Genomic DNA, 56032 nt, shown 5'->3' with positions numbered 1-56032 from the left:
AGGTCAGCGGCCTGGATGACCGTGAAGCCTCCGATGTGCTCCTTGCCCTCGGTGAACGGGCCGTCGGTCATCAGCACGTCGTCGTCCTTCGCCCTGAGCACGGTCGCGGTCGACGGCGGGTGCAGGCCGACCGCGAACACCCACGCGCCCTTGGCCTGCATCTCCTCGTTCAACGCGGCCAGGTTCGCCATGATCGGGTCGAGCACCTCGGGCGGCGGGACCTCACCGTCGGGCTGGTAGATGCTGAGCAGGTACTTCTGGGTCATGGTGGTCTCCTTTCGCCCTTTGTACGAACGCGGCCCGCCGGTTTCGACAACCATGGCGACATGATCCCGTTGATCCTCCCGCTCGACGACTCGGCCGCAGGCCTCGCGACGGCCGGGGGCAAGGGCGCCTCGCTCGCCAGGCTCGTCCGGGCAGGGCTGCCGGTCCCCGCGGGGTTCTGCCTCACCACCCGCGCCTACCGGGAACGGTCGATGGAGGGCGTGCTGGAGGCGTTCCGGGAACTCGGCGGGCCGGTGGCGGTGCGGTCGTCGGCGACCGCGGAGGACCTGCCGGGGCTGTCGTTCGCCGGGCAGCACGACACGGTGCTGAACGTGACCGAGGACAACCTCTTCGACGCGATCCTGCAGTGCTGGGACTCGCTGCGGTCTGACCGCGCCGTCGCCTACCGCGAGCGCAACGGGATCGAGTCCGCCGAGATGGCCGTCGTCGTGCAACGGATGGTGCCCGCGGACGTGTCCGGCGTGCTGTTCACGGCGGATCCGGTGACCGGGCGGGCGGAGCCGGTGATCAACGCGGTGCGCGGGCTCGGTGAGGCGCTCGTCAGCGGCGAGGCGGACACCGAGGAGCTGCTCGACGACGCCCGGAAGCGCGAGCTGATCGCGTTCGGCGAGCGGATCGAGGCGCTGCACGGGACACCGATGGACGTCGAGTGGGCGTTGGCCGGCGGCGAGTTCCAGATCCTGCAGGCACGGCCCATCACGTCGTTGCGGGTGGAGTGGAACGACACCCTCGACGGCGACTACCTGTGGTCCAACGGCAACGTCGGCGAAGCGATCCCCGAGGTCATGACGCCGGTGACGTGGTCGCTGGTGAAGGTGCTGTCGAGCATGACGATCGGGCCGCACCGGATCTCCGGCAACATCGGCGGCCGCTTCTACCTCAACCTCAGCACCTACACCGCGCTCGGCACGGCCATCGGCAAGGCCGACGAGATGATGCGGTCGGGCGCGGAGACGTTCGGGCGCATCCCGGCCGGGGTGACCGTGCCGCCGCTGCCGATGTCCCGGCTCGCGATCATCGGCGCGGTGCTGCGGTCCGCCGGTGAGCCGCTCAAGCAGCAGATCCTCTACCGGACACGGCTGCCCCGGCTCGTCCGCGACAACCCCGCCCGGTGCGCCGCCGCGCACCAGGCGATCGCCGGGTGCACGACGCCGGCCGCGTTGCTCGACCTGTGGCGTCGCGACCTCGACCAGCTGTTGCGGTTCGTCTGCCCGGTCCTCGACGCCGGTGCGCGGATGGTCTCGGGCGGACCGGCGGCGTTCCGGCGCGAGCTCGTCGAGCTGGTCGGCGAGGAGGACGCGGCGACGTTGCTGACCGGGTTCCACGACGGCACCGGGCTCGCGAGCGTCGGGCCACTGGTCGGGCTCGCCCGGTTGCGGTCGGGAGAGATCGACCGGGACGAGTTCGCCAGGACCTGGGGTCACCGGTGTTCCAGCGAGTTCGAGATCTCCGCGCCGCGTCCGGCAGAGGATCCGGAGTGGATCTCGCGGCAGCTGGCGACGCTGGCCGACCCCGAGGCGTTGCTGGAGCGTCAGGCTTCCGCGCGTGCGGCCGCGTGGGATCGGCTGGTGGCCGCGCATCCCGCGAAAGCTGCCGGGGTCCGCAAGCAGCTCGGCCGGATCGGGGCGGGCGCGCGGGCACGGGAGCAGGCGCGGTCGGAGATGGTGCGGGCGTTCTGGGTCATGCGGGCGTTCGTCCTGCGAGCCGGCGAGCTGACGTCGTCCGGTGAAGACCTGTTCTTCCTGCCGATCGACGACGTGCTGCGCGTCCTGGACGGTGAGACGTCGTTGTTGGACCGGGTGCACGCGCAACGGCAGGCCTACGAGCGGTATCGCGCGCTGCCGCCGTATCCGGCGGTGATCCGCGGCCGGTTCGATCCGGAGTCGTGGGCGGCCTCACCGAACCGCCGAGCCGACCTCTACGACGCGACGACCGACGTGCCGATGCCATCGGACGTCACGGGTTTCCCGGGCTCGGCGGGTGTGGTCGAGGGCATCGCCAGGGTGCTGGCCAGGGTCGAGGACGGTGAATCGTTGCAGCAGGGCGAGATTCTCGTGACCACGGTGACGAACATCGGCTGGACTCCGCTGTTCACCCGTGTCGCGGCGGTCGTGACGGACGTGGGTGCGCCTCTCTCGCACGCGGCGATCGTGGCGCGGGAGCTGGGAATTCCGGCGGTGGTCGGGTGCGGCAACGCCACGACGAGGATCGCGACCGGAGATCGGGTCGAGGTCGACGGGGCACGGGGCACCGTGCGGAAGGTGTGCTGAACCCACCACCCGTCCGCCGCCGGGTGGTGGTTCGGCACACCGAGGTCAGTTGTGCACGGGCACGCAGCTGTGCATCGAGACGAGCTGACGCCGCATGCGTTCCCGCAGCAGGTCGATCACCTCGGTGACCGTGTCCGCCTCCGCGTACGCCTGCACCTCGACCCACTTCAGGTCGAGCCGGGCGTGCGCGTGGATGACGGACTTGTCCGAAGTCAGGTTGACCCAGGCGAAGTCGACCCGGTCGGGCGCGTACCGGTCGAGCGAACCGATCCGCGCAGACGCGTAGTCCCTGGCCTGCTCGGGAATGGACTCCGCGAGCGAGACCTGGATGTAGTCCATCGACACCTGCCTCCTCAAGGCAACGCGGCATCGTCGCGTGGCCTGTTCGACGGTACGAAAGCGATCGCAACGCCGAACGGGGCGTTGGTCCCGACAGCGCAGGGTCTTTCTCCTGGAATGGCGCGGCCGGTGGACCTGGGGATGTCACTGGACCAATGCAGAGACCCGCTGGTCGAGCTGTTCTTCGGTGGGGGCGCCGGTGAGCAGTTCCACCGAGCCGTCACTGCGGACGAACGCGAACGTCGGCTGAGCGGTCACCCCGAACCGCTTCCACACTGAGCCGTCGAGGTCGGCCAGATGCGGGAACCCGGTCATCCGGTGGTCGGACACGAACTTCTTCATCGCGTCGAGCTGGTCCTCCGCCGCCACGCCGACGAACTGGACCTTGTTGTGGCGCTTGGCGACCTCGGCGACCTTCTCCGCCTCCGCGTTGCACGACGGGCACCACGGCGTCCAGAACCACAGCACGGCGGGCTGGCCGACGAGCTTGTCACCGCGGAACTCCGCTCCCTCCAGCGTCTTCGCGGTGAACTGGAACTTCTCCGGGGCGGGCGCCTTCTCCGCGCACCCGGCGAGCAGCAGGACTCCCAGCAGTACTCCGAGGATGCGCATGGGCTCCTCACCTCCTGTCTGGGCGTACGGCCTTGCGCCTCCTCCGGTTCAGCCACCACGCGCGGCCGATGACCAGGACCACCGCGAACGGCCACGGGCCCAGCGCCCCGACGATCTGCGCGAGCGTGGACTGGAACCGTCCGGCGCGATTCCGCAGCCGTACATGGACCAGAGGCTCTTCGGGACGGCCAACCCGGCCGTCATCACCAAACCGGACAGACAGTGGTTGGCAGCCGTTCCACCCCTGCTCGTCTACGTGATCGTCGGCCTGGTGATCGGCTTCGAGTCGCTCGGCATTTCCGCTGCCGGGCGAGATCGTGCTGGTCACGGCCTCGCTGCCGGCGTCGCAGCACGACCACCTGAGCCCGTTGCGGATCGGCGTGTGGGCGAGCGCCGGCGTGGCCTGGATGGGCGGCAGATTCCCCAAGCACTTAGGGGAAACGCAACTCAGCCATGCTCGTCGCGTGTTCCAGAAACGCGGCGCGTGGGCCGTTTCTTCGGCCGTTTCGTCGCTCTGCTGCGCATTCTCGCTGGGCCGCTGCACATGAACTGCGGCAAGTTCCTGGTGGCCAACGCCGCGGGTGGCGTGGTGTGGGCGGCGTTTTCGTGGTGAAGCGCCGCCTGGCCAAGGCGGCAGAGGATGAACCCGCCGAGGAAGTCATGCCTGTGCAGCCCAGGCCGCGATCTGGGCGCGCGACCGCACGCCCAGCACGGTCTTGAGGTCGCGCACGTCCGCCTCGACGGTCCACAGCGACACGTGCAGCCCGTCCGCGATCTGCTTTGTTGGTCAGCCCTTCCGCGACCATCGCCGCGACCCTGAGCAGTCGTTCCTCGTGCCAGAACAACGGCCCGAACGCGATCTCCTCGGCCTCGTCCCCTGGATCGCCCATTTCGGTGTTGTACAAAGCTGAGCAGTCGTCGTTTACCTGACCGATCTGTCAGACACACCTTGTGGCCCCCCGATTACGCGCGGTATGGTCTAGACCTTCAACCGCCGCCGCGATGTAACGCACGCAAAGCAACATCAAGGCAAAGGAAGTCACATGAAGAATCGACCCAGGCTTGCTGCCGCATTGGCAGGTGTTCTGGCTGCACCGTTGGTCCTCGTGGCTCTCCCCACCGGTACGGCGTTCGCGCACGGCTACGTGTCGTCGCCGGCCAGCCGCCAGGCGCAGTGCGCGAGTCGCACGATCTCCTGCGGCGCCATCCAGTACGAGCCCCAGTCGGTCGAGGGGCCGAAGGGCCTCAAGAGCTGCCACGCCAACCTGCAGCAGTTCGCCGAGCTCAGCAACGACAACAAGGGCTGGCGGGTCCACAACGTCGGCTCCACGGTGACGTTCAACTGGACGTTCACCGCACGGCACCGCACGCGCGACTACGACTACTTCGTCGACGGCAGGAAGGTCGCGAACTTCAGCGGCAACAACCAGCAGCCGCCCGCGACGGTGTCGCACAAGGTCAACGTGCCGAAGGGCAAGCACAAGGTGCTCGCCGTGTGGAACATCGGCGACACCGCGATGGCGTTCTACTCCTGCATCGACGTCAACGTGAGCTGATCACCGATCGGTGCGCGAGGTCCCCTTCCGCTCACGCACCACCGCGTCGGCGTCGAACGGCATGAGGTTCAACGGCGGGCCGGACAACGGTTTCCGCAACGCGTCGAGGACCTTCGCGTTCATCGCCTCGATGATCGCGCGCGCCTCGGTGTCGGTCTCGGCCGCCAGGGCACGGGCCTTGGCGGTCTCGGCCTCCCTGCGCAGGACCAGGGAAGAGGGCAACCCTGTCGTGCCCTCTTCCTCCCGCACCTTCTTCCTGATCCACCAGTCTTCTTCCAGCGGCTCACCCGCGCCGGGCAACGGTTTGCCCGCGCTCGGCAGGCCGTCGAACTCGCCGCGTTCCTGGGCTTCGCGGATCTGCCTGTCGATCCACGACTCGAAGTCCATGCCGTGCGGTTTCCGTTGTGTCATGGGGAAAACCTCCTGACCGCGGTGTGGACCGCCTCGACGAACGCGGGGCTGCCCTTGTGGCCGGCGTCGTCCACAAGGGTCAGTTCGGCGTCCGGCCACGCCCGCGCCAGCGCGTACGCGGTGTCCGCCGGGCAGCTCAGGTCACGACGGCCGTGGATCAACGCGGCCGGGATGCCCGCGAGCTTGCCGGCGTCGCGCAGCAGATCGTCGACGAATCCGAGATTCGCGTAGTAGTGGGCGATGATCCGCACCATCGCGATCACGTCGTCACCCACGTGGCTGCTGAAGACGTCCGGCTTTCCGTGGTTCTCCAACGACAGCACGGTGTCCTCCCACCGGCACCACTCGGCGGCAGCCTGCTCGCGGACCGCTCGATCCGGGTCCTCCATCAGGTCCGCGTACGCACGCACGACGTCCGGCGCGTTGCCGACGTGTGCGCTGAACCTCTCCCACGCCTCGGGGAAGAACCGGGAAACGCCCTTGTACAGCCAATCCAGCTCACGGGCAGACGCGAGGGTGACCGCGATGAGGATCATCTCGGAGACGCGTTCCGGGTGGCGCTGCGCGTAGGCGACGCCGAGCGTGGTGCCCCACGAGCCGCCGAACACGAGCCACTTCTCGACACCGAGATGCTCGCGCAGCTTCTCCATGTCGGCGATGAGGTGCTCGGTCGTGTTGACGCTCATGTCCACGGCCGGGTCGCTCGCGTGCGGCAGGCTCCGGCCGCAGCCGCGCTGGTCGAAGAGCACCAGCCGGTACCGGCCCCCGGCGAGTGCCTTCCGCGCGTTGACCGAGCAGCCCGCGCCGGGCCCGCCGTGCAGGTACACGGCGGGCTTGCCGTCAGGATCACCCACGACCTCCCAGTAGACGCGGTTGCCGTCACCGGTGTCGAGAAGGCCGTGGTCCAGAAGCTCCATGATCTTCAGGGTAGCTAGATCTTCAGGGGCTTCCAGTTCAGTCCGGCGTCATCGGTCCGGTACACCTCGGCGAACTGCTGACCAGGACCACCGCGCACGAGGGCGGCGTGCCGCGCGTCGGAGAACGCCAGGTCCTCGAACGGCGGTCCGCCGAGCGTGAGCAGCGTGTCCCACTTCTCGCCGGGACCGCGGTGGACGAACGACCAGTCGCGCCCGGTCGCGGCCACCAGCGCCGCTTCCGGTGAGATGGCGAAGCCCGTCGTGATGCCCTCGCGTGGCGGCACGCTGATCGTCTTGAACGGCCCGCCCTCCGACCTGCGCAGCTCCTTGGTCATGTTCCCGAAGCCGGGATCGAAGCTGCACAACGCGTACCGGTCGGTGCCGACCGTGCCGAGCCGGGTGGCCGACACGTCCGTGCACGGCGCGGGCTCCTCCATCCAGCCCGACGGCGACCGGGTCCAGTACCGGTTCTCCTCGCCGACCCGCGCCAGCGAGACGTGGCCCGGCGCGATGTCACCGAACGCCCGGCCCTTGACCTCGATTCCCGGCACCGGCTGCCACGAGCCGAACCACAGCTCGCGGTGGAACAGCCTGCTGGACGTGCCGTCGTAGATCACCGCCAGGAACCCGGAGGCCTCGAACCCCAGGGCCCCAACGGTTCCCTTGACGCCGGACGGCTCCCAGCGGGTGCCGCCGTTGCTGGTGACGAACAGCTGCTCGCCGTCGGTCACCATGCCGGCGGCGTCGTTCACGAAGAGCACTCGCAGCCGGTCCGACTCCGGGACCGACAGCGCCGGTGTCCTCACCCGAGTCCACGACGAGCCGCCGTCGAGCGTGCGGACGAGCTGCGGGCATTTCGCGGTCTGGCACAGGGTGTCGAGGCCCAGCACCCAGCCGCGGTCAGCGGACACCCACGACGTCGACGCGGGCACGACCCCGGTGCCCGCGTGCGCGACGGAAGTGGTCAGTCCGGTCAGCAACAGTGAAACGACAAGGACAGCAATGCGTTTCCCCCACATCGCCTTCTCCCCTCAAGAGGCTGATTCCCACTCAACACCTCTTGCGCGTGAAGCGGCAACCACCCATCCCGCCACCAGCACACCCGCGCCACCGCTGAGCACGAACGTCAGCTCGGGACCGACCGCGTCCAGCAGCAGACCACCGCCGATGTACGAAATCGCCGCAGCCACACCGATTCCGCCGTAGAAGTTGGCGAACACCCTGCCCGTCCGGTCAGCCGGGGTGAGCTTCTGGATCAGCGTGCTGTGCGCGATGTCCATCGCCGCGATGCCCAGCCCTCTGACCGCCTGCAGCACGAACGCCGACGCCACACCCCACGCCAGGCCGGTGAACAGGTTGCCCGCACTGCTGACGACGAACCCGGTGACCAGCAAGGTGATCATGCTCAACTTCGTGTTCCTGCCCAGCAGCGCGAACCCGGCCAGCAGACCAATGCCCACCGCGCCGAGGATGACGCCCGCGGCGCTGTCGGAGGCGTGGAACACGTTCTTGGTCAGCTGCAACACCGCGACGTCGTCGATCGCCGTGCACGCCACAACCCCGCAGAAGCCGAGGAAGATGATCCTGAGGGGCCGGTTGCCCCAGATCTCCTTCAGACCTTCCTTCGCGTCCTTGAAGACCGTGCCGTTGGTCTCTGCCGGCAGTTTCAGTCTCGGCAGCCTCAGCAACAACAACGCCGACACCCCGAAGCTCACGGCGTCCACGAGCAGCACGCCCCTGGTGTCCATGAACGTCAGCAGCAGCGCGGCCAGGAGCGGCCCGATCACGTCCGCGCTGTTGGCGCCGAGACCCAGCGCGGCGTTCGCTTCCCCGAGCTGCCGGGGTTCGACGAGACTCGGCACCGCGGCCCGCGAGGCCGGGATGAAGATCTGCCCGAGCACCGCCCTGACGCCGACCAGCACGAGCAGGACGGGCAACGGCGGCAGGGTGAACGCGATGACCGCCAGCAGCACCCCTTGAGCCGCCTCGCACGCGATCATGACCGTGCGCCGGTCGAACCTGTCGCTGATGACACCCGTGAACGGGCTGAGCAACGACGGCGCGAAGTCGCCCACCAGCAGCAGCGCCGCCACCGCGACGGCCTTCCCCAGCACGGACTGCACGTGCAGCATCAGCGTGACGAGGCTGAGCGCGTCCCCAACGACGGAAACGACCCGCGCGGTGCTGAGCACACGCAACGGGCCGTTGTGTTTGAGGAGGGTCAGCACACGGCCATGATGTCCGCGCCTCGGTTCCCCCGCCATCGAGTTTCAACGACAGGTGGAAGCCCCCCGGCGAGACCCGGTTTGAGCCGCGGACGCGGTCACGAGCAGAAGGTGTACCGCGGAAGTTTCAGCTGCCCGGTTTCAGCAGGCCGGACTTGTGGGCGGCGGCCACGACCTGAGCGCGCGACGACAGTCCGAGCTTGGCCATCGCGCGGTTGAGGTGCGTCTTGACGGTGGCTTCCGAGAGTGGCCGGGCGGCCAGGCGTGCCGAGATCACTCACACGATTGTCCGGCAGCCCGGTCCGCACGACCGTCTCAACAGGATCGAATCACCCGACGATGGCTACTTCAGCACGGCGTCCAGCTGGTCCGCCAGCTTGTTCATGATCTTGGCGTAGGAGGCGTGACTCAGCGGGGCCACCGCGTTCCACTCCACGAACCGGCCGGCCTGCACGGCGGGCAGCGCCCGGAAGACCGGGTGGCCCTCCTTCATCTGCTCCGGGTTGAGGACGTGCTGACGGGTGTCCCACATGATCACGTGCTCTTTGTACGTAGCGGAGTTCTCCCACGACAGCGACTGGAAGTAGCCACCGCCCTCGGCATCCGGCTTGTCCGGCGTGAGCAGCGGCAGGCCGAGCTCCTTCGAGTACCAGTCGAGGTCGGGGTTGCGGGCGGGCACCGCGACGTAGAAGAGCTTCGGGTCCGCGCCGACGACCTGGATCTTCTGGTTGGCGGCCGTCATCTTCCTGCCGATCACCCTGAGCCGGTCCGCGGCCTTGGTGAACGCCTCCTCGTCCGCCTTCACCTTGGCCGACTCGGTGTCGGCGCCCAGCGCCTTCGCGAGCTCGCGGAAGCGCTTGATGCCGTCAGGCAGCTGGATCTTCGACTGTCCGATGCCGACGGTCGGGGCGACCTTGAGGACCTTCTCCTCGAACTCGGCCGTGAGGTGCCAGAGACCGGTGACCTCGGGATAGTGGCCGGCCACGACCAGGTCGGCGTTCAGCGCGGCGAACTTCTCGAAGTCGATCTCGCCGTAGCCGGGGCCGGTGATGTCGGCGACCTGGCCCGGGTCGATGCTCCCCGCCTCCGGGTCGGTGCTGCCGTCAGAACGCTTGAGCGGCCCGAACGTGCCGACGACGTTGATCCCGTAGTCCTTGAGCGCGCCGGCGGCGGACACCTGCGCGACCACGCGCTCCGGCCGCTTCGGCGCGGTGACCTCGTTGCCGCGGTCGTCCTTGAACGACCACTGGCCACCCGACTGCTCCGTTGGAGCGTTCCCACCGCACCCGGCCACTAGGCCGAGCAGCAGAACCGCGGCGACTGTCCTGCGCACCTGTCCACCTCCTGAGTTTAGCCTTACCTAACCTAGCAAGAGGCTTTACAAGATCCGCGACACCGGTAGGTTGGTCACCGTGCGGAACGAACTGACGACAGTGCGCCGTACTGCCGTCGCCATCGCGCTCGCGTTGCTCGCCGTTTTCGCGCTGCACCCGGCCTGCCCGCCCGAGCCCGCCTACCACGGCGCGTTCACGCCCGGCATCTCCGGGGAGTTCTGCCACCACGGCGACGCCCATCATCTGTCCGCCGCCGCACCCGCCCAGGCCGCCGTTCAGGCGAGCGCCGCCTCCCTCACCGCGCCGGAGGCGGACGTCGTGCCCGTCACGCGTCCCGCCGCCGCGGCGCAGTCGTGCCCGTGGCGCGCCGAGCCCTCGCGCTCCGGGCGAACACTGCTGTTCGACCTCGGCATCTCCCGGACGTAGGCCGGCCGTCTTCCGCGTGCCCCGGCAGGACCTTCCGCGGTCCTGCCGCGCTGCCGCGCGCTCTCCCGACGGCCTGTCACTTTCTTCCGAGGGACTCCCATGTCTGTTCCGGTTCTGGACCGCAACACGCCCGCCGGCATCGTCGGCAACACGCCCGTGCTGTGGATCGACGAACTCTCCCGCACGTCCTCGTCCGGCTTCTGGGCGAAGCTCGAAAGCGCCAACCCCGGCGGTGGCATGAAGGACCGCGCCGCCCTGCACATGGTCGGCCGCGCCCTGGAGCGCGGTGATCTCCTTCCCGGCGGCCACATCGTCGAGTCGACCAGCGGCACGCTCGGCCTCGGCCTGGCGCTCGCCGGGGTCGTGCACGACATCCCGGTCACGCTGGTGACCGATCCCGGCCTCGAACCGATCATCCGGCGGATGCTGCGCGCCTACGGGGCCACCGTGGATCTCGTGGAGAGCCCGCATCCGACCGGTGGCTGGCAGGAGGCGCGGCGCGAACGCGTGGCCGCCCTGCTGTCCGCGTTGCCCGGCGCCTACTGCCCCGACCAGTACAACAACCCGGACAACGTGGCCGGGTACGCACCGCTCGCCCACGAGCTGGCCGCGCAGCTCGGTCACGTCGACGTGCTGGTGTGCGCGGTCGGCACCGGAGGCCACTCCGCCGGCGTGGCCTCGGTGCTGCGCACGCACTTCCCGTCGTTGCGGCTGGTGGGAGTCGACACGATCGGCTCGACGATCTTCGGCCAGCCGGCGCGGACCCGGCTGATGCGCGGGCTCGGGTCGAGCATCTTCCCGCGCAACGTCGACTACCCGGCGTTCGACCAGGTGCACTGGGTCAATCCCGGCGAGGCCGTGTGGGCCTGCCGGACACTGGCTTCACGGCACTACGCGAGCGGTGGCTGGAGCGTTGGCGCCGTTGCACTTGTGGCGTCCTGGTTGGCGCGGACCTCGGCCGCCGGGACGCGGATCGCCGCGGTGTTCCCCGACGGCCCGCAGCGGTACTTCGACACCGTCTTCAGCGACGAGTACTGCGCCGGTCACGGGTTGCTGGACGTGGTTCCCGCCGCGGACCCGCTGGAGATCTCTTCGCTGGGAGAGCGTGAAGTGCTGTCGTGGACCATGTGCCGGTCCGTTGTGGACCCGCTGGCGGTGACGGTGTGATCACACAGTTCCGGTCGTTCGACCGCAGCGTGCAGTTGTTGCTGCTCAACCAGTTCAGCATCAACGTGGGCTTCTACATGTTGATGCCGTACCTCGCGTCGCACCTGTCGGTGACGCTGGCGCTGGCCGGGTGGGCCGTCGGGCTCGTGCTGGGAGTGCGGAACTTCGCACAGCAGGGCATGTTCCTGATCGGTGGCACGCTGGCGGATCGCCTGGGGTACAAACCGTTGATCGTGGCGGGCTGTGCGCTGCGGACCGGTGGGTTCGCGTTGCTCGGGCTCGTGGACGGGTTGCCGGCCCTGGTGATCGCCTCGGCGGCCACCGGGTTCGCCGGGGCGTTGTTCAACCCGGCCGTGCGCGCGTACGTGGCCGCGGACGCGGGCGAACGGCGGGTCGAGGCGTTCGCGCTGTTCAACGTCTTCTACCAGACCGGGATCCTGGTGGGCCCGTTGATCGGGCTCGCGCTGACCGCGGTGGACTTCCGGCTGACGTGCCTGGTGGCGGCCTTCGTGTTCCTGGTGCTGACCGTCCTGCAGTGGCGGTCGCTGCCGGCGCGCGCCGGTACGGCTTCCGGCTCGGTGCTCGCGGACTGGCGGGCGGTGTCGGGAAACCGGCGGTTCGTGCTGTTCGCGCTGGCGATGACCGGGTCCTACGTGCTGTCGTTCCAGGTCTACCTGGCGCTGCCGCTGGCTTCCGGGTCGGCGGTGCTGACGGCCGTGCTGTTCGCCGTGTCGGGCGTGCTGGCGGTTGTGGGCCAGATGCGGGTCACGGCGTGGGCTCGCGTGCGGTTCGGCCCGGACCGGTCGCTCGCGATCGGGATGCTGGTGCTCGGGCTGGCGTTCCTGCCCGCGATCTTCGGTGGGTGGGCGGGGCTGGTGCTGTGCGCGGCGCTGCTCGCGCTGGGCACGATGGTGGTCTTCCCGTTCGAGATGGACAAGATCGTCTCGCTGGCTGACGACCGGCTCGTGGCCACGCACTACGGCCTCTACCACACCGTTGTGGGCGTCGGGATCCTGCTCGGCAATCTGCTCACCGGAATTGCGTTCGACGCCGCTGCGCGCGCGGGTGTGCCTTGGGTTCCCTGGCTCGCTCTCACGTCGGTGGGACTCGGGTGCGCGTGGGCACTGAAAAAACTGGCGTCCCGTGTCGATTCCGATGTCGATTCCGGGCTCGCTCACTCGACGTAGAGGCAGAGGCAGGTAACGGATCGGAGGACGCCATGATCGCCAATCTCATCGCGACGCTGGTCGAGGAAGACCTCGCGGAGGACGACGGCGTGCTGGCGCCCGACGACCGCCTGACCTGCCACGTGCACGGGAGATGGATCCACCAGTGCGTCTCGTCGCCCGTGCACGTCAACCCGGTCACGCGACACCGCTGGTGCCGCGGCTGCGACGCCGAGCTGGGCGTGGTGGTCGACGAGCTGGCCGGCGTTGTCGCGATGCGCTGCCCCCGCTGTGGGCGCGGGGGCAGCGCCGCCACCGCCCGCCTGATCGCCGCCTGCCGTGCCTCGATCGAGGCACGGCGGGCCGCCTGATCGGGTAGTTCTCGATCTTGTGGGCGGTTGGTCCGGTTAGGTTGGTTTGCGTGATTTCCCGCATCGCCGCTGCCGTCGCCGCGGCTCTCGTGACCGCCACGCCCGCCTCCGCTTCCGAGCTCGTGGACGTGGAGGTGGAGGCGTTCAACGACACGACCCTCGTCGAGGGGCCTCTGGTGGCGACACCTGAAAGGTGAACCCCGTCAGCTGTTCGGCCGTACGCCTCCTCAGAAGTTGTTCCCGACTCTCTGAGGAGGCCGCGTGCCCGGCCGACGTGCTGCAAGGACGACCGCTCTGGCCGCCGTAGTCGCCGCGACGGTGGTGTCGATGCCTTCGGCACACGCTCAGCCCGCCGCTGACGCGCTGAAGGAGTACACGGAGCTGACGCATCACGCCGAGAAGCTCACCCAGGACCACCTCAAGGCCACGGGTGACCTCGCGAAGGCGAACGCGATCGTCGGCATCGCGACGGAGGCGGAGAAGAAGGCCCTGGCCGAGTCCGAGCAGTTCCGCGGCCAGGTCGACCTGCTGACCGAGGCGACGTTCGAGGGTGCGCGGTTCAACGACCTGTCGGCGTTGCTGACCAGTTCGTCCCAGCAGGACTTCCTGAACCGGATGCAGGCGCTGAACATGATCGCCGCCGACCAGAACGAGGCGGTGTCGCGCCTGGACGCCACCCTGTCGGCGGCCAGGAAGGCGCGGGCCGATGCCACCGCCGCCGCGAACGCCGCGGACAAGCTGGTCAAGGACGTGACGGTCCGCAAGACGGCGATGGACCAGCAGGTGGCGACCGCACGGTCCAAGTACCAGTCGTTGTCCGTGCCGCAGAGGCAGACGCTGGCGGCCACCGGCCCCAAGGTCACCGCGCCGGTACCGGCGGGCGCGGCCGGGGTGGCGCTGAACTTCGCACTGGGAGAGCAGGGCAAGCCGTACGTGTTCGGTTCGAACGGACCCGGCTCGTGGGACTGCTCGTCGCTGATGCAGGCCGCGTACCGGGCGGCCGGAGTGTCCATTCCGCGCGTCACCTACGACCAGGCGAAGGTAGGCCGCGCAGTGGGTCGCGGCGAGGTCGCGCCGGGAGACCTCATCATCTACTACGCAGGTCAGTCGCATGTGGCCATGGCTGTGGACGGTGTTCGCGCGGTGCACGCGTCCACTGAGGGCGTGCCGGTGAAGGTGGCGAACATCGACTCCATCGGACCCATTTCGGTGATCCGCCGGGTTGTCGGGTGACGCTTCTCTCCCACCCCGCGATAAACCAACGTGAGCGACTGTGAGAGCGTGCTGATCGGTGAACTGTTGAGGACCCGGTGGTAGACGAACACAAGGTCGTTCCGTAACCTGTCCGAGACCTTCGGCCCAGCAGTTAACCCACTCGGGGCACACGCCAAGGTTGCCGCCTCACGCGCAGTAGTTCTCGCGGGGCGGCTGCCAGGAAAAAGGAGGAACCGCGACGTGGTGTCGCACCCCTCACGCCGTACCGTGCGTGGAGCGCTTGTGGCGACGGCGGCTGTCGTCGCGGCCGCACTCCCCACGACCCCGGCCACCGCACAGCCTTCTGCCGCGGACGCGCTCGCGAAGTACAACGAGCTGTCCGAGAAGGCCTCCAAGCTCAACCAGGACCACCTGAAAGCCCAGGGCGACCTCGCGGCCAAGCAGGGTGAACTGGACAAGGCCAAGGGCGACCTCGCCAACGCCCAGAAGGCCGAGGAGTCCCTCCGCGGTCAGGTGGACCTCCTCACCGAGGCCACGTTCGACGGCGCGCGCTTCAACCAGATCTCCGCGCTGCTCGTGAGCGACTCGCAGCAGGACTTCCTCAACCGCATGTCGGCCATCAACATCCTCGCGGCCGACAACGCGGACGCGCTGAAGAAGCTGCAGGAGGCGGTCGACGCCGCCGACAACGCGACGAAGACGGCCAACGAGGCCACTGAGACCTCGAAGAAGCTGCTCAGCGAGATCGAGCAGAAGAAGGCCGACCTCGACAAGCAGCTCGCCGAGGCACAGGCGCAGTACCGCTCGCTGAGCGCGTCGGTCCGGAACCAGCTGAGCCAGGCCGGCGACATGTCCAACATCTCGGTCCCGGCCGGCACCGCGGGCAAGGCCCTGGAGTTCGCCCTCGCCCAGCGCGGCAAGAGGTACGTCTACGGCTCCAACGGCCCGGACACCTGGGACTGCTCATCGCTGATCCAGGCCGCGTACCGCTACGCGGGCGTGTCCATCGGCCGCACCAGCTACGCCCAGGCGGCCGCCGGTCGCCCGGTCAGCCGCGGTGAGGTCAGGGCCGGCGACATCATCGTCTACTACTCCAGCCAGTCCCACGTGGCCATGGCGGTGGACGGCATTCGTGCGGTGCACGCGTCCACCGAGGGTGTGCCGGTGCGCATCGCCGACATCGACTCGATCGGCCCGATCAGCGTCATCCGTCGCATCGAGGGCTGACACTGCGCTTGTGTGAACGCCCCCTTCCCGGTTCGGGGAGGGGGCGTTTCGCGGGATGGCGGCCAGAACCTCGGGCTTCGTCGCGGAAGCACGATCCAGGCGTCAGCTGGGCGGTCAGGTCCTGACCGTCCCCTGACGGCGGCAGCACGAATCGGGCCGGACCTCTCCCCTGCGAGAAGGCCGGCCCGATTCGCGGTTCCGGCGCAGGACACAGCCCCGCCCGAGCGCGGGGCGGGACAGCCGGAGAGGACTCGCGCCGGCAGCGGCGCGGAAGGTCAGGCCGTGGGGTCCTGGCGCGCGATGGCGAAGGCCGGGTTGCCCTCGGCGTCCTGGCGCACGTCGAGGACCTTGTCCTCCAGGTACTGGGCGGCAGCCGGTTCCATGATGACCTTGGCGCCCGCGTCGGCCGTGACCACCTGGTCGCCGTCCGCCGCCTCGCTCAGCGACAGCTCCAGCGCTGCCTGGCTGTTGTGGTCAGCGGCCAGGGCGAAACGCAGACCGACGTCGTCGGTGGTGCCCTCTGACTGCGACGTCAGCTCGTTGATGACCTCGGCAGCCATCGGCGTCACTTCGAGCATGTCGGCCCCTTCAGCAGGAAACAAGAAACTCGTCCGGTGTTCCCTGCACTCGCCGGATTCAACCACCATTCACCGAAGACGCACGTGAACGCCTACGCAACTCGATGGGCCGGACGTGTCACCTCGTTTCGGACATGGCCGCACGCCGAGCACACGCGCGGTACCGGGATCAGTTCGGCGACCAGGCGCCACGAGTCCGCGAACGACGGGGCCTCCTGGCCCGGCACCAGCAGGCTGTCGAGCACCTCCTGGCGGCGCCGGCCCTTCTCGCGGCTGCGTTCCACCGGGTCGCGGCGGTGGGCCAGAGCGCGAGACTCCGCCCGCGCGCGCTCGCCCTCCGACGTCAGCGCGCTGCGGGAGCGCGGCGCGTGCAGAGCGGCGTTGCGACGGTTCACGCGGTACCACTCGCCCAGCGACACACCGGCTAAAGGCGGGCGGGCGAGGCGCGCGCCGTCCGCCGTCCACACCATCAGGCGCGCTCGCAGGAACTCGTGGGCCACCTGCGAGCGGGAGCGAGGCCTGCCCTGGCGCGTGCCGTCCGGGCGGGTGTCGACGGCCACCAGCAGGGCGTCGACGCTCCAGCCCGCCTTGAACCACGGCTCCAGCAGGCGGCGGATCCACCGGCGGTCCGCATCCGGCCACGAGGCTCGCACGCACAAGGATTCGACCGCGATGTCGACGTCGGCATTGGTCGACGGCACCACGCGGCCCGGCCAGCGACTGGGATCGATCTGCATCTGAACTGACCTCCCATAGCACACACGAACACCTGTTCGACATGGTGCCACGCAGGTCTGACAAAAACTGAATACCTGGCCTCTGACCAGGCAAAACATCAGGCCACCAACACCGCTGCACCCGTCACCCTGCCCACGCGGAGGTCCGACAGGGCCAGGTTCGCCTCGGACAGCGCGTACGGCTGGACGGCCACCGACAGCCGGTGCGAGGCGCAGAACGACAGGAACTCGGCGGCGTCGGCACGCGTGTTCGCGGTGACCGACCGGACCTGCCGCTCCTGGAACAGGTGCCGCTCGTACGACAGCACCGGCACGTCGGACAGGTGGATCCCGGCGATCACCAGCGTCCCGCCGCGGTCCAGCGCCTCGAGGGCAGGCGGCACCAACGTGCCCACCGGCGCGAACAGCACCGCCGAGTCCAGCGGCACCGGAGGCACGTCTGCGGAGGCCGACGCCGCCCCCAGCGACAGGGCCAGGTCGCGAGCGGCCGCGGACCGGGTCACCACGTGCACCTCGTACCCGCGCGCGACGGCGACCTGCGCGGCCAGGTGCGCGGACCCGCCGAACCCGTAGATGCCCAGCCGCCCGCCGTCAGGAACCTCAGCCCGCTTCAACGCCCGATAGCCGATGATCCCCGCACACAACAACGGCGCCAGAGACTCGCTCGAATACCCGGTGGGCAACCGAAGTGCATAAGCAGCGGGAACGACCGCATAAGACGCATAGCCACCGTCAGCGTCCCACCCGGTGTACAGCGACGACGGGCACAGGTTCTCTGCACCGCGCAAACAGAACCGGCAAGAGCCACACGTGTGCCGCAGCCAGGCGATGCCGACCCGCTCCCCCACGACGAAACCGCCAGAAGCGACGACAACCTCACCCACGACCTGATGCCCCGGCACCACCGATGGCCGATGTACGGGCAGATCTCCGTCCACCACGTGCAGATCGGTCCGGCACACCCCGCAGGCGAGCACCCGCACCAGCAACTCCCCCGGAGCGGGTGACGGCACCGGCACGTCCACGGGCCGCAGCGGCGTGGTCTGCCACGAAAGCACGATTCCCAGGTTAGCCTGCGGAAATGGTGCACGACGAGCCTCACGACGAGGTCACCGGTGATCGGATGAACTGGCTGCGCGCGGGAGTTCTCGGCGCGAACGACGGCATCGTCTCGACCGCCAGCCTCGTCGTGGGTGTCGCCGGCGCCACCACGGAAAAGGCTCAGATCCTCGTCGCCGGCCTCGCCGGACTCTTCGCGGGCGCGATGTCCATGGCGTCCGGCGAGTACGTGTCGGTCAGCAGCCAGCGCGACGCCGAACGCGCCCTCCTCGCCAAGGAGCGCCAGGAGCTCAAGGAAACGCCGGAGGAGGAGCTCGAGGAACTGGCCGACATCTACGAGGAGAAGGGCCTCGATCCTGACACCGCGCAGGAGGTCGCCAAACAGCTCACCAAGCACGACGCACTGGCCGCCCACGCCGAGGCCGAGCTCGGCATCGACCCGGAGGAGCTCACCAACCCCTGGGGCGCCGCCATCGCGAGCTTCATCTCGTTCACCGTCGGCGCCCTGCTCCCGCTGGCGGCGATCATCCTGAGCCCCACCAGCCTCCGCGTCCCGATCACCGTCGTCGCCGCCATCGCGACCCTCGCGCTGACCGGCTTCATCAGCGCCAGGCTGAGCGGGGCACCGCGGCAGCGCGCGATCGTCCGCAACGTCGTGGGTGGACTGATCGCCATGGGCGTCACCTACGCGATCGGCTCGCTCGTCGGCCAAAGCATCGGATGACGCCGAACTGGGTACTGCCCAGACATGAGTGAAGAACGCGGCGCCTACGTCCCGGAAGACCTCGACTACGAAGGCCTCGACGAGGACAACCTCGAGAAGGACCCGCTGGAGGAGGGCATGGACCCGCCGGAGGGCTGGGCCGAGTCCGACAAGTACGGGATGACCGAGTACGAGCAGGCCCACCCCCGGCCGCTCGACGAACGTCTCAAAGAAGAACGCGGCGAGGACGACGAGACGGGTGCATGATCGAAGCATGAGCCTCGGCATCCCGGAGAAGATCACGGCGTTGCTGTTCGACCTCGACGGCGTGCTCACCAGTACCGCGGTCCTGCACCGCAAGGCGTGGAAGCAGACGTTCGAGGGCATGGGCCAGCCGTTCAGCGAGCAGGACTACCTCGCCTACGTCGACGGCAAGCCGCGCTACGACGGCGTCCGCAGCTTCCTCGCGTCCCGCGGCCTCACGCCGTCGGAGGACGAGATCCGGCGCATCGGCGATCAGAAGAACGACCTGGTCAACCTGATCATCGACGAGGAGGGCATCACGCCCTACCCCGGTTCCGTCCGCTACCTGCAGGCCGCGCGCGAGGCCGGCGTTCCCATCGGCGTGGTCACGTCATCGGCCAACGCCATGCGCGTGCTGCGCGCGGGGAACCTGCTGGACTACGTCGACGCCCTCGTGGACGGCAACGTGATCGTCACGTCGAACCTGCGCGGCAAACCGGAACCGGACTCCTTCATCGAAGGCGCGAGAAGGCTCAAAACCTCACCGGAGAACGCCGCCGTCTACGAGGACGCGCTCGCGGGAGTCGCGGCGGGACGCAAGGGCGGCTTCGGGTTCGTCGTCGGTGTCGACCGCGGCAACCAGGCGGCAGCGCTCAAGACCAACGGCGCCGACGTGGTGGTCAACGAGCTCGACGAGCTGCTGTCATGAGCTACGCGATCGAACCGTGGCAGCTGCGCTGGCAGGGACTCGCGGTGGACCAGCTGCACCGCACCGAGTCGACGTTCGCCCTGTCGAACGGCCACATCGGTTTGCGCGGCACCCTCGACGAGGGTGAGCCGCGCGGCCTGCCCGGCACGTACCTCAACGGCTACTACGAGGAACACCAGCTGCCGTACGGGGAAGCGGGCTACGGCTACCCGGAGGCCGGCCAGACCGTCGTCAACGTGACCGACGGCAAGATCATCCGGCTGCTGGTCGAGGACGAGCCGCTGGACATGCGCTACGGCAACGCGATAGAGCACGAACGCGTCCTCGACTTCCGCTCCGGCACACTGCGCCGCCGCACGCTCTGGGAGTCGCCGACCGGCCGGCGCGTGATCGTGCGCAGCGAGCGGCTCGTGTCGTTCACGCAACGCGCGGTCGCCGCGATCCGGTACGAGGTCGAGCCGATGGACGACGTGCAGCTCGTCGTCCAGTCCGACCTGCTGGCCAACGAGCCGACCATCCACCGCACCAACGATCCCCGCGTCGCCGCCGCGCTGGAGTCGCCGCTGGTCAACGACTTCACGATGGCCGAGAAGACGCGGGCCGTGCTGTGCCACCACACCAAGGTGTCCGGTCTGCGCATGGCCGCCGCGATGGACCACGAGGTCGGCATCGCGGGAGGGCCGGACATCCGCACGGACATCCGGGCAGAAGCCGATCTCGCCCGCTTCACCGCGGCCGTCGACGTGAGCGCGGGCAGCTGCCTGAAGCTCTCCAAGTACCTCGGTTACGGCTGGTCCGGCAAACGCTCCACACCCGCGCTGCGCGCCCAGGTCGAAGCAGCCCTCGCGGGAGCGCTGCAGACCGGCTGGGAGGGGCTGCTGAAGGAGCAGCGGGACTTCCTCGACGACTTCTGGCAGGTCGCCGACATCGAGATCGAGGGCGACGACGAGCTGCAGCAGGCGATCAGGTTCGCGTTGTTCCACATCCTGCAGGCCGGTGCGCGTGGTGAAACCCGTGCCATCCCGGGGAAAGGCCTCACCGGGCCCGGCTACGACGGCCACGCCTTCTGGGACACCGAGATGTTCGTGCTCCCGGTCCTCACCTACACGGTGCCCGACGCGGCCCGCGACGCGCTGCGGTGGCGGCACTCCACATTGGACAAGGCTCGCGACCGCGCGAAGGTGCTGGGGCTCAAGGGCGCCGCGTTCCCGTGGCGTTCGATCAACGGCGCCGAGTGCTCGGCCTACTGGCCGGCGGGCACGGCGGCCTTCCACGTCTCCGGCGACGTCGCCTACGCCACCCAGCAGTACCTCAACGCCACCGGCGACGAGGACTTCGCCCGCGACGAGGCCACCGAGATCCTGGTGGAGACAGCACGTCTGTGGACTTCGCTCGGACACCACGACCGGCACGACGGGTTCCGCATCGACGGCGTCACCGGCCCGGACGAGTACTCGGCGATCGTCGACAACAACGTCTACACCAACCTGATCGCCCAGCAGAACCTGCGCGCCGCCGCCGACGCCGCGGAACGCCACCCGGACAAGGCGAACGCCACCGAGGACGAGATCGCGGCCTGGCGCCGCGCCGCCGACGCGATGGCGATTCCCTACGACGAGATGCTCGAGGTGCATCCGCAGGCGGACAACTGGACCAAGCACGCGGAGTGGGACTTCGAGAACACCCCGCAGGACAAGTACCCGCTGCTGCTGCACTTCCCGTACTTCGACCTGTACCGCCGCCAAGTGGTGAAGCAGGCGGACCTCGTGCTCGCCATGCACGTGCGCGGCGACGTGTTCACCGCGGAGGAGAAGGCCCGCAACTTCGCCTACTACGAGGCCCGCACCGTGCGCGACTCGTCGTTGTCGGCGGGCACGCAGGCCGTGCTGGCCGCGGAGGTCGGCCACCTGGACCTCGCGTACGACTACCTCGTCGAGGCCGCGTTCACCGACCTGCACGACCTGCACGAGAACGTCAACAACGGCCTGCACATGGCGTCGCTAGCGGGCGCGTGGATGGCTTTGGTGGCCGGGTTCGGCGGCATGCGCGACCACGGCGGCGAGCTCACGTTCGCGCCACGGCTGCCGGCCTCGCTCACCCGGTTCTCGTTCCGGATGGCGTTCCGGGGCATTAGGATCTCCATCGACGTGTGCGAGACCGAGGCCACCTACCGGATCGTGGACGGCACCGAGCTCAGGACCAGGCATCACGGCGAGCCGATCACGATCACGGCGGGCAACGCGGTGACCGTGCCGATCCCGAAGGCTCCCGAGCTCGACCGGCCGGAGCTGCCGTTCGGCCGGGAGCCGCGCAGGCACTAACCGAGTTCCAGCACCACCTTCACGTCGCCGGGCCGCTGCTCGAACGCCTCCGCGTACGACTCCAGCGGCACCCGGCGAGTGATCATCGCCGACAGCCAGGCGTCGTCCGCTCGCTCCAGCACCGCCGACGCCTCCTGGTAGTGCCGCACGTTCGCGTTGACCGTGCCGAACACGATCCCGTTGCGCAGCACCATGTCCCGGTTCGCCTGCCCGAGGTCCACCGGCACGACCTCCGTGGACGGCACGCCCGTCAGGCACACCAGGTCCCGCCCGAGCAACTGCGCGACGAGCTTCGGCGCGCCAGTCGCCTCGATCACGACGCGGTGGTCGGGCAGCTCGCGGTGATAGGTCGCGCCCAGCGACTCCACCAGATCAGGCTTCGGCCCGGACGACGCGAGATCGAACACGTGCACGTCCAGTCCACGTTGGACCCCGATCAACGCCGCCAGCAGACCGATCGGCCCTGCGCCGGTGACCAGCACGCTGTCGAACGGGAACAGCGCCAGCCGGTCCAGGCGTTCCCACGCCTTCACCACCACCGAGGCCGGTTCCACCAGCACACCGGTCGACGAACCGACGCCGACGGCGTACGCGGCCGGGACCGTCCACAACGTCGAGCCGTACCCGTCGATGCCGGTGATGCCGCGCTCGGTGTACCGCCCGTTGCGACAGTCGTCGAACTCCCCGCGCGCACACGCCGCGCACGGCACCGGATCCGGCCGCCGCACCACCCCGGCCACCAGGGAGCCGGGCTCGAACCCCGGCCCGCTGATCACCCGTCCCAGCGACTCGTGTCCGATCACGAGAGTCCCGCCGGTGCCGAACTCGCCGCGCACGATCTCGCGGTCCGTCCCGCAGATGCCGATCGCGACACCCTCGACCAGCAACTCCTCTGGTCCAGGCACCGGATCGGGTAGTTCGGTCAACGACAGGGAACCGGCTCGTGCAAGATCCACCGTAAGCGCGCGCATGAGAACCATTCTTGACATATCAACACGATCACGCTGACCATGGGAGCGCTCTCACGAACCCTGTCTCAGTGAGGAGATAGTCGATGCGCAAGCTCCTGTGGCTGGCAGCATCGGCCCTATTAGGGCTGACAACGTTGTCTGCACCCGTGCAAGCAGCTCCACCCAACCTGCTCCCGCTCACCGTCACGAACAACTCCGGCCGCGGCGACGCGGTTCACCTGTACGTGTTCGGCGAGATGGGCGGCCGGCTCGGCTACGTGAACGCCAGCGGGCAGTTCACCCCCTGGTCCGGCGGGACGATCCCTCCATCGCCCGCACCGGACGTCTCGATTCCCGGCCCCGGCAACGGTGGTAGCCGGACCCTGCAGATCCCGATCAACCTCGCCGGTGGCCGCCTCTACATGTCCTTCCGGGACAAGCTGAAGTTCTTCCTGGTGCCGGGAGGCCTGGTGCAGCCGGCGCCGTGGGCGGCGGGCGACCCGAACCGCGACATCCTGTTCGACTGGAGCGAGTTCACCTACAACGGCGGCGGGTTGTGGCTGAACAGCTCCCAGGTGGACATGTTCTCGGTTCCGCACGCGGTCGAGGCGACGTCCCAGGCGGGTGCCACCAAGCGGACCGGCCAGCTCGTCTCCGGCGGCCGCAACCGCATCTTCGACCAGCACCAGCAGCTGGGCGGCGACTGGGCGCGGTTGATCTACACGAGGCCTGACGGCACGCGGCTGCGCGTGCTGAACCCGAGCAAGGGCCTCGACGCGGGCGTGTTCTCGAGCTCGTACTTCCAGAACTACGTCAGCAGCACGTGGTCGACCTACGCGAACACGCCGCTGACCGTCGTTCCGTACCGCAACGAGCCGAACCGGAAGTTCACCGGCCGCACCAGTGGTGGCGTCCTCAACTTCACCAACACGGCCGGCCAGCAGGTCGCGTCGTTCCAGCAGCCGTCGACGCGGGACATCTTCAACTGCGACGGACGGCTCGCGGCCCCGAACAACGACGTCGGCGCGATCTCGCGCTCGCTGTGCGCCGCGCTCAACCGCTCGACGCTCGGGTACCTCCACACCCAGCCGACGTACAACGCCGCCGAGTTCTACACCCGCTCGACCACCAACCACTACTCGAAGATCGTGCACGCCAACATGGTCGACGGGAAGGCGTACGGGTTCGCGTTCGACGACGTCGGCGCCTTCGAGTCACTTGTCCACGAACCCAACCCGCGTTCGGCAAAAGTCACGCTAACCGCATTCTGAACCGAACCATTCTTGCTTTTGATCGACTTTCACTCCACTGTGTGAGGCGCCGTCGCCGCGGCTCTCACACAGTGGAGTCGTTGTGTGCGTACGGGTCCTGCTGGTCGAAGACGACGAGCGAATCCGGCAGGCGCTGAGCCTCGCCTTGTCCGACGAGGGTTTCACGATTGACGAGGCGGGTTCGGGTGAAGAGGCGTTACCGCGTTTGGAGACCGAGCGGTTCGACGTGGTGCTGGTCGACCTCACACTGCCGGGTGTCGACGGCCTGGAGGTCGTGCGGACCCTCAGGGCACGCGGTGACCTGCCCATCATCGTGGTCACAGCCCGCACGGACGCCCGTGACGTGATCGCCGGGCTGGAGGCCGGTGCGGACGACTACGTCACGAAACCGTTGATGGCGAGCGTTCTCGCGGCGCGGATCCGCGCGTTGTTGCGCAGGCGCGGACCAGGGCGGGAAACAGTTCAGATCGGCGATCTGGAAATCCGTCCGCAGGAAGGCCTTGTGCACCGAGCGGGGGAACGCGTTCACCTCACCAGGACGGAATTCCGGCTGCTGCTGGAACTCGCTGGTGCGGCCGGCCGAATCGTCACCAGGGAGCAGTTGCTGCAAAAGGTTTGGGGATATGACTACTTTGGTGACACTCGACTGCTCGACGTGCACATAAGGAGACTGCGGCGCAAGGTCGAAGCCAATCCGGACGACCCGGCTCTGGTGCTCACCGTGCGCGGTGCCGGCTATCGGATCCGCTCGTGAGACTCACGCTGCGCTGCCGGGTGACCCTCTCGTTCGGCTTCGGCCTGCTGGTCGTGACGAGCGTGCTGGCGTTCGCGACGTGGAACCTCGCCTCTGGCTACATGCTGCGGCAGCGGGAGGCGAGCGCGACGCGCCAGGCAGAGGTGAACGTGCGGCTGGTCGAGAAGTCGCTGTCCTCGCCGGGACTCGACGAGCTGCTCACCGGGCTCACCACGGGCCCCGACTCGTCGATCCTGGTGCTGAGCCCCGATGGTCTGGTGACCGCTGGGCGCAAGGTCGAACCGTCGCAGCTGCCCCCCGAGCTCGTGCGGCACCCACCCGGCCGGGCGCGGCTCACCGTGGACGGCCAGCCCGTCATCGCGGTGGCGAGACCCGTGGCGGGCAACGCGGTCTACGTCGAGCTGTTCCCGCTGCAGCAGCTCGACCGCACGTCCGGGTTCCTCAGCGCGGTGCTGATCGCGGGCACGATCGGGTCGGCGCTGCTCGGGGCCGCACTGGGCTCGTGGGCGTCGAAACGGGCCCTGAAACCGCTGGCGGAGCTCAGCTCCGCCGCGGGCAGGATCGCCGGTGGCGATCTCCGCGCCCGGCTGCCCGACCAGGACGACCCGGATCTGGCGGCACTGGCGGCGAAGTTCAACTCGACGGCGAGCGCGCTGGAGCAACGGGCGTTGCGAGACGCCCGGTTCGCCTCGGACGTGTCGCACGAGCTTCGCTCTCCGCTGACGACGATGGTCAACGCGGGCGCGGTGCTCCGCAGGCGGCGCGAGCACCTGCCGGGAACCGCGGGAACCGCCCTGGAGCTGCTCACCTCCGAGGTCGACAGGTTCGCGCGCATGGTCGTGGACCTGCTGGAGATCTCGCGGGACGACCAGACCGACGACTACGAACCCGAGGAGCTCGACCTGAGCGCCCTGGTGCGCAACGTGGTCGCCACGCGCTGGCGGGCGGTGCCGGTGTCGGCGTCCCCAGTGCGGGTGCGAGGTGACCGTCGGCGGCTGGACCGCGTGCTGGCCAACCTGATGGAGAACGCCGAACGGCACGCGGACGGAGCGACGTGCGTGGCGGTGCGCCAGTCCGGCGACGTGGCGCGCGTCGAGGTCGAGGACGACGGTCCCGGCGTGCCGGAGGCGTTGCGGGAGCAGATCTTCGAGCGGTTCGCGCGGGGCAAGCCCGGTAGCCGTGGCGGTGACACGGGCAGCGGACTCGGGCTCGCCCTGGTCCGCGAGCACGTGCACCGCCACCACGGCCGCGTCTGGGTGGAGGACCGCTTCCCGCGTGGAGCACGGTTCGTGGTGGAACTTCCAGCTATTACGAAGTCCTGACGTCATCGCCCTCGGCAGCGCGCTGACCCTGCGCGTGGTCCTACGGTCGAGAGATGCGAGTACTGATCACCGGCGGAGCTGGGTTCATCGGGTCGCACGTCGCGGACGAGCTGGCCGCGCAGGGCCACGAATGCGTGCTGCTGGACGCGTTGCTGCCCGAGGCCCACGGCATTGTTCCCACGTTGGACCACGAACTTGTCATCGGCGATGTGACCTCACCTCACGTGCTGCAGCCGCTGCTGTCCACTGTGGACGCCGTGTGCCACCAGGCGGCGATGGTCGGGCACGGCGTCGATCCGTTCGACGCGCCTTCCTACGCGCGCCACAACGACCTCGGCACGGCGGTGTTGCTGGCCGAGATGTACAGAGCGAAGGTGTCGCGGCTGGTGCTGGCGTCGTCGATGGTCGTGTACGGCGAGGGGAGGTACCGCTGCCTGTCGCACGGCGTCGTACGAGCCGAGCGCACGGCGGCCGACCTCGCCCGCGGTGCCTACGAACCGCGGTGTTTCTGCGGCGACTTCGTCGTGTCGGAGCTGGTGCCGGAGGACGCTCCGCTGGAGCCGCGCAGCACCTACGCCGCGACGAAGCTGGCGCAGGAACACCTGGCGGCGGCGTGGGCGCGGCAGACCGGCGGCAGCGTGTGGGCGTTGCGGTACCACAACGTCTACGGCCCTCGGATGCCGCGCGACACCCCTTACGCCGGTGTGGCGTCGATCTTCCGCTCCGCGTTGCAGAACGGCTTGGCGCCGCGCGTGATGGAGGACGGGCGGCAGCGCCGTGACTTCGTGCACGTCACCGATGTGGCGCGGGCCAACGTCCTCGCCCTGGAGTCGCCGCGGCCGGCGTTCGAGGCCGTGAACGTGTGCTCCGGCTCGCCGCACACGATCGGTGAGCTGGCCTTCGCGCTGGCCGACGCGTGCGACGGACCGACGCCGGAGATCGTCGGCGGTGCCCGGCCCGGCGACGTGCGGCACGTCGTCGCGTCGCCGGCCAAGGCGCTGGACGTGCTGGGCTTCGAGGCCGAGGTGGACTTCGCCATGGGTGTGCGGGCGTTCGCGTCCGCGTCGCAGCGGGAGTCCATCACCAGTTCGTGAGCACGAGGTGGTTCACCGCCAGTGCTGTGACGGCCTGCGCGGTGAGCCACCTCCTGTCGAGCTTCGCGGTGCCGGCGAGGAGCCAGACCGCGAACGGCAGCCAGATCCGTTCGGTCTCGGCCTTGCTCAGCCCGGACAGGTCGGCGGCCAGGATCGCGATGCCCGCCGCGATGATCCACTTGTCCTTGCGCAGCCCCCTGACTCCGGCGGGGCCGATGACCAGTGCCAGTGCCGCGAGGTTCGCCCACACCCAGTACCAGTACGGCCGGACGTCGCCGATGCCCTGGTAGTAGCGGATCTTGACGAGCTCGTAGCCGTCGAGCCACCAGAAGCCGCTCACCGCGAACGCCGCCACGACCGCGAGCGCGCCCGCGAGAGCCCAGCCGATCCGGCGGCCGATGGCGCCGAACCGGTCGCCCTGACGCCAGAGCGCGGCGATCGCGAGCGGGGCGAGCAGCACCAGGCCGTACGACAGGAAGAGGCACCAGCCCAGCACGATCCCGCCCAGCAGCGGCCACCTGGTGAGCAGGTAGATCCCGACGGCCGCGACACCCATGAACATGCCGTCCGCCGACGCCCCCACCCAGATCGCGCCGGGGAACAGCACCAGGAACGGCAGGACCGCGTTGTCGCCGATGGCTTTGGGAATCGCGACGACGGCGAGCGATCCGACCAGGACGCAGAAGATCGACGCCACCGTTCCTCCGCCGAGCCCGACGCGGTCGAGCGAGACGAACGTGAGCAGCGCGCCTGGCGGGTGCCCGGAGACGTGCGTGGTCCACGAGTCCGGCTGGAAGTCCAGGATGCGCTGGGTGAACCCGGTGAGCATGGCGGGGATGTCGGTGACGCCGGGAACCTCGTGCAGGTACTCGTCCACGGTGGTGAGCCTGGTGACGAACCTGTCCCAGCCGTCGATCATCGCGAGCGAGAAGGTCCACAGCGTCGCCGTCACGTACGCGATCGGCAGCGCGAACCGGTGCTGGGCGAGCTCTGGCCCTTTGGCGACGACCAGGAACGCGATCAGAAGCGCGGCGGGAGTGCCGGGGCCGACGTGCGGCTGCCAGTCACCGAAGATCGGTGGCGCGGAGGCGAAGAGGAGGCCTGGGTGGTGGGCGTTGACGATCAGGCCGACGATGACGGCTGCCGCGACGAGCAGCCCGGCGATGGCTATACGCACCGCGCCCAACCTAGGGGTTCTCACGAGTGCCCGCAGACCACGCAAGACAATCGTAAGAACTCTTTCGTGCGTCACAATTCCGTAAGCACCACAACACTTTCCGATGGTCCAGGGTGGACACATGGATGTCGTGTTGCCCTGCCTGGACGAGGCCGCCGCACTACCCGCGGTCCTCGCCTCCCTGCCTCGCGGATACCGCGCGATCGTCGTCGACAACGGCTCGACCGACGGCTCTCCTTCAGTGGCCGAGTCCTGTGGCGCCCTGGTCGTGCACGAACCACGACGCGGCTACGGCGCCGCCGTGCACACCGGCCTGCTCGCGGCCACTTCCGACCTCGTGGCGTTCGCGGACGCCGACGGCTCGCTCGACCTGGGTGAGCTGCCGGCGATGGCGACGCTGATGCCCGGCGCCGACCTGGTGGTGGGCCGGCGGGTGCCGGTCAGCGCGGGCGTGTGGCCTTGGCACGCGCGGGCCGGCAACGCCGTGATCGCCGGCTTGTTGCGCCGCCGCGGCCTCGACGTGCACGACATCGCGCCACTGCGGGTGTGCCGGCGCTCGGCGTTGCTGGAGTTGAACGTGCAGGACCGGGCGTTCGGCTATCCACTGGAACTGCTGGTCCGCGCCGCGTTGTCCGGCTGGCGCGTGCGCGAGGTCGCCGTGACCTACGGACCCCGGGCGGCCGGGACGCGGTCCAAGGTGTCGGGTTCGGTGCGCGGCACGCTGCGGGCGGCTCGCGACATGGCGGGGGTGCTGCGATGAGGTTCTGCCTGCTGGTCATGGCCAAGTCACCGGTGCCCGGCCAGGTGAAGACACGGCTGTGCCCGCCCCTGACGCCGGAGGAAGCAGCGGACGTGGCGGCGGCGTCGTTGCTCGACACGCTCTCAGCCGCGCTGGCCACACCCGGCGCGGTGCCGGTGGTGGCGCTGGCGGGCTCGGTGCGGCGCGACGACGTCCGTGACGCGCTGGCGGAGTGCGTGGTCATCCCGCAGCGGGGCTGGACGTTCGCGGATCGCCTGGTGCACGCACACGCGGACGTCGCGCGGTTCGGGCTGCCGGTGCTGCAGATCGGGATGGACACGCCGCAGGTGACGCCGTCGCTGCTGGAGTCGTGCGCGGAATTCGAGGAGGCGGCGCTCGGGTTCGCGCTGGACGGCGGATGGTGGGCGCTCGGGTTGCGGGACCCGCTGCGGGCGGAGGTGCTGCGGGACGTGCCGATGTCGCGGGCGGACACGGGCGTGCGAACGCTGACCGCGCTGCTGGGGATGAAGGTGCGGACGCTGCCGATTCTGTCCGATGTGGACACGATGGTGGATGCTCGCGCGGTCGCCGCTCAGGTACCGGGTGGGCGGTTCGCCGCGACGCTGACCGAGATCGCGGCGGTGCGCCGATGATGTTCGACCAGGCCCTGCAGGGTCACCCCAGCTGGCTCGACCTCGCCGGCACCAGCCCCCGCGAGCTCTCCGTCGCCCGCTGGCAGGCCGACGCCGACGAGGGCGACGAGATCCTCCTCGACGCCTGCACCGGCCCCACCCTCGACGTCGGCTGCGGCCCCGGCCGCCTCGTCGCCGCCCTCCTCGCCCGCAACGTCCAGGCGCTCGGCATCGACGTCTCCCCCGTCGCCATCCGCCGCACCACCGAACGCGGCGGCGTCGCCATCCGCCGCGACGTGTTCGACCTCCTGCCCGGCGAAGGCCGCTGGCACCACCTGCTGCTCGCCGACGGCAACATCGGCATCGGCGGCAATCCGGCCGCACTCCTGCGTCGCGCCAGGCAACTGTTGCGCCCCAGCGGAACCGTCGTCGTCGAGGTCGAGCAGCCGGGCTCCGGCCTCACGATCGGCCAGGCCCGGGTGCGCACCGGGGGCACGCTGGGCAAGTGGTTCCCGTGGGCCTGGAGCGACGCGGAGTCCCTCACCGCCGACGGGTTCTTCCTGCTGTGGCAGGCCGAACGCGCCGGCCGCTGGTTCGCGTGCTGGGAGCGGCTGTGAAGCTTCCCGACAAAGCACCGACGTTCAAGGCACCCGCCCACCACACCGGCGTGACCAGCCGAGTGGGTACATGGCTCGGCATCACGTTCGGACTGTGCTTCGTCACCGGGCTGCTCAGCCACGGCGTGCAGCACGACTGGCCGTGGCCGACCCGGCCGGTCGACCTCTACCGGGTCACGCAGGGCGTGCACGTGATCTCCGGGGTCGCGTCGATCCCGTTGCTGCTGGCCAAGTTGTGGAGCGTCTACCCGAAGCTGTTCGAGCGGCCGCTGGTGAAGAACGTGCCGCACGCGCTGGAACGCGGCTCGATCTTCGTGCTGATCGCGGCGTCGTTCTTCGAGCTGGTGACCGGGCTGTTCAACGCGGCGCAGAACTACCCGTGGTCGTTCTACTTCCCCACCGCGCACTACGCGGTCGCGTGGATCGCCATCGGTGCCCTGCTCCTCCACATCGCGGTGAAGATCCCCGTCGTCCGGCGCTCGCTCGAACCGGAGTCCACCGAGAAGACGATCCTGTCCCGCCGGGCTTTCCTGCGCGCCACCGCGTTGACCACGGGTGTCGCGGTCGTCGCGACGGCAGGTGTCACGGTGCCGTGGCTTCGCAAGATCTCAGTGCTGGCCTGGCGATCGGACGGCGAGCTTCCGGTCAACCGGACGGCGAAGGCCGCGAACATCGTGGTGCCACCGGACTGGCGACTGAAGGTGAACGACAAGAGCTACTCGCTGGCGGAGCTCAGAGCGATGCCGCAGACGACCGTCGAGCTGCCCATCGCGTGCGTCGAGGGGTGGAGCCAGAACGCCACGTGGACCGGCGTGCGGATCTCCGAGCTGGTGACGGGAGGTGACGTGCGGGTGGAGTCGTTGGAGAAGGACGGGCTGTACCGGGCGACCACGCTGCCCGAGGCGTTCGCCCGGGACCCGCTGACGTTGCTCGCGCTGAGGCTCGACGGTGAGGAGCTCACCCCGGACCACGGTTATCCCTGCCGGCTCATCGCACCGAACCGGCCTGGCGTGCTGCAGACGAAGTGGGTCACGTCGTTGGAGGTCCTGTGAGAATCCTGCTGGGCGCAACAGGCGTAGGGCTGGCCGCGTGGGGTGCCTGGCTCCTGCTCCCCCAGATCACCGTCGAACTGCTGATCTGGCTCGGCGGCGGCGTCGTCCTCCACGACTTCCTCATCGCCCCGCTGGTCGGCGCCTCCGGACTGATCGTCAAACGAGCGTCCATCGGCATCGGCCTCATGATCTCCGGCGTCGTCACGCTGCTCGCGGTCCCGTTGTTGTGGCGCGCGCAAAGCGGGCCGGTCAACCCCGGCCTGCACGACCGCGACTACCCCACCGGAGTCGCGGTCGTGCTGGCCATCACCTGGGCCGTCGTGGCCCTATACGAGGTCGCGGCGCACCTTCAGCAGCGTCGCCGCTCCCAGGAACACCACCACGTAGCCAACGAGGAACAGGGCAGCGGTGGTTCCACCGAGGTCGGTCAGCACGCCGGGAGCGCCGGATCCGCCGACCGCGCCGGCCAGGTTGCCGGCCGAGCCACCGGGCAGGACCTTCGTCAGCGACTCGACCGGCCCGAGCAGCGAGCCGACACCGCGCAGCAGGTTCTCGGTGACGATCGCCCACATCAGCCCGAGGCCGACGGCCAGCGCGGGTCCCTTGGTGACCACGCCGAGGAACACGCCGAACCCCGTCCACATGGCGGCGATCAGCAGTGACGCGGCCAGCGGCTCGAGCACGCCGGCGCCCGGCAGGCTCCAGTCCCAGCCCTCCACCGAGGCCACCGTGATCGCCGCGCCGAGGTTGACGACGAACGTCAACGCGACCAGCAGCACCACGATGATCGCCAGCGCACCCAGCGTGCCCGCCATGGCGGAGATCCGGCGCGGGCCGGCGGTCAGAGTCGTCTTCCAGGTGCCCCAGCCGTATCCGCTGCCCACCGCCAGCGCGGCGAGCACCAGGATGATCGCGCCGCCGAACATCGGCAGGCCGCGCACGACGGCCGCGCCCACGTTCTCCGGCTGCATCGCGCTGATCAGCTGCTGCTGCGAAAGATCACGGGTGTTCGTGCCGCCGTTCAGAGCCAGGTAGTTGAACAGGTAGCCGAACGTCAGCGTCATCACCAGCCAGACGCCGATCAGCACCCACGTCGCCGGCCACTTCCACAGCCGCAGCAGCTCCGCCTTGACGCTGCCCATCACGCCACTCCCGTCATCTCGAAGAAGACCTCTTCCAGCGTCCGGCGCAGTGGCCGGACCTCCTGCACGTCCACGTCGGCGTGGACGAGCGTCCGCACCAGCGAACCGGCATCCGTCTCGCGCACGTGCAACACATCGCCGTGCAACGAGCTGCCCTCGATCAGCACGTGCGCCTTCTCGATCGGGTCGGCGCGGATCAGCAGCACGGTGTCGCCGCGCAGCTGCTCGACCGTGCTCTCGGCGACCAGCCGGCCCCGGGAGATCACGCCGACCCGGTCGCAGATCTCCTCGACCTCGCCGAGCAGGTGGCTCGACAGCAGCACCGTCTGGCCCTGGGCCGCGAGCGCGCGCACCAGATCGCGCATGTCGGCCATGCCCGCCGGGTCGAGGCCGTTGGTCGGCTCGTCCAGGATCAGCAGCTCCGGCTGGCCGAGCAGCGCCGCGGCGACGCCCAGCCGTTGCTTCATGCCGAGCGAGTACCGGCGGAACTTCTCGTTCGCGGCGCCCACGAGGTCGACCTGTTCCAGCGCGGCCTCGACGTGCGGCTTGCCCACGCCGCGGCGAGCCGCGTGCACGCGCAGGTTGTCGCGGCCGGACAGGTACGGGTAGAAACCCGGTCCCTCGATCAGGGAACCGACCTTCAGCAACGCCCTGGGGGTGCCCGGCGCCTCGCCGAGCACGGAGGCGGTGCCGCTGGTGGGCCGCACGAGCCCCAGCAGCATGCGGATCGTGGTCGTCTTGCCCGCGCCGTTGGGACCGAGGAACCCGTAGACCTCGCCCCGCCGCACGGACAGACTGACCTCGTCCACCACGGCGCGGTCGCCGTAGCGCTTCGTCAGCTTCTCCGTCGTCACGATCATGGCTTCAACACTGGGCCGTGGAGAGCGCCAGGTCGTCCGCTGCGGAGCGTCATGAAGATACGCACATCTGCGTACGCCCCCGGTCGTATCGTCGGCACCATGCAGCTCAGGATCAAGTGGCAGGACGTGACGCTCACAGTGGCGCTGCTGTTCTTCGGCCTCGCGGGCACGCGGTTCGCCGCACGTCTGCAGGGCGCGGAGCAACTCGACGTTCTCGCCTACCTGCTCATCACGGTGGCGGCCACGGGTCTGCTGTTCCGCTCGGTCCGTCCGCTGTGGACGTTCGCGATGACGACCGCCGCCATCGCGGTGTACCTGGCGCTGGGTTACCCGTTCGGGCCGATCCTGGTCAGTGGTGTCGCCGCCATGTACGCGGTGGCGATGTACGCGAGCATCGAGCTGGCCGCCGGGTGCGCCCTGCTGTACGCGCTGGTCATCCTGCCGTGGTGGAACGACTCGGTGACGTCGTGGATCACCTGGTCGGCCGGCTGGATCCTGCTGCCCGCCGCGGCGGGTGTGCTGATGAAGCTGCGCAGGAAGTCCGTTGTGGACGTTCGTGAGCGGGCGGTCATCTCCGAACGGCTGCGGCTCGCGCAGGAGGTCCACGACGTCGTCGGCCACGGGCTGTCCGTCATCGCGATGCAGGCGGGCGTGGCGTTGTACGTGCTGGACTCCGATCCCGCGAAGGCGCGCGCCTCACTGGAGGCGATCCGCGACACGTCGAGGGAAGCGCTCGACGGCCTGCGGTCCGAACTGGACACCCTGCGCGGCTCGGCTCCGCTGCGGCCCACGATCTCGCTCGCCGACGTCCCTGCGCTGGCGGCGCGGATGCGCGAGGCGGGGCTCGAGGTCTCGGTCGAGCTCGACGACGTCGAGCTGCCCGGCAACCTGCAGCTGGGCGTCTACCGGATCGTGCAGGAGTCGCTGACCAACGTGCTGCGCCACGCCTCCCCCGGCGTCACCGCGTCCGTGCGGGTGTACGCCGTGCGTGGCGAGCTGGTCGTCGAGATCGCCGACACCGGCACACCGGGTCCGTTCACCGAAGGCCACGGCGTCACCGGCATGCGGATGCGCGCCGAGTCGTTCGGCGGCACCCTGGAGGCAGGTCCGCGAAACGACGGATTCGCGGTGATCGCCCGGATACCGTTGCCGTCATGATTCGCGTGGTGGTGGCCGACGACCAGCCGCTGGTCCGGATGGGACTGCGGACGTTGATCGAGACCGAGGACGGCGTGCAGTTCGCCGGCGAGGCCGCCGACGGGCGTGAGGCGCTGTCGCTGATCCAGTCCATCAAGCCGGAAGTGGTGTTCCTCGACATCCGGATGCCGCTGATGGACGGGCTCGAAGTGCTGCGCCGCGTCTCGGCCGATCCCGCCTGCGCGGAGGTCAGGATCGTCATGCTCACGACGTTCGACCTCGACGAGTACGTCTTCGAGGCGCTGCGGACCGGCGCGTCCGGGTTCCTGGTGAAGGACTCCGACCCGACCGACCTGCTGCGCGCCGTGCACGTGGTGGCCGACGGCGGATCGCTGCTCTCGCCGTCCGTGACGCGCCGGGTGATCGACCGGTTCGCGTCCGGCGCGTCGGCGAGGCCCGTACCGCACCTCGACAAGCTGACCGAACGCGAGCGGGAGATCATGCGGCACGTCGCGTCCGGTGCCTCCAACGACGAGATCGCCGCGACGCTGGTGATCTCGCCCGCGACCGTGCGGACGCACGTGTCGCGGGCGATGGTGAAGCTGGGCGCGCGAGACCGCGCCCAGCTCGTCGTCTTCGCCGTCCAGTCAGGCCTGACGTGACTCGAACGCGGCCTTGAGGCCCTGCGCCACCGAGTCCGGGATCGAGTCGTAGTCGCGCGGCGGCTGCGGGTCGTACTCGATGCCGACCTGCACCGCCTGCGCGGCCATCTCGCCGAACTCGGCCTCGACCAGCCGCAGCGCCATGTCGATGCCCGCCGACACGCCCGCCCCGCTCACGACCTTGCCGTCGAACACCACCCGATCGGTCGACACCTCTACGCCGCGCACCTCCAGGTCCTCGCGGGCGGCCCAGTGCGTCGTCGCCTTCGACACCAGCCCGGCCTCCGCGAGCAACGTCGACCCCGTGCACACCGACGTCGTCCACTTCGTGGTCGGGTGCACCTCGCGCAGCCACTCGACGATGCCGCCGGAGTCCTTCAGCAGCTCACGCCAGTGGCTGGAGCCCGGCACCACCACGATGTCCGTCGACTTCAGCGTGTCGAACGTGTCGGTCGGCACCACGGACAGCCCGTTGTCCGACTTCACCGGGCCGAGCGTCGCGGCGACGAACCGCGGCGAGACGCCCGGCATCGAGGCGAGCACGTCGTACGGGCCGACGAAGTCGAGCGCGGTCATGTTCGGGTAGAGCACGAAAGTGACGTCCATCAGGCAACCCCAGTTGTCCGGAAACGGGCGCGGTAGCTGCCCGGCGACACGCCGAGCACGCGCAGGAAGGCCCGGCGCAGGGTCTCGGCGGAGCCGAACCCCGATTCGCGGGCGACGAGGTCCAACGAGTCGCCGGTGCTCGCCAGCCGGTCGGCTGCGGCCTCGACGCGGGCTCGTTCGACGTACTGAGCGGGCGAGATGCCCACGTTGCGCGAGAAGACGCGCGCGAAGTGCCGCACGCTCATCATCGCCTTGCGCGCCATCACGGGCACCGTCCACTCACGGGTCGGATCGGCGTGGATGTCGTCGAGCAACGCCCTCAGGGAGCCGTCCGACACCGGCCGCGACCGGGTGTGCACGCTGAACTGCGACTGGCCGCCCGAACGCTGCAGGAAGACGACCAGGTACTGCGCGATCCTGCGGGCGAGCGCCGGGCCGTGGTCCTGCTCGACCATGGCGAGCGAGAGGTCGATACCCGCCGTCACGCCCGCCGACGTGGCGACCCGCCCGTCACAGACGAAGATCGCGTCCGGCTCGACCTCGACCCCGCGGTTCTCCAGCTCGCCGGTGAACGCCCAGTGCGTGGTCGCCTTCTTGCCCTTGAGCAGCCCCGCGCCGGCCAGCACCACGGCACCCGTGCACACACCCGCGACGCGCCGCGACTTGAGCGCGAGCCGCCGCAGGTTGGTCGTGAGCACCGCGTCCGCCGCGGCCTCGTCGTACCCCCAGCCGCCGACGACCAGCAGCGTGTCGATCTCGCGGTCGAGCGTGCGCAGGTCCGCTCCCGCCTCGATCCGCACCCCAGCGGTCGCGGTGAACGGACCGCCCCCGAGCGTGGCCAGCGTGACGCGGTACCGCTCGCGGCCGTGGTTCGCTGCTTGGAACACCTCTACGGGCCCCGCCAGATCCAGCAACGCCGTGCGGTCGTAACCGACCACAACAATTTCCCTCAGATTCCCCACACCTCCACTTTCCTCATCCGCGCTGGTGGCGGCAACGCCAGATCCCCCTCGCATTCGGCCACGCCGGTAAAGTGGCCCGCGATGCGCAAAGTTCTGCCCCTCGCGGTGATCGGCCTGCTCACGATCCTGCTGGTCGTGAGCGACCACCCGTTCCCACCGCCCTCAGACCCGGATCGCGAGTCCAGGACCGCGGTCGTGGCGCTCGGCGACAGCACGATGTCCGGCGAGGGTGCCGGCAGCTACGAGCCCGGCACCAACGGCGAGGACGGCGGCAACTGGTGCCACCGCTCGACCGAGGCGTCGATCATGAAGGCCAGGATCGAGGCGGACCAGAAGATAAACCTGGCCTGTTCCGGCGCGAACTCGGACAAGCTGCGCAACGAGCAGCTGCCCCAGCTGCGCAGGATCGCCGGAGCGAACCGGGTCACCGCGATCGTCGTGGCCATCGGCGCGAACGACGACCCGCGCTTCTCCGAGATCCTCAACAAGTGCTTCGAGGCGTGGGGCAAGCGCAGCGACTGCACGTCGGCCGCGGCGCCGGAGTGGACCAAGCGCGTGCGGCGGATGGTGCCCAAGGTCGCGAACACGCTCAGCGCCATCCGCCAGACGATGCGCGACTCCGGCTACCTCGACTCCGACTACCAGCTGGTCGTGCAGTCGTACGCGGCGCCGGTCACGCCGAAGATGCCCCGCTCGCTGCAGAACCTCTCCGGCTGCCCGCTGCGCACCAGCGACCTGGAGTGGGTCGTCGAGGAGGCGGTGCCGGAGCTGTCGAACGGGCTGCGCACCGCCGCGGAGAAGGTCAACGCCCGGTTCCTGGACCTGTCGCGCGCCGGTGAGGGGCGCGAGGCGTGCGCGGCCAAGCCGGAGACCGAGTGGTTCACGCGGCTGACGGTCGACTGGGACGGCTTGAAGAACGAGAAGCGTTCCTCACACGCGCTGCAGGAGTCGTTCCACCCCAACGCCCTCGGTCACCAGCAGTTCGGCCGGTGCCTCACCGAGTTCCTCGCGACGGACAAGCGCGACGGCGCGTGCGTGCAGCGGCTGGACGGGTCGCTCGGCCTCAGCACGGAGAGCTGAGCCAGCGCTTCACCTCGGACCGCGGCCAGCCGGGATCACCGTCGTGCGCGAACCTCGCCCACGCGCACGCGATGTCGCCGCGGAACATGTCGGGGACGTCCGCGCCGTGATGCGCCGGCGTCCTGGCGTAGATCGACCGGAACGCCCGCCCGTGCTCGCCCGCCAGCCGCGTCGTGGGCCGCTGGAACAGCTCGGGGTCCTCGTCCGCCGTGTGGCACACCAGCAGATCCACGTCGTACGGGCCTTCCAGCGGTGAACGCGGCAGCGTGCCGCCGTCCACGATCGGCTGGTACAGCACGACTTCCGGGTCCGCGGCCCGCTGCACCTCGACGGCTTCGCCGGGGGTGAAGAACCGCCCGGCCAGGCTGTGCGCGATCGCCTTGTGGAACAGGCCTTTCGCCGCCGGCATCACCATCAGGCTCGCGACGGTCTGCGCCCCCGACGACTGCCCGGCGACCGTGACGTTGCCCGGGTCTCCGCCGTACCGCGCGATGTTGCGCTGGATCCACCTCAGCGCCGACACGACGTCGAGCAGCCCGCGGTTGTGCGGAAACCCCTCCAGGGCGCCGTAGCCGTCGACCGCGAGCCGGTAGTTGCAGCTGACGAAGACGATGCCGTGGCGCGCGAGGACGTCACCCGCGTACTCCGGCTGCGCCGATGAGCCGACGGTGTTCGCACCACCGTGGACCCACAGGAGAACCGGCGCTCCGAACTCCACCGTGGACCACACGTTCAGGGTGTGCGAGTCGCCGAACTCGCCGGCCGGCTCGCCGTCGCAGTCCACCGGTGGGCAGAAGCGCAGCGAGCCGGTCGCGGGTTCGGCGTAACGGATGCCGAGGTGAGGCCTCAAGCCTCCACCGACACCTGGTGCGACGGCAGGACCCGCAGGTTCGCCGCCGCCCGTTCGAGCTGCGAGAGAACGCTCGGCCGCAGCGCCGCGATCTCCTGGTCCGCCGCGGCACCGGCCATCTCCTGCATCAGCACCTGCTGCGGGTGATCACCCTCGGCCTCGGCGACCGCCAGCACGCGGAAAGCCGTGCCGGGCGGGAAGAGCACGCGTTCCTCGGTGGCCACGGCGACGCGGTCGGCCACCTCGACCCGGCGGCCGGTGACCGACCACAGCAGGTACTCGGTGGCGCCCTCGATGCGCTGGACCGGGTTCGCGATGGCGTCGAGCAGGCCGTGTTCCACCAGTACGTCGCCGGAGCGATAGCGGCGAGGGCCGGTCGGGCCGCTGGCGCCCCACACCGTCGCCACGCCGTTGTGCACCGGCAGGCGGTTCAGGCCCGACACGATGCACGCCACGTACGGGCGGAGGCGGCCGAGGCGGCCCATGCGGAGCGTGTCGACGACCATTTCCTCGTCCTGCGACACGCACGCCAGCAACGCGGTGAGGTCGGTGACCATGGCCTCGAACGCGGCCGGGTCCTCCTCCGCGTCCGGACGCTGCGCGAGCAGGCGGCAGACGGTCGCCGCGTGCACGCCGTAACGCTCGCCCAGTGCCCGCCGGACGGCGTCGCGTTCCATGTCCGAGCTCGCGTGGTCCGGGAGGACCGTCTCGCGCTCTCCGTTGCTCTGAGCCGGAACCTCCCAGGAGGCCAGCGGCTGCGGCGGCAACGGGCCGTCCACCCGGAACCGGACGGCGGCCGCGTCCGGGTCGGACGACGGGAACGCCGCCTCTTCGGCGTCCGCCACGTCCTGCGCCGACACCGTGACGGTGGCGGGCTCGGCGGGCGGCATGCCGGCGTAGGCGGGCTCGGGTTCGACCGGGGTGACAGCGGTGAAGAAGCCGGTGCCGTTGTCCGACGAGTCCCGCGCCGACAACGCCTGCGCGGCCGCACCCAGTGCCGCCGCGATCGCCGCCGGGTTGCCGGTCGTCTGCGTGCCGAACGAAGGCGCGGCGTGGGCGGGTGCGGCGTGCTGAGGAGCAGGCGGAGGCGGTGGCGTGGGCGGCGACACCGTGGCGTCGCAGAACACGACACGCAGCAACTTGCGCACCTCGGGCTCAAGGCGTTCCACGAGAGCAGCGCCGTGCACCGCGACCGCACCGGGCGTGGTGCGGCCAGGCGTGCCCACGGTCAGACGCGCCCACTCCGGGTCAACGGGCTGAGAGCGCACCTCGGCCGCGTTGTACGGCTCGTCGTGCTCACGCACCCACAAACCGGAGGGCACGACCTCGAGCACAACACCGTCGCCGAGAGAGAACACACCGGGCTCGACTTCGGAGAGCCCCTGCACGGGCGAGCGGTAGCCGGAAACGGCGGGCACCGTCTCGTGCGGCGAGCACTGCACCTCGGTCACGAACGGCCGCCACGTCTGCTGCCCGCGCGGGTCGACCGCGATCACCGCGGGCCCGCCCGTGCGCAGGTTGCCCACCGGCAGGCCGGTGAACATCGAGATCGGCTCGCCCAGCTGGTCGGCGACGAGCTGCCCGAGACCGGCGTCGACGCCGTACGGCACCAGCCGCACGCGCGACCTGGCCGCCTGCGGCAGCGCGGTCAGCAACCGGCACACCTCGTCCGTCGGGATCGACGACTGGCCGGGGCCACCGACGACGACGGTCAGCACGTTCTCGCGGCACGGCAGCGCCACGATCGGACGCGAGTCCTGGGCTGCCGGATCGAACGGCGGCTGCTGAGCGCGCAGCCACAACCCGGCGGGAATCGGCTCGGAGATGCCGATCTCGCCGGTCGGCCACGGCGAGTTCGGGTCCATCGCCTCCCACTGCGGCACCGGGAAGCGGCGGCCGAACGGCATCGGCGACGCGTTCGGCTGGAACCGCACCCAGCTGCCGTAGCCCTGGGTGCCCACCACGAACGCGGCGCCCGGCACGGTGGTCAGCACGCCGTCCGGCGCCACGACCTCGGCCTGGAGTTGCTCGGCCAGCCACTGCGCGGGCGCGGTGGGGCGCATCGTGCCCGCGTGCGACACCGCGAGCCGGATCGGGCCGCGACCGCCGAGAGCGGTCACGACGTGAGGCCAGAAAGTGCTCTGGTCGCCGCTCGGGAAGTCGACCACGACCACGGTGCGGCCTCGGTCGACAGGAAGGGTGCGGGCGAGGCCGGACGCGGCCTGGCTCGGTCCTTCCGGAGCGGACACGACGAGCGTCGCGCCGACGAAGTTCGCCGCGAACGGCGTTCTCTGCGGCAATGGCTCCGGCGGCGGCGATGCTGCCGGGGGCTGCTCGACGGGTTGCAGAGCCGTGTTCGTGGAGTGCCCCGAACTCTGGGTCTGCGTTTGCTGGTCGCCGTGGGCGGCGGCACGTCGGCCCATCAAGCGCCTGATCACCTCCGTGCCATCCCGTTCACTCGCCCTTTCGGCTTAATCGGGCAACGGTCGTGCACGCTATCAAGGCGCAGCGCACGCGTGTCACCCAGTCGGGTTATTTGGCGTCATCCGATCGAGACCCATACGGCGCGCGCTCGTCCGCACACTCCGTCAGGACCGATGATCGCGGACGCGGAGTATGCCTTGCGTCCGTCACGGCCAAGTTCCCACGCCATGAGCACGTGGTCCACGCCCAGTTCCACCGGCTGCTCCAACTGGGCGACAAACGTGCCCAGCACGAACGCCGGACCGCCGTCGGGGGCGACCGGCTGCGCCGACGGGCAGTCCAACGCCGCCCAGACGATCTCCGGCAGCACGTGCACCCCGTCGTTCGGCAGCACGCCCGCCGGCCGCCAGACGCCGGCCCACTCCTTCCTGCCGTCCAGCGGGCCGAGCAGCGCGGCGATGCCGTCCTCCCGGCCGGGCCCGCAGCCGAAGCACGTCGGGAACGGGTGCTTGTCGCGCCACGGCACCTTCGCGGCGGCCGCGCGGGCCTCGTCCAGCGTCGGAGTAGCGGGTACGCCGAGGTCGAGCGTGGCTGGCTCGGCGGACGCGATCAGGGTCTCGCGGTCGTAGAGCTCACCGCCGCGGACCTCCATCTCGTGGTCGAGCGGCACGGGCTTGCGCAAACGGACACTCACGACCGGCGAGTCGACGCGCGCGGCGAGCAGACCGGCGGAGTAACCGCCGTTGCCCATCCCGGGCGGGCCGTTGAACCGGCTTTCGACCTTCAGAGTGCTCATCACAGGGCCTCCGCGTAGACCCACTGGCCGTTCTCCCTGATGAACCGGCTCCGCTCGTGCACGACGCCACCGACGTAGTGCGCGCGGAACTCGACGACGCCCTCGTTCTGGAGAAGTCCGCCGTTCTCAGTTGCCAGTATTTCGAGCTTCAACCAGCGGTCGGTCGCGTCGATGCCCGCGCTCGCGGGACGGTGTTTCGCGGCCCACGTGCGCAGCAGGTAGTCCTCATCGGACACGGCGAAAGCGCTGTAGCGCGAACGCATCAGCTGCTCGGCGGTGGCGGCGGTGCGGGCACCGGCGTGCAGCGCGCCGCAACAGTCCACATAGGACTGACCGGTACCACAGGGGCACAGTTTGTTGTTCACGCACACATTGTGCCTGGTGAACCCGTTAGAACCGATGCCGCACCACGTACGTACACCTTGTCAAGACTGACTCGCGGGAGGCAGAGGAGACGGCAAGTGAGTGTGGAGAGCAGGACTGAGCTCGTACCGCTGCGCACGTGGTTCGGGTTGCGCTGGCGCGGTTACGACCGCGACGAGGTGGACGACTACGTCGCCGAACTGGAAGCGGAGCTTCGCCTGGTGACTGCGGACCGGGACGCGTCAGAAGCCCGTGCCGATGCCCTGGCCAGCAGGTTGATGTCCGTCCAGGAGGAGAACGCCGCCCTTCAGGACGGCCTGCACCGCATCTGCCTGACCCCGATCGACCCGAAGGGCCTGCCGGAACGGCTCGCCCGCATGGTCGCCCTGGCCGAGGAGGAACGCCGTGAGGTCATCAGGGACGCCCAGCTCAAGGCGCTGATGATCGTCGGAGAGGCGGAGCAGCGCGCCCGCAAGCTCGACGAGGAGGCAGCGAACAAGCGCGAGGAGATCCGCGAGGACTTCCGGCTCGCCATGTCGGCCCGCCGCGCGGAAGCGATGCGAGCCCTCGCGGAATTGCGCAACGTCGCCCTCGACGAAGCCGAACGCATCATCGCGGAGGCGAAGGTGCAGAGCGCCAGGGTCGATTAGCGGACCCTGCGCCCAGATTTCAACGCGCAGGTCACACCTTTCGCAGCGCTGATGCGAAATTGGGTTCTGTCCTGCGCTTCAGAGCGCTGAGCAGCACAGATCGGAGCGCTCCACCAGCGCCTGATTCGATGAAGAAGACCGGGCGGAGATACCCGAAGAATCTCCGCCCGGTTTCACCTATTCAACAGACCTATTCATCCAAAATGGGTCTTGCATTCCATTGAGACGGAATGTTTCCTTCTCCTATGGACATGGGGACAGTCACACCGATCACCGCCTATCTCATCGCGTTCGTGGGCTCCGCTCTCGGCCTGTTGTCGAGTGAACGCGCCCGCAACGCGACGGGGGCGTCACGGAACGGGTGGCTGGCGGTGGCCGCGGTGTCGATCGGCGGGCTGGGCATCTGGGGCATGCACTTCACCGCGATGCTCGGCACCTGGATGGGCGCGAACGTCGCCTACGACATCCCCGTCACGTTGCTGAGCATGGTGGTGGCCATCGTGGTCGTCGCCATCGGACTGGTCGTGGCCCTCAGGCATGACGGCGACGAGCGCTTCTGGCCACTGGCAGCCGGCGGACTGGTCACCGGCCTCGGCGTCGCCGCGATGCACTACACCGGCATGTCGGCGATCGTGATCAACGCCGAGATCACCTACAACCCGGGCATCGTGGCACTCTCCGTCGCGATCGCCGTCGTCGCCTCGATCGTCGCGCTGTGGTTCACGAGAGAGGTCACCGGCCCGCTCACCGTCCTCGGCGCCTCCCTGGTCATGGGACTCGCCGTCACCGGCATGCACTACACCGGCATGCACGCCATGAGCGTCACGGTCGACCAGGGCGCCGCGATCATCACGGGGAACTCCGAGGAGCTGATCATGTCGCTGATCATCGCCGGCGCCGGGTTCAGCGTGATCATCACCTTCCTGCTCGCCCTCACGTCGCCCGACGAGGAACGACGGGAAGAAGCCGAGGTGCTCGAGCGGGTGCTGCAACGGACCGAGTCACGCCGGCTCGGCCAGCGCTGACTCATTCGTCGTGGAAGTCCGGCACGGTGGTCTCACCGGTCTGCCAGTCACGCCGGATGATCGCGTAGCCCACGGAGTCGTGGCGGTGGCCGGACGCGTCCGGCCACGCCCTGCGGTAGTGCGCTTCCTTCACGTACCCGCAGCGCCGGAACACCCGCCGCATCGCCGCGTTGTCCTGCCTCGTCGTGCCTTCGATGCGCTCGACGTGCGGGAACTCGCCGAAGAGCCGGTCGGTCAGCCACCGCACGGCTGACCGGCCGAGGCCCTTCCCGCGGTGCCGCGCGCTGATCCGCAGGTCGAACATCGGCGTCTCGTCCTCGAGGTCGAAGAGCCGCACGATCCCGGCGCGTTCACCGTCGGCCTCGATCCAGTACGTCTCGTCGTAGTGGTTCTCGGCGACGCGCTGGAGCACGTCAGCCCGGTCGACCCGCTCGTGGACGTGGAACGGCCAGGGCTCGCCCGCGAGGAAGTCGGCCAACGCCTCCGCCTCGCCGGCGACAAACCTGGAGTACAACTAGTCCCTCTCGATCAGGTGCCCGATGACGTCCGGACCGGGATGCGCATGACCCGAGCCGTCACGTCGCGGGTCGACCTCGGGCAGCTCGACCGGCGTGCCCTTGTCGTCCGCACCGGCAGGCCTGCTGCCGATCCACGCCAGCACGAGGTGCGACTCGCCCTTGAGGAACCGCTGCGACCGCACACCGCCCGTGGCACGGCCCTTCGCCGGGTACTCGCTGAACGGCGTGACCTTGACGCTCTGCCCCGACGAGGTGACGACCATCGGCTCACCGTGCTCGTCGTCGTCCGTGCGGATCGCCCCGAAGAACACCACGTGCGCGTCGCCGCTCAGGTTGATACCGGCCATGCCGCCACCCTTGAGGCCCTGCGGCCGCACCAGCTTCGCGTCGTAGCGCAGCAACGATGAGTCACTGCTGACGAAAGCAAGCGTCTCGCTGCCGTCCATGAGCCACGTGGCACCGACGACCTCGTCGCCGTCCTTGAGCGTGATGACCTCGAACTCGTCCGACCGCACCGGCCACTCCGGCGAGCACACCTTGACCGTGCCGAGCTTGGTACCGAGCGCGATACCCGGAGACTCCTTCGGGTCGAGCGGCGCGATGCCGACGACCTTCTCGCCCTTCTCCAGCGGCACCAGCTCACTCGCCGCCATACCGCCGCGCAGACTCACCGTGCCGCTCTGCTCGGGCAGCACGGGCAGCGGCAGCACGTCGGTCTTGAACGCGCGGCCGAGGTTCGTGATCAGGACGACCTGGCCACGTGCCGTGGAGTGCACCACCGCCGACACGGCGTCGTGCTTCACCCGGCCCGCCCGGCGCTTGCCCTCGGACACCTCCTCCGACTCGGCCGCGGTGCGCGCGACGAGCCCGGTGGCACTGAGAATGACCTGGCACGGGTCGTCCGCGACCTCCAGCGGCCCTGCGGGCTTGGACGCCGCCAGCACCTCCTTGAGGTCACCGTCGATGAGGCTCGTCCGGCGGTCCCCGCCGAGCTCCTTGGCCACCGCCGCGAGCTCGGTCGAGACGAGCTTCTTCAGCACGTTCTCGTCCTCGAGGATCGCGGTCAGCTCCGCGATCTCCTTGGTGAGCTTGTCCTGCTCGTTCTCGAGTTCGAGCTTGTCGTACCTCGTGAGACGACGCAGCGGCGTGTCGAGGATGTACGAGGCCTGGATCTCCGACAGCTTGAACTGCTTCATCAGGCCGTCCTTGGCGGCAGCGGCGTTCTCGCTGCCCCGGATCAGCTTGATGACCTTGTCGATGTCGAGCAGGGCCTTCAGCAGACCCTCGACCAGGTGCAGCCGCTCCTCACGCTTGCGCCGCCGGAACTTCGTGCGCCGCGTGACCACCTCGTACCGGTGCTTGAGGAAGACCTCCAGCAGCTCCTTGAGGCCGAGCGTCTGCGGCTGCCCGTCGACCAGCACCAGGTTGTTGATGCCGAACGACTGCTCCATCGGCGTCAGCCGGTAGAGGTCCGCGAGCAGCGCCTGCGGGTTCACCCCGACCTTGCACTCGATGACGAGCCGGATGCCGTTCTCGCGGTCGGTGAGGTCCTTGACGTCCGCGATGCCGGTGAGCCGCTTGGACTTGTTGACCTCGTCGGTGATCTTCTCGACGATCCGCTCCGCGCCCACGCCGTACGGCAGCTGCGTGACCGTGATCGCCTGCCGCCCCCTGCTCCCCTCGAGCAGGCCGATCTCGACCTTCGCGCGCATCCTGACCACACCGCGCCCGGTCTCGTAGGCCTTCCGGACCTCGTCGAGCCCCAGCAGCATGCCGCCGGTAGGCAGATCGGGCCCCGGCACGAACTCCATGAGCTTGTCGAGGCTCGCGTCCGGGTGCGTGATCAGCCACCGCGCCGCCCCGACGACCTCGCGCAGGTTGTGCGGGATCATGTTCGTCGCCATACCGACCGCGATGCCGGACGTACCGTTGACCAGCAGGTTCGGGAACGCCGCCGGCAGCACCGACGGCTCCTCCAGCGAACCGTCGTAGTTCGGCCGGAAGTCGACGGTCTCCTCGTTCAGCTCACCGACGAGCTGCATGGCGACCGGCGACATGCGGCACTCGGTGTAGCGCGCCGCGGCCGGCCCGTCGTCCGGTGATCCGAAGTTGCCATGACCGTCAATGAGCGGTTCGTTGAGGCTGAAGTCCTGCGCGAGACGGACCAACGCGTCGTAGATCGCGCTATCGCCGTGAGGATGGTACTTGCCCATGCAGTCCCCCGTGACACGGGCGGACTTCACGTACGCGTGGCTCGGCCGGTACCCCTGCTCGTGCATCGAGTACAGGATGCGGCGGTGCACCGGCTTGAGGCCGTCCCGCGCGTCCGGCAGTGCCCGCGAATGGATGACCGAGTACGCGTACTCCAGGTACGAGTCCTCGATCTCGGTCTTCAGCGAGTTGTCGAGAACCTTCGCACCGGCCCGGTCGAACGCGGCGGGGTCGACCTTGGTCGTGGGTCCCTTGCGGCGTGCCACTTGGTAACTCTTTCTCTTCGGGCTTAGAGGTCGATGGCGGACTGGTCGACCCGTGCGGCGGACTCGACGAGCCAGTTGCGGCGCGGCTCGACCTTCTCGCCCATCAGCAGTTCCAGCGCGGTCTCGGCGGCGTCGACGTCGTCCATGGTGATGCGGCGGACCGAGCGGGTGGCCGGGTTCATCGTGGTCTCCCACAACTCGTCCGCGTCCATCTCGCCCAGGCCCTTGAACCGCGGCACCGGCGTGACGACCTGCTTGCCCGCCTTCTCCAGCTGCGCGACCTTCTGCTCCATCTGGCGCTGGGTGAAGGTGAAGTGCGTTTCGGGGTTGCGCCCGCGGGTCATCACCTTGTGCAACGGCGGCATGGCGGCGTAGAGCCGTCCGTCCTCGATCACCGGCCGCATGTACTTGGCGAACAACGTGATCAGCAACGTGCGGATGTGGCTGCCGTCGACGTCCGCGTCGGCCATCAGGATCACGCGGCCGTACCGCATCTGCGAGATGTCGAACGTGCGGCCCGTGCCGGCGCCGAGCACCTGGACGATGGAAGCGATCTCGGCGTTGCGCAAGGTGTCCGCGAGTGAGGCCTTCTGGACGTTGAGAATCTTGCCGCGCAACGGAAGCAGCGCCTGGTATTCGGAGACGCGAGCCATTCTGGCCGAGCCGAGGGCGCTGTCGCCTTCCACGAGGAACAGCTCACTGCGCGAAACACCCGTCGTGCGGCAGTCGACCAGCTTGGCGGGCATCGCCGCGCCCTCGAGCGCCGTCTTCCGCCGCGCCGCGTCCTTCTGCTGCTTCTGCGTCAGCCGCACGCGCGAGGCGTCGACGACCTTCTGCAGCACGGTCTTGGCCTCGACCTTGGTCTTGCGGTCCTCGGTCCAGGCGCGGATCTGCTGGTCGACGATGCCCTGCAGCACCTTGGTGATGCCCGCGGTGGACAGCTCGTCCTTGGTCTGCGAGGTGAACTGCGGCTCCGGGATGCGGACGTGGATGACCGCGGTCATGCCCTCCAGCACGTCGTCGAGGGTCGGCATCTCCTCCTTGGGCTTCAACAGCCCGCGGGTCTTGGAGATGGCGTCCTGCACGGACTTCAGCACGGCGCGGTCGAAGCCGCGGCGGTGGGTGCCGCCGTGCACGTTGCGGATGGTGTTGGTGAAGCACTCGACGGTGCGTTCGTAGCCGGTGCCCCAGCGGAGTGCGACCTCGACCTCGGCCTGACGCTCCACTTTGGACCGCATCACGCCGTTCTCGTCGGCGGCGTTCTCGAAGTAGGTGCCGGAGCCGGTGATCACCAGGGTGCCCGAGACCGCGCGGTCGCCGGACGGTGCGAGGAACTCGACCATGTCCGTCAAACCGTTGGGGTAGTGGAAGACCTCTTCGGAGATCGAGTCTTCCAGCGCGGTCTTCAGCACGTAGGTGACGCCCGGCACGAGGAAGGCCGTGTTGCGCAGCTTCATGCGGACGGTCTCGACGTCGAGCGCGGCGCCGTTCTCGAAGTAGCGGGCGTCGTACCAGTAGCGGATCGACGTGCCGGTCGACTCGTTGCGCTTCATCTTGCCGACGACGTTCAGGCCGTTCTGGCGCGTGAACTTCGCTTTGGGGCCCGGGCCGTCGAAGACGCCGGGAACGCCGTGGGCGAACGACATCTCGTGCACCTTGCCGCCACGCCGCACGGTGACGTCGAACCGGTGGGAGAGCGCGTTGACGGCCGAGGCGCCGACGCCGTGCAGGCCGCCGGAGGTCTTGTAGCCGGAGCCGCCGAACTTGCCGCCGGCGTGCAGCTTGGTCAGCACCAGCTCCACACCGGACAGACCGGACTTGGCGTGCACGTCGGTCGGGATGCCGCGGCCGTCGTCGTCGACCTGGACGCTGCCGTCGGCGTGCAGGGTGACCACGACCTTGGTCGCGTGCCCTGCGACGCCCTCGTCCGTCGAGTTGTCGACGATCTCGCTGAAGAGGTGGTTGATGCCCCGGCTGTCGGTCGACCCGATGTACATGCCTGGCCGCTTGCGGACGGCCTCCAGACCCTCGAGGTGCGTGAGGTCGTCGGCCCCGTACAGGGTCTCTGCGGTCACGGGTGTAGCTCCCTGGTTGTGTGCGGACTGCCTGCAGGGTATCCGCCCGCACTGACAATTCTTCGCAGGACGCCCGTCATGGACGTGGAAACCGCCCTGGGTGGTGCGTCACAAAGCCCGGCGCCACGATCTCCGTGCGGGGTGGAGTCGTGGTCCAGTCCTGGAGTACCCGCATCTCAGGGCCGTACTGACCGGCCAGACCGTTCAGATCCGAGACCGGCCAGTGCCCGGACGAGATCCGGTGCTCCAGGACACGCAGGGCCACGAGTTCTTCGGCCGCCGTGTGCATGCAATGTCCGGCGCGGTTGACGTAGAGCCGGCGGACGTCACGCGCGCGGTACGCGCCTGCGTGCTCCACGCCGGTCGGGTCGCCGAGTGCGTGCAGCGTCACCACGGGTGCCTTCGCGTGGCCGGTCGGGTCCCCGTACTCGTGCAGCCAGCGCACGGCCTTCGCCTCCGCTTCCACTCGTGGTGCCGCGGCGAGTGCCCGCAGGTCTTCTTCCACCGGCACTCCCGCGTCTCGGTACGCCGCCCGCACCAGGTCCTTCTGGGCGGACCGTTCGAGCAGCACCCGGTAGTCCACACCCGTGTTCCAGCTCGGGTTGCCGCCGGCGCGGGTCTCGATGTCGGCCCGGCCGCTTCCCCACGCGAGCGATCGCGCCAGCGTTCGGTCGTGAACGGCTGCCTGCGTCACCGCCGTCACGACGTCGGTCGGCCGCGGTTCGTGCACCCTGGACCAGGCGGGGATACCCGCGACGGCGTTCGCCAGAGCCAGCCGCGCCCGTCCGTGGGCGCTCGTCAACGCGGAGTCGATCGCCGTGACCGCCCGTTTCTCGTTCACCGGGACGTCCGTGATCCGGGTGAGCTCCAGCGAGGGCTCCAGCAGGGTGCGGAACACGAAGCCCAGGTCGAGGAGCTGGTTGGAGCGCATCACGGCACCGCCCAGCGCCCCGCACAGGGCGAGGACGCCGTCGAACCGCGACCGCTCCCCCAGCATCACCGAGGTCAGGCCTCCCAGCGACGATCCCCACGCGACGACCCTCCGCGGCTTCGCGACCTCCCTGCTGAACCAGGACACGAGCGCGGGCTGGTCACGCAGCGCGTCCGGTACGGCGTGGCCGTGCGGCACCCGGTACCTCGAGGCCGCGAGGGCGTAGCCGCGGGCCAGCAGCTCGTCCCGCGCCGCCGGTCGTGACGCCATCTCGACGGGCGGGTTGTAGCCGGCGGGATAGGTGCCGTGGCTGTACAGCAAAAGCGTGCCGTTCCAACGGGACGGCACCTCGACGCGATACTCCGCGCCGTCTATCTGTCCGGTGTGGACGGTCAGCGGCGATGGCTCCACCGGCATCATCAGCGACACCGCGAGCAGCAACTTTCCCAGCATCGAAATCTCCTCTCGGCGATCAGACCGGTAACAGCCTCTCGATCACCGGGAGCAAGCGCGTCCGACGAGACGATGCATCGGAGTACGCGGGGTTGCGTACGTGACCTGGTCGAGACCTTCCCGAAATTGACCCGTGAACCGGGATGAACACCGGCACGTATGCCCCGATGTCAACAACGGACGACGGGACGGAGTGATCGTGCGCCATGGTGTGGACTCGGCGGGTCTTTTCCAGCAGACCGCGCACAGCCCGTCCTACTTCGAGCTGACGCGGACCGGTGCCGGGGAACTCGTCGACTTCTGCATCCCGTGCAACCCGTACTTCCCGACTCCGGAGATGTTCGAGGAGCTCTCGAAGAACCTCGAATCGATCCTGAAGTTCTACCCCAGCGACTCGTCCAAGATCGCTCAGCAGCTCTCCGCGGTGCTGGGACTCAACCCGGCCACGATCGCCATGTCGAACGGATCCACCGAGCTCATCACGTGGATGGACCACATGTGGATCCACGACAGCATCGCGATCCCGATCCCCACCTTCGGCAGGTGGACCGACCAGCCGATGGAGAGCAACAAGCGGGTCGACATGTTCCTGCTCCAGGAGAGCAACAACTTCGAGCTCGACATCGACGAGTACATCAAGTTCATCCGCACCCGCGGCAGCAGGGTCGCGGTCATCTGCAACCCGAACAACCCCGACGGCGGCTACCTGCCGCGCCGGGAGATCGTCCGGTTCATGGACGAGCTCGCCGACCTGGACCTCATCGTCATCGACGAGTCGTTCATCGACTTCGTCGAGGTCGAGCGCAACCCGTCCGTCGCAGCGGAGGCGTCCATCCGGCCCAACGTGGTCGTGCTGAAGAGCCTCGGCAAGAACTTCGGCCTGCACGGCATCCGGTTCGGCTACCTGGTCGCGAACCCCGGGCTCGCCGGCAAGATGCGGCAGACGCTGCCGAAGTGGAATCTCAACTCTCTCGCGGAAACCGTCGTGTTCATGCTGGCCGAGCACGAGGGCGAGTACGCGGAGAGCCTGCGACTGCTCAGCCGCGACCGCTACCGCATGGGCATGGAGCTGTCGCGCATCCCCGATCTCACCGTGTACTCGTCGCAGGCCAACTTCCTGCTGGTCAAGCTCGGCGGCGGGGTCGACGGCCGCGAGCTGCGCGACCACCTGCTGTCCCGCCACCAGGTCTTCATCCGCGAGTGCGGCAACAAGCTCGGCATGAGCAGCCGTTTCGCGCGCCTGGTGGTGCGGCCGGAGCGGGACGTCGACCGGCTGGTCGAAGGCATCCGCGACTTCACCCAAGCGAGGTGGGCGACCGAACACCCCAGTCACTCCAGCGAACCGTCGCTGTTGATGCACAGCGCCTGAGTCCAAGAAACCGAAAGGCAGACCCGGAAATGTCATCACCGCACGTCCTCAGCGGTCGGCGCGGCCAGGTGGCTGCGGCCGCGCTGGTGGCCGCCACACTGCTCAACGCGGCCATGTTCGGCGGTACCAACGCCACCGCCTCGTCACACCGAGAGGCCCCGCTCATCGCGGGCGACCCGGCCGTGGACAACACGGACCTCTACGCCTTCGTCAGTCCCGACCACAAGGACACCGTGACGCTGGTCGGCAACTGGTCCGGTTTCCAGGAACCCAACGGCGGTCCCAACTTCTTCCCGTTCGCCCAGGACGCGCAGTACGACTTCAACATCGACAACGACGGTGACGCCAAGCCCGACATCGTCCTGCGCTGGCAGTTCCACAACGACGACCGCCGCAAGAACAACACGTTCCTCTACACCAACGGCGCCGTCGAGTCGCTGGACGACGAGAACCTGCTGTTCCGCCAGCGCTACAACCTGGAGGCGATCTACGAGAACGGCCAGAAGGTCAAGCTCGCCAACAACGCCCCGGTCGCGCCGTCGCCCAACGGCCCGGCTTCCATGCCGGACTTCAAGAAGCTGCGCGACCAGGCGATCGTGCAGATCCCCGGTGGCGGCAAGGTCTACGTCGGCCCGTCCGAGGACGCGTTCTTCGCGGACCTGAGGGTGTTCGACCTGCTCTACGGCGGCAACCTGAGCGAGGTCGGCCAGGACACGCTGCGCGGCTACAACGTCAACACCATCGCGATCCAGCTGCCCAAGCAGGCGCTCGCGCTGAAGAACGACGCGAACCGCAACCCGAACATCGGCATCTGGAGCACCACGCAGCGCCGCACGATGAAGCTCTCGCCCGGCAAGGCGGAGGCGGTCGGTGACTTCGTGCAGGTCTCCCGTCTGGGCAACCCGCTGGTGAACGAGGTCGTGGCGCCCGCGGGCCTCAAGGACGCGTTCAACGGCCTGCGTCCCGAGCAGGACGCCGGTGTCAAGGAGCTCGTCGACCGGGTCGTGAACCCCGAGCTGCCGAAGCTGATCGAGGCCATCTACAAGATCCCGGCGCCGAAGGGCCAGCGCGACGACCTGGCCGAGATCTTCCTGACCGGCATCAGCACCAAGATCGGCGCTCAGATCAACGCCGACCTGAACTCGCAGATCAACAACGCGGACGTCGACAAGAACAGGTTCCGCCCTGCCGAGATGCTGCGGCTGAACATGTCGATCAACCCCAACGCGAACCCGAACCGTCTCGGCCTGCTCGCCGGTGACACGCAGGGCTTCCCCAACGGCCGCCGTCTCGCCGACGACGTGGTGGACATCGCCGTCCAGGCGATGGAGGGTGCCGCGGCGTCCGGCAAGATCGTCGACGCGCTCGCCACGGGTGACAAGGTCGACGCGAACGACCAGGCGTTCGAGGCGAACTTCCCGTACGTGGCACTGCCCCGCAACGGCACCGCCGTCAACGCCAACGGCAACACGGCGAACGTCGCGGTGAACCCGGTCGGCCAGATCGGCAGCCTGGACCCGATGGCGATGACCACCGCGGTCGGTTCCGCGTTCGTGTTCGGTGCGGGCTTCTGGTTGTTCCGCAAGCGCCAGCAGCAGATCCGCAAGTACGGGTCGCACTCGAAGTGAAGTACCAAATGAGGCAAGCGGTCGCGGTGGGTCTCCTGGCCACCGCGGCGCTTGTCCACCTCGCCGCCTCCGGTCCTGCCGACAGCAGGGCCGGAGGCGCGCAATCCGAACCCGTTCCGGTTGTCGCGCAGCAGAACCAGATGCACCGCGTGGTGCACCAGCTGCAGCAGCGACTGCACCGCGTGCCCGACGACACCGCGTCGTGGGCCCAGCTCGGTGCGTCCTATGTGGAACTGGCGCGCGTCACGGCCGATCCCGCGTACTACGCGAAAGCCGAAGGCGCCCTGAAGAACGCGGGCGACACGGGCCTGGCCGCCATCGGCATGGGCACGCTGGCCAACGCCCGCCACGACTTCCACGCCGCCCGCGACTGGGCGGCGAAGGCGATCGCCGCGCTTCCGCACTCCGCGGAGGCGTACGGCGTGCTGGCCGACGCGTTGACGCAGCTCGGCGACGACGCGGGTGCCCAGAACGCGGTGCAGAAGATGCTGGACCTCAAGCCCAACACGGCATCGTTCGCCCGCGCTTCCTTCCACCTGGAGCTCCACGGCGACGTCGACGGTGCCCGCGACGCGATGACGCGCGCGCTCACCGCCGCCTCGACGCCGGAGGAGATCGCGTTCTGCCGCTACCGGCTGGGCGAACTCGCGTTCGACCACAACCGGCTCGACGAAGCCGCGCAGCACTACGAGCAGGGACTGGCGGCGAGAGGAGACGACATGACTCTCACTCAGGGCAAGGCGAAGGTCGCGGCGGCACGGGGCGAGACCCCGGTGGCACTCGACGCCTACCGCAAGCTCGTGGCCCGCGCTCCCCTCCCGCAGTACCTGCAGGAGTACGCGGAGCTGCTGGAGGCCAGCGGCAAGCCGGAGGAGGCGGCCAGGCAGTACGACGTGCTGACCGAGCAGCAGCGGCTGATGGAGTCGCAGGGCGCTTCCGACGATCTGGCCGCGGCTCTCGTGGCCGCCGACCGGGGCGACGGCGTGCAGGCGCTGCGCCGGGCGGAGTCGGAGTGGAGCAAGCGGCAGAGCGTGTTCGTGGCCGACGCGATGGCGTGGGCGCTGCACATGAACGGCCGCGACGCCGAAGCGCTGGAGTACTCGGACAAGGCCAACGCCCTGGGCTGGCAGAACGCCACGTTCTCCTACCACCGCGGCATGATCCTCGCCGCGCTCGGCCGGGTCGCCGAGGCCCAGGAGGCGCTGGTGCAGGCGTTGCGGCTGAACGCGAACTTCTCCCCGCTGCAGGCGCTGAAGGCGGGCCGCAAGCTCGCCGAGCTGCGAGGCGGCAGGTGAGCCTGTCCAGCTGGGTCGTGCGGCCCGTCCTGGTCTTGGCTCTCCTGCTGGCGGGCATCTTCTTCATCAACGGCGAAGCGTCCGCGCACCCGCTGGGCAACTTCAGCGTCAACCACTACCACGGCCTGCACCTGCACCCCGACCGCATCGACCTCAGATCCGTGGTCGACGTGGCGGAGATCCCGACGCTGCAGGAGAACCTGAAGGCCCGGGACGCGAAGCAGTGGTGCGACGAGGTCTCCAGGACCGACCAGTCCACGGTCGACGGCCGGCGCATCACCTGGACGCTCGCCAGTTCCACCAAGGAACACCCGGTGGGCCAGGCCGATCTCATCACGACCAGGCTGGTCTGCGAGTTCACCGCCAGGGTCGACCTCGACCGGCCGGCCCGGCTGGAGTTCCGCGACGAGTCGAACGTCGACCGGGTCGGCTGGCGCGAGATCACGGCTGCCGGCACCGGGATCAGGCTGACGGACTCGAAGGTTCCGTCCGAGAGCATCAGCAACGAGCTCAGGACGTATCCGGAGGACCTGCTCAGCAACCCGATGGACGTCCGGTCCGTCACGTTCAACGCCGAGCCGGGCGGCGGGTCCGAGCCGAAGCAGGCCGTCAGCGCTCCCGGCGGCTCCCCGATCCAGTCGTTGAGCGTCACCGCGTCCGCCCTGAACGACATCCTGGGCAGCGACGACCTCACGCCGTGGCTCGGGTTCCTCGCTCTGCTGTTGTCGCTGGTGCTCGGCGCGTCGCACGCGGCGTTGCCCGGTCACGGCAAGACGCTCATCGCCGCGTACCTCGCAGGCCGTCAGGGCAGGCCGAGGGACGCGTTCATCGTCGGCGCCTCGGTGACCGCCACGCACACCGGTGGCGTCCTGGTGCTCGGCCTGGTCATCAGTGCCTCGTCGGCGCTGGCCGGTGAGCAGGTGCTGCGCTGGCTCGGGCTGGTCAGCGGTGTGCTGATCACGGTGATCGGCGTGATGCTGCTGCGCTCGGCCACCACCCGGGAACCCGCGCTCGCCCTCGCCGGGGTCGGCCACGGACACGGACACGGTCACGGGCATGGCCACGGGCATGGCCACGGACATGGGCACGGACATGGGCACGGAACCGGGCACGGTCACGGACATGGGCACGGAACCGGGCACGGTCACGGGTACAGCCGGGCAAGCCTGATCGGCATGGGCGCGGCCAACGGCCTCGTTCCGTCACCCTCCGCGCTCGTCGTTCTCCTCGGAGCCATGGCCTTGGGCCGA

At 69.2% G+C, this 56032-nt stretch carries 58 protein-coding genes (2 of these 58 running past the window's edge); 31 read left to right on the top strand and 27 right to left on the bottom strand.

Annotated features, from left to right (window positions below; translation table 11 throughout):
- Nucleotides 1-266: the 5' portion of a YciI family protein gene (locus tag ABFX45_RS15075; protein ID WP_109636473.1), read on the bottom strand. It extends 82 nt beyond the left edge of the window; 266 of the gene's 348 nt are visible here — the first part of the coding sequence; it begins with the start codon at nt 264-266; its stop codon lies beyond the left edge, outside the window.
- 60 nt (nt 267-326) lie between these two features.
- Here ABFX45_RS15075 and ABFX45_RS15070 point away from each other — a divergent pair, with 60 nt between their 5' ends.
- Nucleotides 327-2555 carry a PEP/pyruvate-binding domain-containing protein gene (locus ABFX45_RS15070; RefSeq protein ID WP_346130423.1) on the top strand — a complete coding sequence of 743 codons (2229 nt, stop codon included), beginning with the start codon at nt 327-329 and terminating at the stop codon, nt 2553-2555.
- Nucleotides 2556-2600: 45 nt separating this feature from the next.
- Here ABFX45_RS15070 and ABFX45_RS15065 read toward each other — a convergent pair whose 3' ends face one another.
- Together ABFX45_RS15065 and ABFX45_RS15060 are read right to left on the bottom strand one after the other, a co-directional pair.
- The gene (locus ABFX45_RS15065) at nt 2601-2894 is read right to left on the bottom strand and encodes an HPF/RaiA family ribosome-associated protein (RefSeq protein WP_112225968.1); all 294 of its coding nucleotides are present in this window, start codon (nt 2892-2894) and stop codon (nt 2601-2603) included.
- A gap of 144 nt (nt 2895-3038) precedes the next feature.
- The gene (locus ABFX45_RS15060; RefSeq protein ID WP_346130421.1) at nt 3039-3506 is read right to left on the bottom strand and encodes a TlpA family protein disulfide reductase; all 468 of its coding nucleotides are present in this window, start codon (nt 3504-3506) and stop codon (nt 3039-3041) included.
- A 163-nt stretch (nt 3507-3669) separates the two neighbouring features.
- Between ABFX45_RS15060 and ABFX45_RS15055 the strand changes: the two genes are divergently transcribed.
- Nucleotides 3670-4119: a hypothetical protein gene (locus ABFX45_RS15055; protein ID WP_211337276.1), complete on the top strand. Its 450-nt coding sequence runs from the start codon at nt 3670-3672 to the stop codon at nt 4117-4119.
- A gap of 45 nt (nt 4120-4164) precedes the next feature.
- Here ABFX45_RS15055 and ABFX45_RS15050 read toward each other — a convergent pair whose 3' ends face one another.
- On the bottom strand, nt 4165-4281 hold the full coding sequence (locus ABFX45_RS15050) for a hypothetical protein (RefSeq protein WP_346130635.1): 117 nt from the start codon (nt 4279-4281) through the stop codon (nt 4165-4167).
- A gap of 268 nt (nt 4282-4549) precedes the next feature.
- On the opposite strand from ABFX45_RS15050, the gene ABFX45_RS15045 reads away from it, so the two are divergent.
- The gene (locus tag ABFX45_RS15045) at nt 4550-5062 is read left to right on the top strand and encodes a lytic polysaccharide monooxygenase auxiliary activity family 9 protein (protein WP_109636068.1); all 513 of its coding nucleotides are present in this window, start codon (nt 4550-4552) and stop codon (nt 5060-5062) included.
- Here ABFX45_RS15045 and ABFX45_RS15040 read toward each other — a convergent pair whose 3' ends face one another.
- The 6 genes from ABFX45_RS15040 to ABFX45_RS15015 all read right to left on the bottom strand — a co-directional run bounded on the left by ABFX45_RS15040 (nt 5063) and on the right by ABFX45_RS15015 (nt 9948).
- Nucleotides 5063-5473 (bottom strand): DnaJ family domain-containing protein, encoded by a 411-nt coding sequence (locus tag ABFX45_RS15040; RefSeq protein WP_346130418.1) that lies wholly within the window; start codon nt 5471-5473, stop codon nt 5063-5065. It lies immediately after the preceding gene.
- The gene (pip, locus tag ABFX45_RS15035; RefSeq protein WP_346130416.1) at nt 5470-6390 is read right to left on the bottom strand and encodes a prolyl aminopeptidase; all 921 of its coding nucleotides are present in this window, start codon (nt 6388-6390) and stop codon (nt 5470-5472) included. The genes ABFX45_RS15040 and pip overlap by 4 nt, the downstream gene beginning before the upstream one ends.
- Nucleotides 6391-6404: 14 nt before the next feature.
- A complete protein-coding gene (locus ABFX45_RS15030; RefSeq protein ID WP_346130414.1) occupies nt 6405-7370 on the bottom strand; it encodes a hypothetical protein in 966 nt (321 codons plus the stop codon).
- A 51-nt stretch (nt 7371-7421) separates the two neighbouring features.
- Nucleotides 7422-8618 (bottom strand): MFS transporter, encoded by a 1197-nt coding sequence (locus tag ABFX45_RS15025; protein WP_170154895.1) that lies wholly within the window; start codon nt 8616-8618, stop codon nt 7422-7424.
- Between the two features lie 124 nt (nt 8619-8742).
- The gene (locus tag ABFX45_RS15020) at nt 8743-8892 is read right to left on the bottom strand and encodes a LuxR C-terminal-related transcriptional regulator (RefSeq protein WP_346130411.1); all 150 of its coding nucleotides are present in this window, start codon (nt 8890-8892) and stop codon (nt 8743-8745) included.
- A gap of 66 nt (nt 8893-8958) precedes the next feature.
- The gene (locus ABFX45_RS15015; RefSeq protein WP_346130409.1) at nt 8959-9948 is read right to left on the bottom strand and encodes an ABC transporter substrate-binding protein; all 990 of its coding nucleotides are present in this window, start codon (nt 9946-9948) and stop codon (nt 8959-8961) included.
- Between the two features lie 79 nt (nt 9949-10027).
- Here ABFX45_RS15015 and ABFX45_RS15010 point away from each other — a divergent pair, with 79 nt between their 5' ends.
- The 7 genes from ABFX45_RS15010 to ABFX45_RS14980 all read left to right on the top strand — a co-directional run bounded on the left by ABFX45_RS15010 (nt 10028) and on the right by ABFX45_RS14980 (nt 15521).
- Nucleotides 10028-10375, top strand: a complete 348-nt coding sequence (locus tag ABFX45_RS15010; protein ID WP_346130407.1) for a hypothetical protein — start codon at nt 10028-10030, stop codon at nt 10373-10375.
- 99 nt (nt 10376-10474) lie between these two features.
- The gene (locus ABFX45_RS15005; RefSeq protein WP_109636047.1) at nt 10475-11542 is read left to right on the top strand and encodes a PLP-dependent cysteine synthase family protein; all 1068 of its coding nucleotides are present in this window, start codon (nt 10475-10477) and stop codon (nt 11540-11542) included.
- Nucleotides 11539-12729 (top strand): MFS transporter, encoded by a 1191-nt coding sequence (locus ABFX45_RS15000; protein ID WP_346130404.1) that lies wholly within the window; start codon nt 11539-11541, stop codon nt 12727-12729. Before ABFX45_RS15005 ends, ABFX45_RS15000 begins: the two co-directional genes overlap by 4 nt.
- A gap of 32 nt (nt 12730-12761) precedes the next feature.
- Nucleotides 12762-13079: a hypothetical protein gene (locus ABFX45_RS14995; RefSeq protein WP_109636044.1), complete on the top strand. Its 318-nt coding sequence runs from the start codon at nt 12762-12764 to the stop codon at nt 13077-13079.
- 50 nt (nt 13080-13129) lie between these two features.
- The gene (locus ABFX45_RS14990; RefSeq protein WP_170154894.1) at nt 13130-13276 is read left to right on the top strand and encodes a hypothetical protein; all 147 of its coding nucleotides are present in this window, start codon (nt 13130-13132) and stop codon (nt 13274-13276) included.
- Between the two features lie 64 nt (nt 13277-13340).
- Nucleotides 13341-14312, top strand: coding sequence for a C40 family peptidase (locus tag ABFX45_RS14985; RefSeq protein WP_233441952.1), 972 nt, complete (start codon nt 13341-13343; stop codon nt 14310-14312).
- 264 nt (nt 14313-14576) lie between these two features.
- Nucleotides 14577-15521 carry a C40 family peptidase gene (locus ABFX45_RS14980; RefSeq protein ID WP_346130401.1) on the top strand — a complete coding sequence of 315 codons (945 nt, stop codon included), beginning with the start codon at nt 14577-14579 and terminating at the stop codon, nt 15519-15521.
- Nucleotides 15522-15796: 275 nt separating this feature from the next.
- On the opposite strand, the gene ABFX45_RS14975 is transcribed toward ABFX45_RS14980, so the two are convergent.
- The 3 genes from ABFX45_RS14975 to ABFX45_RS14965 all read right to left on the bottom strand — a co-directional run bounded on the left by ABFX45_RS14975 (nt 15797) and on the right by ABFX45_RS14965 (nt 17894).
- Complete coding sequence (locus ABFX45_RS14975; protein ID WP_109636039.1) at nt 15797-16099, bottom strand: iron-sulfur cluster biosynthesis protein; 303 nt, start codon at nt 16097-16099, stop codon at nt 15797-15799.
- Nucleotides 16100-16191: 92 nt separating this feature from the next.
- Nucleotides 16192-16836 (bottom strand): hypothetical protein, encoded by a 645-nt coding sequence (locus tag ABFX45_RS14970; RefSeq protein WP_211337275.1) that lies wholly within the window; start codon nt 16834-16836, stop codon nt 16192-16194.
- A gap of 98 nt (nt 16837-16934) precedes the next feature.
- A complete protein-coding gene (locus tag ABFX45_RS14965) occupies nt 16935-17894 on the bottom strand; it encodes a zinc-binding alcohol dehydrogenase family protein (protein WP_346130399.1) in 960 nt (319 codons plus the stop codon).
- 23 nt (nt 17895-17917) lie between these two features.
- Here ABFX45_RS14965 and ABFX45_RS14960 point away from each other — a divergent pair, with 23 nt between their 5' ends.
- Genes ABFX45_RS14960 through ABFX45_RS14945 form a run of 4 tightly spaced genes read left to right on the top strand, consistent with a single transcriptional unit; the run spans nt 17918 to nt 21871 of the window.
- Nucleotides 17918-18619: a VIT1/CCC1 transporter family protein gene (locus ABFX45_RS14960; RefSeq protein WP_346130397.1), complete on the top strand. Its 702-nt coding sequence runs from the start codon at nt 17918-17920 to the stop codon at nt 18617-18619.
- 24 nt (nt 18620-18643) lie between these two features.
- Nucleotides 18644-18865 (top strand): hypothetical protein, encoded by a 222-nt coding sequence (locus tag ABFX45_RS14955; protein ID WP_109636027.1) that lies wholly within the window; start codon nt 18644-18646, stop codon nt 18863-18865.
- 7 nt (nt 18866-18872) lie between these two features.
- Nucleotides 18873-19550 (top strand): HAD family hydrolase, encoded by a 678-nt coding sequence (locus ABFX45_RS14950; protein ID WP_346130394.1) that lies wholly within the window; start codon nt 18873-18875, stop codon nt 19548-19550.
- Nucleotides 19547-21871 (top strand): glycoside hydrolase family 65 protein, encoded by a 2325-nt coding sequence (locus ABFX45_RS14945; protein WP_346130392.1) that lies wholly within the window; start codon nt 19547-19549, stop codon nt 21869-21871. Before ABFX45_RS14950 ends, ABFX45_RS14945 begins: the two co-directional genes overlap by 4 nt.
- Here the strand turns inward: ABFX45_RS14945 and ABFX45_RS14940 are convergent.
- On the bottom strand, nt 21868-22842 hold the full coding sequence (locus ABFX45_RS14940; RefSeq protein ID WP_109636470.1) for an alcohol dehydrogenase catalytic domain-containing protein: 975 nt from the start codon (nt 22840-22842) through the stop codon (nt 21868-21870). The genes ABFX45_RS14945 and ABFX45_RS14940 overlap by 4 nt on opposite strands.
- A 146-nt stretch (nt 22843-22988) precedes the next feature.
- Here ABFX45_RS14940 and ABFX45_RS14935 point away from each other — a divergent pair, with 146 nt between their 5' ends.
- The 4 genes from ABFX45_RS14935 (at nt 22989) to ABFX45_RS14920 (ending at nt 27262) form a co-directional block, all read left to right on the top strand.
- Entirely contained in the window at nt 22989-24092 is a 1104-nt protein-coding gene (locus tag ABFX45_RS14935) for a beta-1,3-glucanase family protein (RefSeq protein ID WP_346130390.1), read from the top strand.
- A gap of 82 nt (nt 24093-24174) precedes the next feature.
- A complete protein-coding gene (locus tag ABFX45_RS14930) occupies nt 24175-24846 on the top strand; it encodes a response regulator transcription factor (protein WP_109636017.1) in 672 nt (223 codons plus the stop codon).
- Nucleotides 24843-26168 carry a sensor histidine kinase gene (locus tag ABFX45_RS14925; RefSeq protein WP_346130387.1) on the top strand — a complete coding sequence of 442 codons (1326 nt, stop codon included), beginning with the start codon at nt 24843-24845 and terminating at the stop codon, nt 26166-26168. Before ABFX45_RS14930 ends, ABFX45_RS14925 begins: the two co-directional genes overlap by 4 nt.
- A 53-nt stretch (nt 26169-26221) precedes the next feature.
- Nucleotides 26222-27262 (top strand): NAD-dependent epimerase/dehydratase family protein, encoded by a 1041-nt coding sequence (locus ABFX45_RS14920; RefSeq protein ID WP_346130385.1) that lies wholly within the window; start codon nt 26222-26224, stop codon nt 27260-27262.
- On the opposite strand, the gene ABFX45_RS14915 is transcribed toward ABFX45_RS14920, so the two are convergent.
- Nucleotides 27249-28439 carry a hypothetical protein gene (locus ABFX45_RS14915; protein WP_346130383.1) on the bottom strand — a complete coding sequence of 397 codons (1191 nt, stop codon included), beginning with the start codon at nt 28437-28439 and terminating at the stop codon, nt 27249-27251. The genes ABFX45_RS14920 and ABFX45_RS14915 overlap by 14 nt on opposite strands.
- A gap of 121 nt (nt 28440-28560) precedes the next feature.
- Between ABFX45_RS14915 and ABFX45_RS14910 the strand changes: the two genes are divergently transcribed.
- The 4 genes from ABFX45_RS14910 to ABFX45_RS14895 are packed head-to-tail and all read left to right on the top strand — an operon-like array spanning nt 28561 to nt 31479.
- The gene (locus ABFX45_RS14910; RefSeq protein ID WP_346130381.1) at nt 28561-29199 is read left to right on the top strand and encodes a glycosyltransferase family 2 protein; all 639 of its coding nucleotides are present in this window, start codon (nt 28561-28563) and stop codon (nt 29197-29199) included.
- Nucleotides 29196-29831 (top strand): TIGR04282 family arsenosugar biosynthesis glycosyltransferase, encoded by a 636-nt coding sequence (locus ABFX45_RS14905; protein WP_109636004.1) that lies wholly within the window; start codon nt 29196-29198, stop codon nt 29829-29831. The genes ABFX45_RS14910 and ABFX45_RS14905 overlap by 4 nt, the downstream gene beginning before the upstream one ends.
- The gene (locus ABFX45_RS14900) at nt 29828-30427 is read left to right on the top strand and encodes a methyltransferase (protein WP_112225988.1); all 600 of its coding nucleotides are present in this window, start codon (nt 29828-29830) and stop codon (nt 30425-30427) included. The genes ABFX45_RS14905 and ABFX45_RS14900 overlap by 4 nt, the downstream gene beginning before the upstream one ends.
- The gene (locus ABFX45_RS14895) at nt 30424-31479 is read left to right on the top strand and encodes a molybdopterin-dependent oxidoreductase (protein ID WP_112226320.1); all 1056 of its coding nucleotides are present in this window, start codon (nt 30424-30426) and stop codon (nt 31477-31479) included. Before ABFX45_RS14900 ends, ABFX45_RS14895 begins: the two co-directional genes overlap by 4 nt.
- 326 nt (nt 31480-31805) lie before the next feature.
- Here ABFX45_RS14895 and ABFX45_RS14890 read toward each other — a convergent pair whose 3' ends face one another.
- Together ABFX45_RS14890 and ABFX45_RS14885 are read right to left on the bottom strand one after the other, a co-directional pair.
- Nucleotides 31806-32621, bottom strand: coding sequence for an ABC-2 transporter permease (locus ABFX45_RS14890; protein ID WP_112225989.1), 816 nt, complete (start codon nt 32619-32621; stop codon nt 31806-31808).
- A complete protein-coding gene (locus ABFX45_RS14885; RefSeq protein ID WP_109635994.1) occupies nt 32621-33481 on the bottom strand; it encodes an ABC transporter ATP-binding protein in 861 nt (286 codons plus the stop codon). Before ABFX45_RS14885 ends, ABFX45_RS14890 begins: the two co-directional genes overlap by 1 nt.
- Nucleotides 33482-33580: 99 nt before the next feature.
- Here ABFX45_RS14885 and ABFX45_RS14880 point away from each other — a divergent pair, with 99 nt between their 5' ends.
- Together ABFX45_RS14880 and ABFX45_RS14875 are read left to right on the top strand one after the other, a co-directional pair.
- Nucleotides 33581-34639, top strand: coding sequence for a sensor histidine kinase (locus tag ABFX45_RS14880; protein ID WP_346130377.1), 1059 nt, complete (start codon nt 33581-33583; stop codon nt 34637-34639).
- Complete coding sequence (locus ABFX45_RS14875; protein WP_109635989.1) at nt 34636-35280, top strand: response regulator; 645 nt, start codon at nt 34636-34638, stop codon at nt 35278-35280. The genes ABFX45_RS14880 and ABFX45_RS14875 overlap by 4 nt, the downstream gene beginning before the upstream one ends.
- On the opposite strand, the gene ABFX45_RS14870 is transcribed toward ABFX45_RS14875, so the two are convergent.
- Nucleotides 35266-35886 carry a DJ-1/PfpI family protein gene (locus ABFX45_RS14870; protein ID WP_109635987.1) on the bottom strand — a complete coding sequence of 207 codons (621 nt, stop codon included), beginning with the start codon at nt 35884-35886 and terminating at the stop codon, nt 35266-35268. The genes ABFX45_RS14875 and ABFX45_RS14870 overlap by 15 nt on opposite strands.
- Nucleotides 35886-36848 (bottom strand): GlxA family transcriptional regulator, encoded by a 963-nt coding sequence (locus tag ABFX45_RS14865; protein ID WP_233439445.1) that lies wholly within the window; start codon nt 36846-36848, stop codon nt 35886-35888. The genes ABFX45_RS14870 and ABFX45_RS14865 overlap by 1 nt, the downstream gene beginning before the upstream one ends.
- Nucleotides 36849-36929: 81 nt before the next feature.
- On the opposite strand from ABFX45_RS14865, the gene ABFX45_RS14860 reads away from it, so the two are divergent.
- On the top strand, nt 36930-37928 hold the full coding sequence (locus tag ABFX45_RS14860) for a GDSL-type esterase/lipase family protein (RefSeq protein ID WP_109635982.1): 999 nt from the start codon (nt 36930-36932) through the stop codon (nt 37926-37928).
- On the opposite strand, the gene ABFX45_RS14855 is transcribed toward ABFX45_RS14860, so the two are convergent.
- The 4 genes from ABFX45_RS14855 to ABFX45_RS14840 all read right to left on the bottom strand — a co-directional run bounded on the left by ABFX45_RS14855 (nt 37912) and on the right by ABFX45_RS14840 (nt 42369).
- Complete coding sequence (locus ABFX45_RS14855) at nt 37912-38778, bottom strand: carboxylesterase family protein (protein ID WP_109635980.1); 867 nt, start codon at nt 38776-38778, stop codon at nt 37912-37914. The two genes, ABFX45_RS14860 and ABFX45_RS14855, sit on opposite strands and share 17 nt — an antisense overlap.
- On the bottom strand, nt 38775-41201 hold the full coding sequence (locus ABFX45_RS14850; RefSeq protein ID WP_211337274.1) for a hypothetical protein: 2427 nt from the start codon (nt 41199-41201) through the stop codon (nt 38775-38777). Before ABFX45_RS14850 ends, ABFX45_RS14855 begins: the two co-directional genes overlap by 4 nt.
- A gap of 119 nt (nt 41202-41320) precedes the next feature.
- Nucleotides 41321-41998, bottom strand: coding sequence for a hypothetical protein (locus tag ABFX45_RS14845; RefSeq protein WP_346130372.1), 678 nt, complete (start codon nt 41996-41998; stop codon nt 41321-41323).
- Nucleotides 41998-42369, bottom strand: a complete 372-nt coding sequence (locus ABFX45_RS14840; RefSeq protein ID WP_407656898.1) for a YchJ family protein — start codon at nt 42367-42369, stop codon at nt 41998-42000. Before ABFX45_RS14840 ends, ABFX45_RS14845 begins: the two co-directional genes overlap by 1 nt.
- A 90-nt stretch (nt 42370-42459) precedes the next feature.
- On the opposite strand from ABFX45_RS14840, the gene ABFX45_RS14835 reads away from it, so the two are divergent.
- A complete protein-coding gene (locus tag ABFX45_RS14835; protein WP_170154892.1) occupies nt 42460-43011 on the top strand; it encodes a DivIVA domain-containing protein in 552 nt (183 codons plus the stop codon).
- 251 nt (nt 43012-43262) lie between these two features.
- Nucleotides 43263-44036, top strand: a complete 774-nt coding sequence (locus tag ABFX45_RS14830; protein ID WP_170154891.1) for an MHYT domain-containing protein — start codon at nt 43263-43265, stop codon at nt 44034-44036.
- Between the two features lies 1 nt (nt 44037).
- Here ABFX45_RS14830 and ABFX45_RS14825 read toward each other — a convergent pair whose 3' ends face one another.
- The 4 genes from ABFX45_RS14825 to ABFX45_RS14810 form a co-directional block, all read right to left on the bottom strand.
- On the bottom strand, nt 44038-44550 hold the full coding sequence (locus tag ABFX45_RS14825) for a GNAT family N-acetyltransferase (protein ID WP_346130369.1): 513 nt from the start codon (nt 44548-44550) through the stop codon (nt 44038-44040).
- Nucleotides 44551-47031: a DNA gyrase/topoisomerase IV subunit A gene (locus ABFX45_RS14820; RefSeq protein ID WP_346130367.1), complete on the bottom strand. Its 2481-nt coding sequence runs from the start codon at nt 47029-47031 to the stop codon at nt 44551-44553. It abuts the gene before it with no gap.
- Nucleotides 47032-47054: 23 nt separating this feature from the next.
- Entirely contained in the window at nt 47055-49106 is a 2052-nt protein-coding gene (locus ABFX45_RS14815) for a DNA gyrase/topoisomerase IV subunit B (protein ID WP_109635964.1), read from the bottom strand.
- 76 nt (nt 49107-49182) lie between these two features.
- Nucleotides 49183-50490, bottom strand: a complete 1308-nt coding sequence (locus ABFX45_RS14810) for a hypothetical protein (RefSeq protein ID WP_346130365.1) — start codon at nt 50488-50490, stop codon at nt 49183-49185.
- Between the two features lie 199 nt (nt 50491-50689).
- Here ABFX45_RS14810 and ABFX45_RS14805 point away from each other — a divergent pair, with 199 nt between their 5' ends.
- The 4 genes in view from ABFX45_RS14805 to ABFX45_RS14790 are tightly spaced (at most 29 nt apart) and all read left to right on the top strand, a layout consistent with a single transcriptional unit that may run on beyond the window.
- Entirely contained in the window at nt 50690-51859 is a 1170-nt protein-coding gene (locus ABFX45_RS14805) for a pyridoxal phosphate-dependent aminotransferase (protein ID WP_109636469.1), read from the top strand.
- 29 nt (nt 51860-51888) lie between these two features.
- Nucleotides 51889-53487: a DUF4331 domain-containing protein gene (locus ABFX45_RS14800; protein WP_109635959.1), complete on the top strand. Its 1599-nt coding sequence runs from the start codon at nt 51889-51891 to the stop codon at nt 53485-53487.
- Nucleotides 53488-53495: 8 nt separating this feature from the next.
- On the top strand, nt 53496-54782 hold the full coding sequence (locus tag ABFX45_RS14795) for a tetratricopeptide repeat protein (protein ID WP_109635957.1): 1287 nt from the start codon (nt 53496-53498) through the stop codon (nt 54780-54782).
- Nucleotides 54779-56032 carry the 5' portion of a nickel/cobalt transporter gene (locus tag ABFX45_RS14790; RefSeq protein ID WP_346130362.1) on the top strand. The gene runs 210 nt beyond the window's last position, so only the first 1254 of its 1464 coding nucleotides appear in the window; the start codon lies at nt 54779-54781; its stop codon lies off the right edge, out of view. The genes ABFX45_RS14795 and ABFX45_RS14790 overlap by 4 nt, the downstream gene beginning before the upstream one ends.

It is taken from the genome of Lentzea roselyniae (genome assembly GCF_039537795.1).
Classification (GTDB): domain Bacteria; phylum Actinomycetota; class Actinomycetes; order Mycobacteriales; family Pseudonocardiaceae; genus Lentzea; species Lentzea atacamensis.
Note: the sequence above shows the minus strand (reverse complement) of the source record. Positions and strands in the feature narration are given on the sequence as shown.

What these genes read in the sequence shown, in the direction of transcription:
- ABFX45_RS15070 (WP_346130423.1), top strand. Translation starts at nt 327, where the DNA reads ATGATCCCGTTGATCCTCCCGCTCGACGACTCGGCCGCAGGCCTCGCG.
- ABFX45_RS15065 (WP_112225968.1), bottom strand. Translation starts at nt 2,894, where the DNA reads ATGGACTACATCCAGGTCTCGCTCGCGGAGTCCATTCCCGAGCAGGCC.
- ABFX45_RS15060 (WP_346130421.1), bottom strand. Translation starts at nt 3,506, where the DNA reads ATGCGCATCCTCGGAGTACTGCTGGGAGTCCTGCTGCTCGCCGGGTGC.
- ABFX45_RS15055 (WP_211337276.1), top strand. Translation starts at nt 3,670, where the DNA reads ATGGACCAGAGGCTCTTCGGGACGGCCAACCCGGCCGTCATCACCAAA.
- ABFX45_RS15045 (WP_109636068.1), top strand. Translation starts at nt 4,550, where the DNA reads ATGAAGAATCGACCCAGGCTTGCTGCCGCATTGGCAGGTGTTCTGGCT.
- ABFX45_RS15040 (WP_346130418.1), bottom strand. Translation starts at nt 5,473, where the DNA reads ATGACACAACGGAAACCGCACGGCATGGACTTCGAGTCGTGGATCGAC.
- pip (WP_346130416.1), bottom strand. Translation starts at nt 6,390, where the DNA reads ATGGAGCTTCTGGACCACGGCCTTCTCGACACCGGTGACGGCAACCGC.
- ABFX45_RS15005 (WP_109636047.1), top strand. Translation starts at nt 10,475, where the DNA reads ATGTCTGTTCCGGTTCTGGACCGCAACACGCCCGCCGGCATCGTCGGC.
- ABFX45_RS14995 (WP_109636044.1), top strand. Translation starts at nt 12,762, where the DNA reads ATGATCGCCAATCTCATCGCGACGCTGGTCGAGGAAGACCTCGCGGAG.
- ABFX45_RS14975 (WP_109636039.1), bottom strand. Translation starts at nt 16,099, where the DNA reads ATGCTCGAAGTGACGCCGATGGCTGCCGAGGTCATCAACGAGCTGACG.
- ABFX45_RS14970 (WP_211337275.1), bottom strand. Translation starts at nt 16,836, where the DNA reads ATGCAGATCGATCCCAGTCGCTGGCCGGGCCGCGTGGTGCCGTCGACC.
- ABFX45_RS14960 (WP_346130397.1), top strand. Translation starts at nt 17,918, where the DNA reads ATGGTGCACGACGAGCCTCACGACGAGGTCACCGGTGATCGGATGAAC.
- ABFX45_RS14955 (WP_109636027.1), top strand. Translation starts at nt 18,644, where the DNA reads ATGAGTGAAGAACGCGGCGCCTACGTCCCGGAAGACCTCGACTACGAA.
- ABFX45_RS14950 (WP_346130394.1), top strand. Translation starts at nt 18,873, where the DNA reads ATGAGCCTCGGCATCCCGGAGAAGATCACGGCGTTGCTGTTCGACCTC.
- ABFX45_RS14945 (WP_346130392.1), top strand. Translation starts at nt 19,547, where the DNA reads ATGAGCTACGCGATCGAACCGTGGCAGCTGCGCTGGCAGGGACTCGCG.
- ABFX45_RS14940 (WP_109636470.1), bottom strand. Translation starts at nt 22,842, where the DNA reads ATGCGCGCGCTTACGGTGGATCTTGCACGAGCCGGTTCCCTGTCGTTG.
- ABFX45_RS14920 (WP_346130385.1), top strand. Translation starts at nt 26,222, where the DNA reads ATGCGAGTACTGATCACCGGCGGAGCTGGGTTCATCGGGTCGCACGTC.
- ABFX45_RS14910 (WP_346130381.1), top strand. Translation starts at nt 28,561, where the DNA reads ATGGATGTCGTGTTGCCCTGCCTGGACGAGGCCGCCGCACTACCCGCG.
- ABFX45_RS14905 (WP_109636004.1), top strand. Translation starts at nt 29,196, where the DNA reads ATGAGGTTCTGCCTGCTGGTCATGGCCAAGTCACCGGTGCCCGGCCAG.
- ABFX45_RS14900 (WP_112225988.1), top strand. Translation starts at nt 29,828, where the DNA reads ATGATGTTCGACCAGGCCCTGCAGGGTCACCCCAGCTGGCTCGACCTC.
- ABFX45_RS14890 (WP_112225989.1), bottom strand. Translation starts at nt 32,621, where the DNA reads ATGGGCAGCGTCAAGGCGGAGCTGCTGCGGCTGTGGAAGTGGCCGGCG.
- ABFX45_RS14885 (WP_109635994.1), bottom strand. Translation starts at nt 33,481, where the DNA reads ATGATCGTGACGACGGAGAAGCTGACGAAGCGCTACGGCGACCGCGCC.
- ABFX45_RS14880 (WP_346130377.1), top strand. Translation starts at nt 33,581, where the DNA reads ATGCAGCTCAGGATCAAGTGGCAGGACGTGACGCTCACAGTGGCGCTG.
- ABFX45_RS14875 (WP_109635989.1), top strand. Translation starts at nt 34,636, where the DNA reads ATGATTCGCGTGGTGGTGGCCGACGACCAGCCGCTGGTCCGGATGGGA.
- ABFX45_RS14870 (WP_109635987.1), bottom strand. Translation starts at nt 35,886, where the DNA reads ATGGACGTCACTTTCGTGCTCTACCCGAACATGACCGCGCTCGACTTC.
- ABFX45_RS14860 (WP_109635982.1), top strand. Translation starts at nt 36,930, where the DNA reads ATGCGCAAAGTTCTGCCCCTCGCGGTGATCGGCCTGCTCACGATCCTG.
- ABFX45_RS14850 (WP_211337274.1), bottom strand. Translation starts at nt 41,201, where the DNA reads ATGGGCCGACGTGCCGCCGCCCACGGCGACCAGCAAACGCAGACCCAG.
- ABFX45_RS14845 (WP_346130372.1), bottom strand. Translation starts at nt 41,998, where the DNA reads ATGAGCACTCTGAAGGTCGAAAGCCGGTTCAACGGCCCGCCCGGGATG.
- ABFX45_RS14830 (WP_170154891.1), top strand. Translation starts at nt 43,263, where the DNA reads ATGGGGACAGTCACACCGATCACCGCCTATCTCATCGCGTTCGTGGGC.
- ABFX45_RS14810 (WP_346130365.1), bottom strand. Translation starts at nt 50,490, where the DNA reads ATGCTGGGAAAGTTGCTGCTCGCGGTGTCGCTGATGATGCCGGTGGAG.
- ABFX45_RS14800 (WP_109635959.1), top strand. Translation starts at nt 51,889, where the DNA reads ATGTCATCACCGCACGTCCTCAGCGGTCGGCGCGGCCAGGTGGCTGCG.
- ABFX45_RS14795 (WP_109635957.1), top strand. Translation starts at nt 53,496, where the DNA reads ATGAGGCAAGCGGTCGCGGTGGGTCTCCTGGCCACCGCGGCGCTTGTC.